This window comes from Streptomyces sp. NPDC041108, assembly GCF_055592645.1.
Genome location: NZ_JBVIYK010000002.1, coordinates 57,672 through 115,342, shown reverse-complemented (window position 1 = coordinate 115,342; position 57,671 = coordinate 57,672). Strand labels below are relative to the sequence as shown.

Annotated in this window: 42 protein-coding genes, 1 tRNA gene and 1 other RNA gene (2 of these 44 cut by a window edge); 10 read left to right on the top strand and 34 right to left on the bottom strand. The window is 71.7% G+C overall.

Annotated elements, in window-relative coordinates; all coding sequences use genetic code 11:
- A protein-coding gene (locus tag ACZ6BB_RS06435; RefSeq protein WP_471614195.1) for an MFS transporter crosses the window boundary here: on the bottom strand, positions 1 to 1,079 show its 5' portion. Its footprint begins 388 nt before the window's first position; 1,079 of the gene's 1,467 nt are visible here — the first part of the coding sequence; its start codon is at positions 1,077 to 1,079; the stop codon falls past the left edge of the window.
- A 211-nt stretch (positions 1,080 to 1,290) separates the two neighbouring features.
- Between ACZ6BB_RS06435 and ACZ6BB_RS06430 the strand changes: the two genes are divergently transcribed.
- Positions 1,291 to 1,365: transfer RNA gene (locus ACZ6BB_RS06430), tRNA-Cys, on the top strand.
- Between the two features lie 58 nt (positions 1,366 to 1,423).
- Here the strand turns inward: ACZ6BB_RS06430 and ACZ6BB_RS06425 are convergent.
- The 10 genes from ACZ6BB_RS06425 to ACZ6BB_RS06380 form a co-directional block, all read right to left on the bottom strand.
- On the bottom strand, positions 1,424 to 2,026 hold the full coding sequence (locus ACZ6BB_RS06425; RefSeq protein WP_471614194.1) for an SUKH-4 family immunity protein: 603 nt from the start codon (positions 2,024 to 2,026) through the stop codon (positions 1,424 to 1,426).
- A gap of 167 nt (positions 2,027 to 2,193) precedes the next feature.
- Entirely contained in the window at positions 2,194 to 4,509 is a 2,316-nt protein-coding gene (locus ACZ6BB_RS06420; RefSeq protein WP_471614193.1) for a xanthine dehydrogenase family protein molybdopterin-binding subunit, read from the bottom strand.
- Positions 4,506 to 6,416 (bottom strand): (2Fe-2S)-binding protein, encoded by a 1,911-nt coding sequence (locus ACZ6BB_RS06415; protein WP_471614192.1) that lies wholly within the window; start codon positions 6,414 to 6,416, stop codon positions 4,506 to 4,508. The genes ACZ6BB_RS06420 and ACZ6BB_RS06415 overlap by 4 nt, the downstream gene beginning before the upstream one ends.
- Positions 6,413 to 7,306: an FAD binding domain-containing protein gene (locus ACZ6BB_RS06410; RefSeq protein ID WP_471614191.1), complete on the bottom strand. Its 894-nt coding sequence runs from the start codon at positions 7,304 to 7,306 to the stop codon at positions 6,413 to 6,415. Before ACZ6BB_RS06410 ends, ACZ6BB_RS06415 begins: the two co-directional genes overlap by 4 nt.
- Before the next feature lie 288 nt (positions 7,307 to 7,594).
- The gene (locus tag ACZ6BB_RS06405; RefSeq protein WP_471614190.1) at positions 7,595 to 9,220 is read right to left on the bottom strand and encodes a beta-N-acetylhexosaminidase; all 1,626 of its coding nucleotides are present in this window, start codon (positions 9,218 to 9,220) and stop codon (positions 7,595 to 7,597) included.
- A 154-nt stretch (positions 9,221 to 9,374) separates the two neighbouring features.
- Complete coding sequence (locus ACZ6BB_RS06400; RefSeq protein ID WP_471614189.1) at positions 9,375 to 10,217, bottom strand: carbohydrate ABC transporter permease; 843 nt, start codon at positions 10,215 to 10,217, stop codon at positions 9,375 to 9,377.
- Complete coding sequence (locus ACZ6BB_RS06395; protein WP_471614188.1) at positions 10,214 to 11,194, bottom strand: carbohydrate ABC transporter permease; 981 nt, start codon at positions 11,192 to 11,194, stop codon at positions 10,214 to 10,216. Before ACZ6BB_RS06395 ends, ACZ6BB_RS06400 begins: the two co-directional genes overlap by 4 nt.
- Entirely contained in the window at positions 11,172 to 12,473 is a 1,302-nt protein-coding gene (locus ACZ6BB_RS06390) for an extracellular solute-binding protein (RefSeq protein ID WP_471614187.1), read from the bottom strand. The genes ACZ6BB_RS06395 and ACZ6BB_RS06390 overlap by 23 nt, the downstream gene beginning before the upstream one ends.
- Positions 12,474 to 12,724: 251 nt before the next feature.
- Entirely contained in the window at positions 12,725 to 13,009 is a 285-nt protein-coding gene (locus tag ACZ6BB_RS06385) for a DUF3039 domain-containing protein (RefSeq protein ID WP_471614186.1), read from the bottom strand.
- 28 nt (positions 13,010 to 13,037) lie between these two features.
- Positions 13,038 to 13,610 (bottom strand): YqgE/AlgH family protein, encoded by a 573-nt coding sequence (locus ACZ6BB_RS06380; RefSeq protein ID WP_471614185.1) that lies wholly within the window; start codon positions 13,608 to 13,610, stop codon positions 13,038 to 13,040.
- Between the two features lie 309 nt (positions 13,611 to 13,919).
- On the opposite strand from ACZ6BB_RS06380, the gene murA reads away from it, so the two are divergent.
- On the top strand, positions 13,920 to 15,266 hold the full coding sequence (gene murA / locus ACZ6BB_RS06375; protein ID WP_059081202.1) for a UDP-N-acetylglucosamine 1-carboxyvinyltransferase: 1,347 nt from the start codon (positions 13,920 to 13,922) through the stop codon (positions 15,264 to 15,266).
- Positions 15,267 to 15,444: 178 nt separating this feature from the next.
- Here murA and ACZ6BB_RS06370 read toward each other — a convergent pair whose 3' ends face one another.
- The 14 genes from ACZ6BB_RS06370 to ACZ6BB_RS06305 all read right to left on the bottom strand — a co-directional run bounded on the left by ACZ6BB_RS06370 (position 15,445) and on the right by ACZ6BB_RS06305 (position 33,560).
- The gene (locus ACZ6BB_RS06370; protein WP_005486790.1) at positions 15,445 to 15,726 is read right to left on the bottom strand and encodes an HU family DNA-binding protein; all 282 of its coding nucleotides are present in this window, start codon (positions 15,724 to 15,726) and stop codon (positions 15,445 to 15,447) included.
- A gap of 270 nt (positions 15,727 to 15,996) precedes the next feature.
- A complete protein-coding gene (locus ACZ6BB_RS06365) occupies positions 15,997 to 17,409 on the bottom strand; it encodes an NAD-dependent malic enzyme (RefSeq protein ID WP_319366709.1) in 1,413 nt (470 codons plus the stop codon).
- Positions 17,410 to 17,800: 391 nt separating this feature from the next.
- Entirely contained in the window at positions 17,801 to 20,098 is a 2,298-nt protein-coding gene (locus ACZ6BB_RS06360; protein ID WP_471614184.1) for a HelD family protein, read from the bottom strand.
- 104 nt (positions 20,099 to 20,202) lie between these two features.
- Entirely contained in the window at positions 20,203 to 20,988 is a 786-nt protein-coding gene (locus tag ACZ6BB_RS06355) for an anti-sigma factor family protein (protein ID WP_471614183.1), read from the bottom strand.
- A 29-nt stretch (positions 20,989 to 21,017) separates the two neighbouring features.
- The gene (locus ACZ6BB_RS06350) at positions 21,018 to 21,593 is read right to left on the bottom strand and encodes a sigma-70 family RNA polymerase sigma factor (protein ID WP_013003188.1); all 576 of its coding nucleotides are present in this window, start codon (positions 21,591 to 21,593) and stop codon (positions 21,018 to 21,020) included.
- Between the two features lie 290 nt (positions 21,594 to 21,883).
- Positions 21,884 to 22,492 (bottom strand): CGNR zinc finger domain-containing protein, encoded by a 609-nt coding sequence (locus tag ACZ6BB_RS06345; RefSeq protein WP_471614182.1) that lies wholly within the window; start codon positions 22,490 to 22,492, stop codon positions 21,884 to 21,886.
- 287 nt (positions 22,493 to 22,779) lie between these two features.
- Positions 22,780 to 24,000, bottom strand: coding sequence for a uroporphyrinogen-III synthase (locus tag ACZ6BB_RS06340; RefSeq protein WP_471614181.1), 1,221 nt, complete (start codon positions 23,998 to 24,000; stop codon positions 22,780 to 22,782).
- A gap of 196 nt (positions 24,001 to 24,196) precedes the next feature.
- Positions 24,197 to 25,579, bottom strand: coding sequence for a nitrate/nitrite transporter (locus tag ACZ6BB_RS06335; protein WP_471614180.1), 1,383 nt, complete (start codon positions 25,577 to 25,579; stop codon positions 24,197 to 24,199).
- Between the two features lie 181 nt (positions 25,580 to 25,760).
- Entirely contained in the window at positions 25,761 to 27,134 is a 1,374-nt protein-coding gene (locus ACZ6BB_RS06330) for a serine hydrolase domain-containing protein (RefSeq protein ID WP_471614179.1), read from the bottom strand.
- Positions 27,135 to 27,351: 217 nt separating this feature from the next.
- Positions 27,352 to 27,822, bottom strand: coding sequence for a helix-turn-helix domain-containing protein (locus tag ACZ6BB_RS06325; RefSeq protein ID WP_471614178.1), 471 nt, complete (start codon positions 27,820 to 27,822; stop codon positions 27,352 to 27,354).
- A 157-nt stretch (positions 27,823 to 27,979) separates the two neighbouring features.
- On the bottom strand, positions 27,980 to 28,777 hold the full coding sequence (locus tag ACZ6BB_RS06320) for a hypothetical protein (protein WP_471614177.1): 798 nt from the start codon (positions 28,775 to 28,777) through the stop codon (positions 27,980 to 27,982).
- 162 nt (positions 28,778 to 28,939) lie between these two features.
- Positions 28,940 to 30,121 carry an acyltransferase family protein gene (locus ACZ6BB_RS06315; RefSeq protein ID WP_471614176.1) on the bottom strand — a complete coding sequence of 394 codons (1,182 nt, stop codon included), beginning with the start codon at positions 30,119 to 30,121 and terminating at the stop codon, positions 28,940 to 28,942.
- Positions 30,118 to 32,478, bottom strand: a complete 2,361-nt coding sequence (locus ACZ6BB_RS06310) for a glycosyltransferase (protein WP_471614175.1) — start codon at positions 32,476 to 32,478, stop codon at positions 30,118 to 30,120. Before ACZ6BB_RS06310 ends, ACZ6BB_RS06315 begins: the two co-directional genes overlap by 4 nt.
- On the bottom strand, positions 32,478 to 33,560 hold the full coding sequence (locus ACZ6BB_RS06305; protein WP_471614174.1) for a hypothetical protein: 1,083 nt from the start codon (positions 33,558 to 33,560) through the stop codon (positions 32,478 to 32,480). The genes ACZ6BB_RS06310 and ACZ6BB_RS06305 overlap by 1 nt, the downstream gene beginning before the upstream one ends.
- A 656-nt stretch (positions 33,561 to 34,216) precedes the next feature.
- Between ACZ6BB_RS06305 and ACZ6BB_RS06300 the strand changes: the two genes are divergently transcribed.
- Genes ACZ6BB_RS06300 through ACZ6BB_RS06280 form a run of 5 tightly spaced genes read left to right on the top strand, consistent with a single transcriptional unit; the run spans position 34,217 to position 40,636 of the window.
- Positions 34,217 to 35,512 carry an ABC transporter substrate-binding protein gene (locus ACZ6BB_RS06300; RefSeq protein WP_471614173.1) on the top strand — a complete coding sequence of 432 codons (1,296 nt, stop codon included), beginning with the start codon at positions 34,217 to 34,219 and terminating at the stop codon, positions 35,510 to 35,512.
- The gene (locus ACZ6BB_RS06295; protein ID WP_471614172.1) at positions 35,509 to 36,480 is read left to right on the top strand and encodes a carbohydrate ABC transporter permease; all 972 of its coding nucleotides are present in this window, start codon (positions 35,509 to 35,511) and stop codon (positions 36,478 to 36,480) included. The genes ACZ6BB_RS06300 and ACZ6BB_RS06295 overlap by 4 nt, the downstream gene beginning before the upstream one ends.
- A 17-nt stretch (positions 36,481 to 36,497) precedes the next feature.
- Positions 36,498 to 37,319 carry a carbohydrate ABC transporter permease gene (locus tag ACZ6BB_RS06290; protein WP_471614704.1) on the top strand — a complete coding sequence of 274 codons (822 nt, stop codon included), beginning with the start codon at positions 36,498 to 36,500 and terminating at the stop codon, positions 37,317 to 37,319.
- A 24-nt stretch (positions 37,320 to 37,343) separates the two neighbouring features.
- Positions 37,344 to 39,626 carry an alpha-xylosidase gene (yicI, locus tag ACZ6BB_RS06285; RefSeq protein WP_471614171.1) on the top strand — a complete coding sequence of 761 codons (2,283 nt, stop codon included), beginning with the start codon at positions 37,344 to 37,346 and terminating at the stop codon, positions 39,624 to 39,626.
- Complete coding sequence (locus tag ACZ6BB_RS06280; RefSeq protein ID WP_471614170.1) at positions 39,623 to 40,636, top strand: LacI family DNA-binding transcriptional regulator; 1,014 nt, start codon at positions 39,623 to 39,625, stop codon at positions 40,634 to 40,636. The genes yicI and ACZ6BB_RS06280 overlap by 4 nt, the downstream gene beginning before the upstream one ends.
- A gap of 62 nt (positions 40,637 to 40,698) precedes the next feature.
- On the opposite strand, the gene ssrA is transcribed toward ACZ6BB_RS06280, so the two are convergent.
- From ssrA to ftsE, 5 genes are all read right to left on the bottom strand, one after another.
- Positions 40,699 to 41,101: a transfer-messenger RNA gene (gene ssrA / locus ACZ6BB_RS06275) on the bottom strand.
- 147 nt (positions 41,102 to 41,248) lie between these two features.
- Entirely contained in the window at positions 41,249 to 41,788 is a 540-nt protein-coding gene (gene smpB / locus ACZ6BB_RS06270; RefSeq protein ID WP_471614703.1) for an SsrA-binding protein SmpB, read from the bottom strand.
- A gap of 72 nt (positions 41,789 to 41,860) precedes the next feature.
- Positions 41,861 to 43,114 (bottom strand): S41 family peptidase, encoded by a 1,254-nt coding sequence (locus ACZ6BB_RS06265; RefSeq protein ID WP_471614169.1) that lies wholly within the window; start codon positions 43,112 to 43,114, stop codon positions 41,861 to 41,863.
- 67 nt (positions 43,115 to 43,181) lie between these two features.
- Complete coding sequence (gene ftsX / locus ACZ6BB_RS06260) at positions 43,182 to 44,099, bottom strand: permease-like cell division protein FtsX (RefSeq protein WP_318811942.1); 918 nt, start codon at positions 44,097 to 44,099, stop codon at positions 43,182 to 43,184.
- A 35-nt stretch (positions 44,100 to 44,134) separates the two neighbouring features.
- Positions 44,135 to 44,824 carry a cell division ATP-binding protein FtsE gene (gene ftsE / locus ACZ6BB_RS06255; protein ID WP_005486827.1) on the bottom strand — a complete coding sequence of 230 codons (690 nt, stop codon included), beginning with the start codon at positions 44,822 to 44,824 and terminating at the stop codon, positions 44,135 to 44,137.
- A 242-nt stretch (positions 44,825 to 45,066) separates the two neighbouring features.
- On the opposite strand from ftsE, the gene ACZ6BB_RS06250 reads away from it, so the two are divergent.
- Positions 45,067 to 45,258 (top strand): hypothetical protein, encoded by a 192-nt coding sequence (locus tag ACZ6BB_RS06250; RefSeq protein WP_005486830.1) that lies wholly within the window; start codon positions 45,067 to 45,069, stop codon positions 45,256 to 45,258.
- An 85-nt stretch (positions 45,259 to 45,343) separates the two neighbouring features.
- On the opposite strand, the gene ACZ6BB_RS06245 is transcribed toward ACZ6BB_RS06250, so the two are convergent.
- The 4 genes from ACZ6BB_RS06245 to ACZ6BB_RS06230 form a co-directional block, all read right to left on the bottom strand.
- Positions 45,344 to 46,267: a hypothetical protein gene (locus ACZ6BB_RS06245; protein ID WP_471614168.1), complete on the bottom strand. Its 924-nt coding sequence runs from the start codon at positions 46,265 to 46,267 to the stop codon at positions 45,344 to 45,346.
- Positions 46,268 to 46,575: 308 nt separating this feature from the next.
- The gene (prfB, locus tag ACZ6BB_RS06240; protein ID WP_471614167.1) at positions 46,576 to 47,682 is read right to left on the bottom strand and encodes a peptide chain release factor 2; all 1,107 of its coding nucleotides are present in this window, start codon (positions 47,680 to 47,682) and stop codon (positions 46,576 to 46,578) included.
- Positions 47,683 to 48,169: 487 nt separating this feature from the next.
- A complete protein-coding gene (locus tag ACZ6BB_RS06235; RefSeq protein ID WP_471614166.1) occupies positions 48,170 to 49,408 on the bottom strand; it encodes a serine/threonine-protein kinase in 1,239 nt (412 codons plus the stop codon).
- Positions 49,409 to 49,779: 371 nt separating this feature from the next.
- On the bottom strand, positions 49,780 to 51,510 hold the full coding sequence (locus tag ACZ6BB_RS06230) for a serine/threonine-protein kinase (protein WP_471614165.1): 1,731 nt from the start codon (positions 51,508 to 51,510) through the stop codon (positions 49,780 to 49,782).
- A 550-nt stretch (positions 51,511 to 52,060) separates the two neighbouring features.
- Here ACZ6BB_RS06230 and ACZ6BB_RS06225 point away from each other — a divergent pair.
- Together ACZ6BB_RS06225 and ACZ6BB_RS06220 are read left to right on the top strand one after the other, a co-directional pair.
- Positions 52,061 to 55,960 (top strand): FHA domain-containing protein, encoded by a 3,900-nt coding sequence (locus tag ACZ6BB_RS06225; RefSeq protein ID WP_471614702.1) that lies wholly within the window; start codon positions 52,061 to 52,063, stop codon positions 55,958 to 55,960.
- A 433-nt stretch (positions 55,961 to 56,393) separates the two neighbouring features.
- A protein-coding gene (locus tag ACZ6BB_RS06220) for an ABC transporter substrate-binding protein (RefSeq protein ID WP_471614164.1) crosses the window boundary here: on the top strand, positions 56,394 to 57,671 show its 5' portion. It continues 183 nt past the right edge of the window; the window shows 1,278 of its 1,461 coding nt (coding positions 1-1,278); the start codon lies at positions 56,394 to 56,396; its stop codon lies off the right edge, out of view.

Genomic DNA, 57,671 nt, shown 5'->3' with positions numbered 1-57,671 from the left:
AGCATCCCCGCCGTCATCAGCCGCTCCCGGTACGGCTCCACCCGCGACCGTGCCTGCACCCAGGACCCCAGCGCCCAGGTCGCCCCGCCCGCCGCGAGCGAGAACCCCGCGAGCGTCGGCGACAGCCCCCGCTGGGTGACCAGCATCAACGGCACGAACGACTCGGCCGCCACGAACGACCCCGCCGCGACCCCGCGCAGCAGCACCACCGACGGCAGCCCCCGCACCGCCCGGTACGTCCCGCGCGGCAGCAGCCCCAGCACCGCGGGCACGAGCAGCCCGGCCCCCGCGGCCGCCGACAGGACCGACCACCACCGCAGGTCCTGGGCCGCGTACTGCAGCAGCCCGGCGCCGAGCGAGATGGCGAGGGCGAGCCGGATGCGGCGGCCGCCGAAGGCGGAGCCGGCGGGCCGCGCCGCTCCCGCCGTGCGCACCGGCCCGGAGGCCCTGCGCCGTATCTGCGGCAGCGCGAGCCCGAGCGGCAGGACGACGAGCACCGGAATACCCAGGAACACCCAGCGCCAGCCCAGCTGTTCGGTCACCGCGCCCGAGGCGAGCGGGCCGACCACGGACGGGACGACCCAGCTCGCCGCGAAGGCCGCCATGATCGACGGCCGCAGCCGCTCCGGGTACGCGCGTCCGACCACCACGTACAGCGCGACGATCACCAGCCCGCCGCCGAGCCCCTGCACGGCCCGCCCGAGGACGAACAGCCACATCACCCCGGCGGTCCCGGACAGCACCAGGCCCGCGGCGAAGGCGCCGATCCCCGCCGTCAGCGCCCCCAACGGCCCCCGGTGGTCCGCCCACTGGCCCGCCAGCACCATCCCGAACAGGCTCGTCGTGAAGTACGCCGAGAACGCGAACCCGTACGCCGGGATCCCATCCAGTTCCCGCGCCGCGACCGGCATGGCCGTACCGACCGCCATGGCCTCGAAGGCGATCAGCAGCACGACCGACACGATCCCGATACTGAGGCCCCGGTAGGAACGGCTCAGCACACTGTCCGCGCCCTCGGGACCGGTGGGCGGGGCGGGGTTCAGCGTGACGCCCGTGTCACGCGCTTCGGAGTCGGCCATGCCCGCCAGCGTAAGGGGCACCACCGACATACGCCCCTGTCCGGAGTCCCCCACCGCCTGGGACCTTGGTCGTACGCCCCCCGTTCATGAACGGCGTGTGGCAGTCCCGTTGCAGCGCCCCCGGTTCCCTTGAGTCCCCGCCCGGGCCCCGCCTACGGTCTACTCATCGAGTTCGGAGCGGCAGCCACCACGACTGTGACGCTCACGACCCGACCGTGTGCCCGAGTGGTTCAGGGACTCGCCTGCAAAGCGAGTTACGTGGGTTCGAATCCCGCCGCGGTCTCCAGCCCGGTGTGACGGCCGACCGCTTCCAGCGGTCGGCCGTCTTCGTGTGGCCGGTGGGCTCAGAGGTCCGCGCAGGCCCTGTTGCGCAGGGTCTCCACCCAGCAGCCCGTGGCCGTTCCCTCGTGCTTCTCGCGGTGGAGGAGCCAGAGGGTGAAGGCCAGGGTGGAGATGTCGGCGTGGAGGGGGCAGAGGGTCGCCTCGGTCTCGCTCCAGTTGAGGATCGCACCGGTGGTGCCGTCGACGACGAGGCTGCTGCCCTCGACGAAGTGGCCCAGGCGGATCAAGTGGGCGGCCCTGTCCGGGAGTCGGCCGGAACCGGCGGGCCGGCCGGCGTCCGCCAGGTACTCGGCGAGCGTCGGCAGCGGGATGTCCGTGTCGAGTTGGAAGAAGCCGTGGTCCTCGGGCAGGCCCATGTCCCGCAGGAAGCGGCGGGTCGGCTCGTGGGTGAGGGTGGCCGGGAAGTCGAAGTCCTCGAAGCGCCACACTCTGCTCTGGCCGAACTCCTCGTCCAGCAGCCGCGCGGGCAGGTCCAGCGCCAGTCCGGAGCGCGTGGCCGGCCGCCCGGTCAGCGCCGCCAGGTCGTGCAGATCGTTCAGGTCGTGCAGATCGTTCAGGTCGTTCAGGTCCGTCAGGCCCATTGTCCCCATCGTCATTGTGCTCATGGCTCCCCCCGGCACATGGTTCGCGGTGTGCGTCCCCCGTGGGGATCACGCGCCGCCGAGCGGTCGTCGTCCCCACTGTCGAGAACCATACGCCGCCCCACCGACAACGCCCGACGTACACGCGAACACGCGTCCCAGGGGCCCTGCCGGGGCTCGCCCGCGCGACCCTAGGTCGCCGTCACCACCGCGGCCTGCGGCCGGATCGGCAGCCGGTTCACGGGACGTCCGGTGGCCGCCCGGACGGCCGCCGCGATGGCCGCCGGAGACGTGACCACCGGCACCGCACTGGCCGCCTTCGCGCCGAAGGGGGCGACGACGTCCCGTTCCTCCACCAGTTTGACGATCTGGATGTCGGGGGCGTCCAGGGCGGTCGGCAGGGCGTAACCGGTGAGGTCGGGGTGGCGGATGAGGCCCCGGGGGGTGCGGAGGTTCTCCGTGAGGGCCACGCCCACCCCCTGGGTGACTCCGGCCTCGATGCGTGCGGCGAGCTGTGCCGGGTGGAGGATCCGGCCGACGTCCTGGGCGACGGCCAGTTCCACGACGCGTACGGAGCCGAGTTCGATGTCGACGTCCACGACCGCGCGGATCGCGCAGAACGCCAGGCCCACGAACGCGTCGCCCTGGCCGGCCTCGTCCAGCGGCTCGGTGGGGTGCGGGCGGCACTGGGCGGTGGCCCACAGCTCCTTGCCGTCCATCGCCTCCGCGACCGTGGTCGACAGGACACCGTCGTACGACGTGATCTTGCCGTCGGTGATCTGCAGCAGTTCCGTGGACATGCCGAACTTGTGGGCCAGGGGCTGCAGCAGCTGGGTGCGGACCATCTTGGCCGCCCGTTCCACCGCGCCGCCCGAGACCCAGGTGTGGCGGCCCCGGCAGCTCGGGCCGGCCGGAGGCTGGTCGGTGTCGACCTGGGCGATGTGGACCTCGTCGATGCCCAGGGTCTCCTGGACGATCTGCCGGGCAAGGGTGGAGAAGCCCTGCCCGGTGTCGACGGCCGCGCACAGCACGGTCGCGATGCCGTCGTGGACCTTCACGGTGGCCGTGGAGACCTCGTCCGCGCCCTCGGCGCCGAGCATGTGGACCATGCCGAGGCCGTAGCCGACGCCCCGCCGGACGGCACCGGGCTCGCCCGCGCCCTCGGGGCCGCCCGGGAGCAGCCACTCGTCCTCGGGGGTGTCCTTGGGCAGCGCCGGGAGCGGGAACTCCTGGACCGCCTGGAGGAGTTCGGCGACCGGGGCCGGGCAGGTCACGGACTGGCCCGTCGGCAGCACGTCGCCCGTGGACATCACGTTGCGCATGCGCAGTTCCGCCGGGTCGATGCCCAGCTTCTTCGCCAGCTTGTCCATCTGCGCCTCGTACGCGGCGCACACCTGCATCGCGCCCTCGCCGCGCACATGGCCCGACGGCGGGTTGTTGGTGCGGACCGCCCAGCCCTCGATGAAGGCGTTGGGGACGACGTACGGGCCGCAGGCGAACGAGACGGCGGCGGCCAGCGCCTCCGAGGAGGTGTCGGCGTACGCGCCCGCGTCCAGCAGGATCTGCGCCTCGACCTTGACGATCCTGCCCTCGGCGTCCGCGTGGTGGCGGTAGCGCAGCAGGGTGGGGTGCCGGTGGGCGTGGCCGAGGAAGGACTCCTCGCGGGTGGCCGTCAGCTTGACCGGGCAGCCCGTCTTCAGGGCCAGCAGGCCGAGCGGGAGCTGGAAGCCCTGGTCCTCGCGGTCGGCGGTGGCGCCGGGGACACCGGTGACGACGATCTTGACGCGGTCGGGGGCCAGGCCGTAGCAGGCGGCGGCCGCGTCGCGGTCGGTGTGCGGGTCGGTGGAGGCCACGTACAGCTCGACGCCGCCGTCGGGGCGGGGCACGGCGAGACCGGCCTCGGCGCCGATGGGGGCGGGGTCCGCGCGGCCGATGCGGTACTGGCCCTCGACGACGACCTCGCCGGCCGCGTTCGGGTCGCCGTGGCGCAGCGGGATGTGTCGGATGAGGTTGCCGTCGGGGTGCAGGGGCTCGGCCTCGAAAGCCTGCTCCGGGTCGATCACCGGGTCGAGCACCTCGTACTCGACGATGACGGCGGCGGCGGCCATCCGCGCGGTGTCCGGGTGGTCGGCGGCGACGGCCGCGATGGGCTCGCCGTGGTGGCGGACGACCTCGGAGGCGAACAGGGGCCGGTCGGCCTTGCCCCGGCCGTGCAGGGCGACGCCCGGCACGTCCTCGTGGGTGACGACGGCCCGCACGCCGGGCATCTCGCGCGCGTGGGACGTGTCGATGGACACGATGCGCGCGTGCGGGTGCGGGGAGCGGAGCACGGCGGCCCACAGCAGGCCCTCGGCCCACAGGTCGGCCGCGTACGGGAAGGTGCCCTCGGACTTGGCGCGGGAGTCGGCGGACGGCAGGGACACGCCCAGGCCGTGCGGCACCGGCTCGGGGGCGGCCGCGGCCTCGCCGGGGCCCGCGGGCGTCGCGATGACGGTTTCGTTGCTCACGCCTGGCCTCCGTCCTGGCCGAACGACCGGCCCTGACCGCCGTACGAGTCGTCCTGACCGCCGTACGAGTCGTCCTGGCCGCCGTACGAGTCGTCCTGGCCGCCGTACGAGTCGTCCTGGCCGCCGAGGGACTGGCCGCCGAAGTTCTGGCCCTGGCCGCCGTAGGTGCCGCTCTGACCGGCGAAGTTCTGGCCCTGCCCGCCGTAGGTGTCGCCCTGGCCGGCGAAGTTCTGCCCCTGGCCGCCGTACGTGTCGCCCTGGCCGGCGAAGGACTGGCCCTGGCCGCCGTACGAGTCGTCCGGGGCGGTGAACGACAACCCCTGGCCGCCGTAGGACCGGTCGGGGTCGTGCGGCGCCGGCGGGGGTGTGTTCCGGGAGTCGAACGCGGCCGTGTTGACGCCGCCGGCGCCGGGGCCCGCCTGGTGCGGGATGCGTGCCTCGTCGGTGTCCGCGGCGGCGGCCTCGTTCGCGGCGGCCGAGTGCGCCTCGCGTTCGGCGACGACGTCACGGACGGCCGCCAGGACGCCCCGGTAGCCGGAGCAGCGGCAGAGGTTGCCGCACAGCGCCTGGCGGGTCTCCAGGTCGGTGGGGGCGGGGTTGCCCTCCAGGAGGTCGTGCACGGTCATCGCCATGCCGGGCACGCAGAACCCGCACTGGACGGCACCGCACCGGGCGAGGGCCCGCTGCACGTCGGAGGGCTGCCCGTCGGCGGCGAGGCCCTCGACGGTACGTACCTCGCTGCCCGCGGCGGTGACGCCGGGGACCAGGCAGGACGCCACGAGCCGGCCGTCGACCTGCACGTTGCAGGCGCCGCACTCACCTTGCGAGCAGCCGTCCTTGGCGCCCGCGAGGCCGAGCCGCTCGCGCAGCACGTAGAGCAGGGACTCGCCGATCCAGGCGTCGCTGACGGGCCGCTCGGTGCCGTTGACGCGCAGGACGTAGGAGGCGAGGGGGTGGTCGTCGTGCGGGGGCGGGGCCGGAGCGGGTTCGTCGGCGGACGGCTCCGCGTCGCCCTCGGTGTCCGCCCCGGGGGCCGTCTCCGGCGCCTCGGGTCGATCGGGTGCGCCCTCGGTCCCGTCGGGGGCCTCGGCGTCGGCGTGCGCCTCGGCCTCGACCGGCTCAGCGGGGTCCTGGGCGGCCTCCGGGGACGGCCCGGCGGTCTCGGAAGCCGTGTCGGCGTACGCCTCCCCAGAGGCCGTCGAGGGCTTCCCGTCGGCTTCCTGGGCGACGCCCGTCGCGCTCTCCCCCGGCGTTCCGTCCTCGGCCGCGCGTTCCTCGGCCGGGTGTTCCTCGGGGCGGGCCGGGGGCGGCGCGGTCCACGCCGTGCCGATCTCCTCGGTGGCCCAGGGCGCGGCGGCGCCGCCGGGCAGCGTGGCGGGCGGAGTGCCGCCCCACTGCTCGACGAGGGCCGAGGTGCTGAACTCCCCGGATTCGTCCGGAAGGTCACCACCCGCGACCGGAATCGACCACTCGCCCGTCACATCGTGACCGGGAGCGGCCCCTTCCTGCGCGGCAGGCTCCTCGAACGTCCACTGCCCGGTCGAGGCGGGGTTGTACGTGAACCCGTCCTGGGCCGGCGGCTGCGGCTGCCCGGCGTTCGGGTCGTGCCACTCGGCACCCCCGGCCGGCATCGCCCACGTACCCGGGACGGACGGGTCGGTCCCGGCGGTGTGCGCCGTGTCGACGGTGTTGACGGGGTTGACGGGGTTTGCCGCTATCTGCGGCGGGACGTAGCCGTGCCCGGGCGCGGCCAGCGGACTGTCGGCGGCGAGCAGCGCGTCGATGCCCCCCTCGGGGAGCTGCACGAACGTCGTGGCGCCGTCGTCGTAGTCACCCTGCGGCAGCCGCTCCCAGCCGCCCTGGCTCCCCTGCTGCGGGGTGCCTTCTCCGTGCTGGTCGTCGGTCACGACAGTGCCCTCCCCAGTGCTCGTCGGGCCAGCGCGGCGACGGTGCGCCGCAGATGCAGTACGGCGGGCGGAAGTGGTGCCACGGTGCCGTCGACCTCGGGGGCCGGGTCGGGGATGCAGGCGGCGGCGACGTACTCGCCGAAGGCATGCAGCGCCTCGGGCACGAGGGTGCGCTCGCCGTCCCAGTCGATCAACTGGCCGACCCAGGTCTCGGCGTCCAGGGGCCGCAGCGGCATCGGCGCTATGGCCCCGACGGCGCACCGCACCCCGCGCCGGGCGGGGTCGAGGACGAGGGCGACGGAGGCGACCGCGCGGCCGGGGCCGGTGCGGCCGGTGGCCTTCAGGAAGACCTGCGGCGCGTGCAGCAGCGGCACGCGCACGAAGCCGATGAGTTCACCGGGCCGCAACATCTCCATGCCGGCCAGCAGGTGCGAGACAGGCATCTCGCGCCGGACCCCGCCCGGGCCCGCGATGATCAGCGTGGCCTCCAGGGCGGCCAGCACGGGCAGCGCGTCCCCGGTAGGGGCGGCCGTCGCGATGTTGCCGCCGAGGGTGCCGGCGTTGCGGATCTGCGGTGGTCCGGCGGCGCGCGCGGCGGCGGCGAGCGCCGGAATGAGCGCCGCGAAGTCCGGGCGCCCCATCCGGGCGTGCGTCAGTCCCGCCCCCAGGAGAGCGTGTCCGTCCTGGTACTGCCAGCCGCGGATCTCGCTGATCCTGCCGAGCCCGACCAGCGCGGCGGGCCTGAGCTGCCCGGAGTTGACCGCGGCCATGAGGTCCGTGCCGCCCGCCACCGGAACCGCCCAGGGCATGGCGGAGAGAGCCGCCACGGCCTCGTCGAGCGAGCCGGGCAGGGTCACGGCCTGCGCCGCCTGCGGTGCGTGCGTGGTCAAACCGGATGCCCCTTCCCGCTGGCCCCACCTGGTCCGCCTGTGTTGCCGTACGGTACGTGCTGACAGGGCGGACGTGGCAACTCTGGCACATTCTCGCGAGGCCCGAACGCGGGGGTCCGCCACGAGGCATTCGCCCACCTCACCCGAGAGATGGTCCGTTTTGGAACGGCATCACCCATAAGTACGCATTGCCACTTACGTTGCCCCTCACTCCCCTTGCGCCTCTTGTTCCCCGGGAGGCCACCGTCGCAGGGCACGCGCTTTCGGTCCCCCGGGTTCGCGGTCGTCTCACACGTTCGGGGGCGTCCCCTCGATCGGACGTCCGAGCACGCCGGGCCGCCGCTGCCACGGACGCGGGCCCGAAGGCGGCCGATAACCGACCCCCAGGGCGTCGAGCCGCCGGTAGTGCGCCGCCATCCGGCGCTCGAAATCGGCGAAGTCGCGCTCGGCGGGGGCGGGGAGCCGGCTCCAGGCCACCTCGGCGAAGGCCGCCAGCCGCGGGAAGGTCTGGTAGTCCACGCGGGCGGTGTCCTCCATCGTCTCGGTCCACACGTTGGCCTGGGTGCCGAGCACGTGCCGGGCCTCGTCGGGCGTCAACTCCGGTGGCACCGGCTCGAACCGGAAGACGTCCTCCAGGGTGCGCACGTAGCCGATGGGCACCGGCTCGTCGGGCCCGCCGTCCTGACGGTGGTCCAGATACACCTGCTGCTCGGGGCACATCACCACGTCGTGGCCGGCGCGGGCCGCCGTGATGCCGCCCGCGTAGCCCCGCCAGGACGACACGGCCGCCCCCGGCGCGAGGCCGCCCTGAAGGATCTCGTCCCATCCGATCAGGCGACGCCCGCGCGCGGTCAGCCAGTTGTCGAAGTGCCGGACGAACCACGACTGCAGGGCGTCCTCGTCCGCGAGCCCCAGTTCCCGGATGCGGGCCTGCGCGGTGGCCGACCCGCGCCACTGGTCCTTGGGGCACTCGTCACCGCCGATGTGCACGAAGGGCGAGGGGAACAGCTCCAGGATCTCCTCGAACACCCCCTCGTAGAAGCGCAGGGTGCTGTCGGTGGGGGCGAGGACGTTCGTGCTGATGCCCCAGGTGTCCCAGACGGTGAGGGCGGCCGTGTCGACGACGTCGGTGTTGCCGAGTTCCGGATACGCGGCGATGGCGGCCTGGCTGTGTCCGGGGACGTCGATCTCGGGGACGACGGTGATGTGCCGCGCGGCCGCGTAGGCGACGATCTCGCGGACGTCGTCCTTCGAGTAGTGACCTCCGTGCGGTTTCTCCTCCCACAGCGGTGACGCGCGGTGGCCGAATCTGGTGCGCGCCCGCCAGGAGCCGACCTCCGTCAGCCTCGGGTACCGCTCGATCTCGATGCGCCAGCCCTGGTCGTCCGTCAGGTGGAGGTGGAGGACGTTGAGTTTGTGCGCGGCCATCAGGTCCACGTAGCGCAGGACCTGGTCCTTGGGGAGGAAGTGACGGGCGACGTCGAGCATGAGGCCGCGCCAGGCGAAGCGGGGAGCGTCCTGCACGGTCTGGTGCGGGATGCCGTAGGTGACCCCGGGGCGCACCGGGGCGCGCCGGAACGCCTCGGGACCCAGGAGCTGGCGCAGGGTCTGGGCGCCCCAGAAGACACCCGCCGGGCCGCCGCCGCGGATCTCGACGCCCCGGCCGGCGACGACCCCGAGCCGGTACGCCTCCGGCTCCAGGCCGTCGTCGAGGCACAGGCGCACGGCGTGGCGGGCGTCCTCGGGGCCGGGCGGCAGCGACAGCCCGAGGGCGGCGCCGACGGTCGAGCGCAGCCAGCGGGCCGTGTCCTCGGTGCCCGGCGCCGCCCACAGGGTGGTGTCCTCGTCGAGCGGTACACCGCAGCGCATGAGGCCCTCGACGGCCAGGGGCGCCGGAATCAGGTCGGTTCTCATCCGGTCGGTTCCTGTCCGGTCGGCTCTTGTCCGGTCGGTTCTCGTCCGGTCGGTTCTCGTCCGGTCGGCTCTTGTCCGGTCGGCTCTTGTCTGGTCGGTTCTCGTCCGGTCGGCTCCTGCCCGGTCGGTAGTCATCGGGTCCGTCCGCGTCACGTCAGTCCTTGACCGCGCCGGCCAGTCCGGAGACCAGCCGTCGCTGTACGAGTACGAAGAAGACCAGCACCGGGACGGTCATCACCGTGGAGCCCGCCATCACGCCGCCCCAGTCCGGTTCCTCGGGTTCGAAGAACACCAGCAGGGCCATCGGCAGCGTCGATCGGGACGTGTCGCTGATGATGAACGACTTGGCGAACAGGAAGTCATTCCAGGCCGAGATGAAGGAGAAGACGCTGGTGGCCACCAGTCCCGGGAGGACGAGCGGGAAGAGGATCTGCCAGACGAACCGGGACCGGCTCGCCCCGTCGAGCTGGGCGGCCTCCTCCAGCGCCTCGGGGACGGCCTTCACGAATCCGCGCAGCATCCAGATCGCGAACGGCAGCGAGAACGCGATGTGGGGCAGGATCAGCGCGCCCAGGGTGTTGAGCTGGCCGAGGTCCCGCATCTGGAAGAAGAGCGGAATGGTGAGCGCCTCGACGGGCACCGTCTGGGCCACCAGGAACATGATCAGCAGGGTGGTCCGGAATCGGAAACGGAAACGGGTGACCGCCGTCGCCGCGAGAAACGCGATCAGCGCGGAGATCACCACCACCGTGCAGGCGACGACAAGGCTGTTGAGGAAGTACCGGCCGAATTCCTGTTGCCCGAAGACACGGCGGAAGGAATCCAGGGTCGGCGCGAGGGTCCAGGGCCGGGGCTCCGCCGACTCGATCTCACCCGCCGGCCTGACCGCGCTCAACACCATCCAGTACAGCGGAAACGCCACCACGGCCGCGATGACCAGCGCCGACACCTCGGCAGCGAGCCGCAGGGGCCGCCGCGGGAATGCCCGTGAATTCACTGCTCCTCCCCCTGCGCGCGCAGCAGTCGCACATAAACCAGGGTGACGGCCAGCAGAATCACCAGCATCACCACTCCGATCGCCGAACCGAGGCCGTACTGGGAGGACGCGAAGGCCTTCTGGTAGGCATACACGTTCAGGACGAGGTTCTGGCCCGCGATACCGCCACCGTTCGTCATCACATAGATCTGGGTGAAGACCTTGAAGTCCCAGATGATCGACTGAATGGTGACGACGACGAGGATCGGCCGCAGCATCGGCGCGAGGACGGACCGCCAGATCCGCCACTGCGAGGCGCCGTCCAGGGCCGCGGCCTCCAGGATCTCGGCGGGTACGGAGCGGATGCCCGCGTAGACGGTCACCATCACGAACGGGAAGGAGCACCACACCACTTCGAGCAGAACGAGGAGGAAGGCGCTGTACCGCCCGTAGGTCCAGGAGTGGTCGCCCAGCCCGAGCACCCGGTTGACCGGGCCGAAGTCCGGGTCGAACAGCAGCAGCCACACCGTGGAGCCGGTGACCGCGGGGGTCGCCCACGCCCCGAGCGCCGCCAGCATCAGCGCGAGCCGCGGCACGGCCCGTACTCGTGTCAGCAGCACGGCGAGCGCACACCCGACGGCGAGCGTGGACACCACGCACGCCGCCGCGAACACGACGGTGGCAAGCAACACCTGCCGGAACTCGGAGTCCCCGAACAGCTCCGCGTAGTTCCCGACCCCTTGGAAGGTGGCCGGTTCTCCTCCACTGACCTGCGCCTGGGTGTACTCGAAGAGCGATATCAGCCCGAGCTGACCGATCGGGTAGAGCAGCAACCCCCCAAGGACGACAAGCGCGGGGGCGAGATAGAGCCAAGGGGTGGCGCCCCCATGGGGGCGCGGGGAACTGCGCGACAAGCCATGACGAACCCGCACTCGCCCACGCACCGCACCCCCCGCTCCCGTAGGCGCCCCCGGCTCAACCGGCGGAGCCGAACGCATCGTTCATCTGCTCCGCCGCGTCCTTCGACGCCTCGGCCACGTCCTTCTTGCCGCTGACGATCTCCTGGAACATCGTCGGCAGCACCAGCGAGGCGTCGATCTGCGCCCAGGCCGGGGAGGCGGGCACGAACTTCGTCCCGGAGGAGAGCGTCTTGACGAAGGGTTCGACGAACGGCTCCCTCTCGGCCGCCGCGGCCCGTACGTCGGTGTACGTCGGCAGGAAGCCCATCGCGTCGAAGAGTTCGCTCTGGGTCTTCTTGGACGCCAGCCGCTTCATCAGGTCGACGGCGAGGGTGCGGTGCGTGGTGCTCTTCAGGACGCCGACGTTGTTGCCGCCCGCGAACGCCGGCGCCACCGAACCGGGCTTCACCCCCGGCAGCGGTACGACGGCGTACTTGCCCTTGACCTTGCCGGCCTCCACCGCCGCGTGGCTGAAGTCACCGCCGATCGCCATGCCCGCCTTGCCGGCCGCGAACGCGGTGACCGTGTCGTTGCCGCCCATGCCCGCGCACTTGGCGGCGGGGCAGTTGTCGTCGCCGAAGAGCGAGGTGTACGCCTCGATGCCCTTGCGGGCGGCCGGGCTGTCGATCGTGGCCGCGTACGAGCCGCCCTTGCCCTCGGCTATCTCGCCACCGCCCGCCCACACGAACGGCATCGCGCCGTAGGTGTAGGCGCCGCCGACGACGATCCCGTACAGGTCCGGCTCGGCGGCGCGGACGCGCTTGGCCGTGGTGGCCAGTTCGGCCAGGGACTTCGGGGCGTCCAGGTTCAGTCGCTCGAAGACGTCGGTGCGGTAGTAGAGCGCGCGGACGCCCACGAAGAAGGGCGCCCCGTAGATCTTCCCCTCGACCGTCACGGAGGTTCTGGCGGTCGGGTCGGAGTCCCTGGCGTCGGACCAGTCGTTGAACTCCCGGCTGACGTCGGCGAGTCCGCCGTCCTTCACATAGCCGGCGGTGTCGGTGTTGCCGTACTCGATGAGGTCGGGGGCGCTCTTGGGGTCGTTGAAGGCGGCCTTGACGCGCTGGGCACGGCTCTCGACGGGGATGTACTCGATCTTCACCTCGGCGCCGTCGTGCGCTTTCTCGAAAGCGGCCACCACCTTGTCGACGACCTGCCGCTTCGGCTCGTTGTTCACCTCCTGGAAGAGCCAGACCCGGAGGGTGCCGGTCTTCTCGTCCTTCCCGGAGGAGGAGTTGTCGGAGGTCTGGGGGACGCAGGCGGTCAGTCCGGCGAGGGCCAGGGCCGCGACGGGCACGACGAGTCGGGTGGCGAGCCTCATGAAGCTGTTCCTCCGGAGGGGGGAGCGGAGTGTTGCATTCTCTGCAACGGGCGTTCTGCTCTACACAACACACCGGAGGCTATGGAGTACATGAACATGACCACAAGAGGTCTCGACCACCTTGTGATCCGAAAGCAGCGCTCCGCGGGGAGGAGCGGAGCCGCGGCACGACAAAGCCCGGAGGCACCCGGACGGCACAGGGCGCGGCCCATGCCGTTCGTACGGGTACCTCCGAGCCGGTCGCGCCCGTGTTACTTCTTGCCGTCGCCGCCCTGGTCGTCGCCGCCCGCACCGAGGGACTCGAAGATCTCCTTGCACATGGGGCACACGGGATACTTCTTCGGGTCACGGCCCGGGACCCACACCTTGCCGCACAACGCCACGACGGGCGTGCCGTCGAGGGCGCTCGCCATGATCTTGTCCTTCTGGACGTAGTGGGCGAAGCGCTCGTGGTCGCCGTCGCCGTGCGACGTCTGCGGCGTCGGCTCGACGAGGGTCCCCGTACCAGTACCGCGCTCGGGCTCAAGAGTGCTCATGACGCAAGGGTACTGAAGCGCACGGGCATCAGTTGAGCGAAGGGTCGTCCGGGTAGGTGGCCACCATCGCGAGTTCGCTGCGCTGGCGGCGCAGGACCTCCCGCCAGAGTCTTTCCGGGCAGGGCGAGGAGACGTCGCCGGGTTCGGACTCGACGACGTACCAGGCGCCCTCCGCCAGCTCGTCCTCCAGCTGGCCGGGCCCCCAGCCGGCGTACCCGGCGAAGATGCGCAGCGAGCCGAGCGCGGAGGCGAGCAGCTCCGGCGGGGCCTCCAGGTCGACGAGGCCGATCGCGCCGTGCACCCGCCGCCAGCCGAGCGGGGTCCGGTCCACGGAACCGCCGCCGGGGATCACCGCGACCCCCAGCGCCGAGTCCAGCTGCACCGGACCGCCCTGGAAGACGACCCCCGGTTCGCCGGCGAGTTCCGCCCAGCCCTCCAGGATGTCGCCGACGCCCACCGGGGTCGGCCGGTTGAGGACCACGCCGAGCGAGCCCTTCTCGTCGTGGTCGAGGAGCAGCACGACAGCGCGGTCGAAGTTCGGGTCCGCCAGGGCGGGAGTGGCCACGAGCAGCCGCCCTGTGAGCGAGGACACCTCGGTCATGCCAGACATGATCCCGCATCCTGCCCCCGCGCGGGGAGCCAATGGCAGCTGCGGAGTGCGCGCAGCTCACGGCGGGGGGAGGCAAGAGGCGCGTACGGCCGGCGTGGTGACCCCGTGTGGCCGGTGATGAACGGTTCGTGTTGTGGCGAATCCATGACGTGGCTGAGAAGTCCCTGGGCTTACGGAAGGGGGGTGGGCGGCGATTACGCTAGCTCTCCGGCCCACGCCGCGCCGGCCCCGCACCACGGGTCCACCGGCCGTCCGTCCACGCCGGAAAGCCTCTGCCCAACTCCACGGAACGCGAGATCCATGACCGTCAACGGCTCTGACGACGTACTGCTTGTACACGGCGGCACCCCGCTCAGTGGCGAGATCCGTGTCCGCGGTGCGAAGAACCTCGTACCCAAGGCCATGGTCGCCGCGCTGCTCGGCAGCGGTCCGAGCCGGCTGCGCAACGTGCCCGACATCCGCGACGTACGGGTCGTGCGCGGGCTGTTGCAGCTGCATGGCGTAACGGTCCGCCCGGGTGACGAGCCGGGCGAGCTGGTGATGGACCCGACGAACGTGGAGAGCGCGAACGTCGCCGACATCGACGCCCACGCGGGCTCGTCGCGTATCCCGATCCTGTTCTGCGGTCCGCTGCTGCACCGGCTCGGCCACGCCTTCATCCCCGGTCTCGGCGGCTGCGACATCGGCGGCCGGCCCATCGACTTCCACTTCGAGGTGCTGCGGCAGTTCGGCGCGAAGATCGAGAAGCGCGAGGACGGACAGTACCTGGAGGCGCCCCGGCGGCTGCGCGGTACGAAGATCCAGCTGCCGTACCCGTCGGTGGGCGCGACCGAGCAGGTGCTGCTCACGGCCGTCCTCGCGGAGGGCGTGACGGAACTCGCGAACGCGGCGATCGAGCCGGAGATCGAGGACCTCATCTGCGTCCTGCAGAAGATGGGCGCCATCATCGCGATGGACACCGACCGCACGATCCGCATCACCGGTGTGGACTCGCTCGGCGGCTACAACCACAAGGCGCTCCCGGACCGCCTGGAGGCCGCCTCCTGGGCGTCCGCCGCGCTGGCGACGGAAGGCGACATCTACGTCCGCGGCGCCCAGCAGCGCTCGATGATGACGTTCCTGAACACCTACCGCAAGGTGGGCGGTGCCTTCGAGATCGACGACGAGGGCATCCGCTTCTGGCACCCGGGCGGCCAGCTGAAGTCGATCGCGCTGGAGACGGACGTCCACCCCGGCTTCCAGACCGACTGGCAGCAGCCCCTGGTGGTGGCGCTGACGCAGGCCACGGGTCTGTCGATCATCCACGAGACGGTCTACGAGTCCCGCCTCGGCTTCACCTCCGCGCTGAACCAGATGGGTGCGCACATCCAGCTCTACCGCGAGTGCCTCGGCGGCTCGAACTGCCGCTTCGGCCAGCGCAACTTCCTGCACTCGGCGGTCGTCTCCGGCCCCACCCGGCTGCAGGGCGCCGACCTGGTCATCCCCGACCTCCGCGGCGGCTTCTCGTACCTCATCGCGGCGCTGGCGGCCCAGGGCACGTCCCGGGTCCACGGCATCGAGCTGATCAACCGCGGTTACGAGAACTTCATGGAGAAGCTCATGGAGCTGGGAGCCAAGGTCGAGCTGCCGGGCAAGGCTCTCGGCTGAGCCGCGCCCCTGAGAAGCAAGGGGCGCAGCCCCTGCTTCTCAGGGGCGCGGGGAACTGCGCGACCAGCCACGACGTACCCGCAGCCGTACGCCCACGCAGATGGGGGCGGCACCTGGAAGACCAGGTGCCGCCCCCATCAGGCGTTCCACACCATCCCTCGTGGGACGGACGGCAAGGTTACTTGCCCTTCGCCGCTTCCTTGAGCTTGCTGCCCGCGGAGACCTTCACGCTGTAGCCGGCCGGGATCTGGATCGGGTCGCCGGTCTGCGGGTTACGAGCGGTACGAGCGGCACGGTGGGTGCGCTCGAAGGTCAGGAAGCCGGGGATGGTGACCTTCTCGTCGCCCTTGGCGACGATGTCGCCGACGACCTCGGCGAACGCGGCCAGCACGGCGTCGGCGTCCTTACGGGTCACCTCGGCGCGGTCGGCCAGGGCGGCCACCAGCTCACTGCGGTTCATGTTGTTACTCCCGTGTTCTTCTTGCCGTTGAGGCGGACCCGGGTCCGTCGTCAGACCCTCGCGCCCAGAAACGCATCCTGCACTCACCTGCGGCGGGAAAGCCAATCCAGCACCCCTGGGAGTCACACGAACACCCCTGGGAGTCACATGGACACCCTTGGGAGTCGCGGCAGGCCTGAGCTTGGCCGCCACACTAAAGGGCGGCACAAGCCCGGCGGCCCCGCGACGCGCCGGACGGCGCGGGGCGTGGCAACCGTCACAGCGACGGGCTCAGGCCGACGCCGCCGCCTTCGCGGCCTCACGGACCGCCCCGGCGACCGCGCCGGCGACCTTGTCGTTGAAGACGCTCGGGATGATGTAGTTCGGGTTCAGCTCGTCCTCGGTGACGACGTTCGCGAGCGCGGTGGCCGCGGCGAGCATCATCTCGGTGTTGACGGTGCGGGACTGGGCGTCGAGGAGACCGCGGAAGACACCCGGGAAGACCAGCACGTTGTTGATCTGGTTGGGGAAGTCCGAGCGGCCGGTGGCCACGACGGCCGCCGTCTGCCGGGCGACGGCGGGGTCGACCTCGGGGTCGGGGTTCGCGAGCGCGAACACGATCGCGTTGTCGGCCATGGCGGCCACGTCGTCGCCGTCGAGGACGTTCGGGGCGGAGACACCGATGAAGACGTCGGCGTCGCGCACGGCCTCCTTGAGCGTGCCCGTGAGGCCCTCGGGGTTGGTGTTGTCCGCGATCCAGCGCAGCGGGGAGTCGGCGGCGGCGTCGACCAGGTCGGTGCGGTCGCAGTGCACGACACCGTGGATGTCGGCCACGACGGCGTTCTTCACACCGGCGGCGATGAGCAGCTTGAGGATGGCCGTGCCGGCCGCGCCGGCGCCGGACATGACGACGCGGATGTCCCCGATCGCCTTGCCCGCGACGCGCAGTGCGTTGGTGAGGGCGGCGAGGACGACGATCGCCGTGCCGTGCTGGTCGTCGTGGAAGACCGGGATGTCGAGGGCCTCGCGCAGCCGGGCCTCGATCTCGAAGCAGCGGGGCGCGGAGATGTCCTCCAGGTTGATGCCGGCGAAGCCGGGGGCGATGGCCTTGACGATCTCGACGATCGCGTCGGTGTCCTGGGTGTCGAGGCACAGCGGCCAGGCGTCGATGCCGGCGAACCGCTTGAAGAGGGCCGCCTTGCCCTCCATGACGGGCAGCGCGGCCTTGGGGCCGATGTTGCCGAGGCCCAGCACGGCGGAGCCGTCCGTCACGACCGCAACGGAGTTGCGCTTGATGGTGAGGCGGCGGGCGTCCTCGGGGTTCTCGGCGATCGCCATGCAGACGCGGGCCACGCCGGGGGTGTAGATCATCGAGAGGTCGTCACGGTTGCGGATGGGGTGCTTCGACGCCATCTCGATCTTGCCGCCGAGGTGCATCAGGAACGTACGGTCGGAGACCTTGCCGAGCGTCACACCCTCGATGTGGCGCAGCTGCTCGACGATCTCGTCGGCGTGCGCGGTGGAGGTCGCGGCGATGGTGACGTCGATGCGGAGCTTCTCGTGGCCGGATGCGGTCACGTCGAGGCCCGTCACCGAGCCTCCGTGGGACTCGACGGCTCCGGTGAGCTGGGAGACCGCGGTTCCGCTCGCGGGCACCTCCAGCCGGACCGTCATCGAGTAGGAGACGCTGGGCGCCGTTGCCATGGCCGACTTCCTCTGCTTTCGCGCGTACTTCTGCTACTGCGTTTGCTGCGTTTTGGTTGTCCGATCGTCGCACCTACCGCCGGGTAGGCGTTAGCCGTCCGGGGTTGAGAACGTTTTGTTCACAACGAGAAGAGGTCCACGTCACATTCGACGTGGACCTCTTCCGGCGTTCAGTGGCACCGACCCGCCATGCTCGCCTCGCGGCAAGTGGTCGCTCTGAGCGACGAAGGTTGGGCCCGGGGGCTTGGATCGAGCCGGTGCCACCCACAAGGCTAACAGGCGCCTCGGAGTTCGGGGAGTTGGTGATGCGCCCACGGGTGCGGGTGGTTCGTGGTTGCTCGCGCAGTTCCCCGCGCCCCTGAAAGGCAACGGGGCTTCGCCCCCCTGCCTTTCAGTCGCGCAAGAGGTCCGGGACTCCCCTCGCGTCCGGGTCGTCCCGCTCCGCCGACACGACCGTCAGCTGCTGCGTCGCCCGCGTCAGGGCCACGTACAGCACCCGCAGCCCCGCCGGGGACTCGTCCGCGATCTCCGCCGGGGAGACGACCACCGTGGCGTCGTACTCCAGCCCCTTCGCCTCCAGGCTGCCGAGGGCGACGACGCGGTCGCCGAGACCGGCCAGCCAGCGGGCGGCCTCGTCACGGCGGTTCATGGCGACGACGACGCCGACCGTGCCGTCGACGAGGTCCAGCAGGCGCGCGGCCTCCGCGCGGACCGTGCGGGCCAGGGTCTCGCGGGCCGCCGTGACGAAGCGCGGCTCGACGCCGGTGGAGCGGACCGCCGAGGGGGACTCGGAGCCCGGCATGGCCAGCGCCAGCACCTTGGCCGCCAGTTCGGCGATCTCGGCCGGGTTGCGGTAGTTGACGGTGAGGGTGAAGCGGCGGCGCGGGCGGCTGCCCAGCGCCTCGTCGCGGGCCTCGGCCGCCTCGTCCGGGTCGGACCAGGAGGACTGGGCGGGGTCCCCGACGACCGTCCAGGTGGCGTGGCGGCCCCGGCGGCCCACCATCCGCCACTGCATCGGGGTGAGGTCCTGGGCCTCGTCGACGATGACGTGCGCGTACTCGGTGCGCTCCTGCGCCAGCCGCTCGGCCCGCTCCCGCTGGGTCTCCTCGCGGACCGGCATCAGCTCCTCCAGCCCCGTGAGCTGGTCCAGGGGGTCGAGATCGCGTTTCCTCCTGGGGCGGGCCGGTACGCCGAGCACGGCCTGGAGTTCGTCCAGCACGGCGACGTCGTGGACCGACAGGCCCTCGCGTTTCAGGGAGCGGGCGACCCGGCGGACCTCACCCGGGTTGAGGATGCGCCGGGCCCAGCGGCCGAGGCGGCGTTCGTCGGACATGGCCGCCAGCACGCCGCGCGGGGTCAGTTCGGGCCACCAGGCGTCGAGGAAGGCGATGAAGTCGTCCTCGCCGGTGATGTCCTCGTCGAAGGAGGAGCGCAGCTCGGCGGCCAGCTCCGGGTCGCTGTGCCGGCCCGCGGCGCCCGACCGGGCCCACAGGGCGTCGAGGAGGAGCTTGCGGGCGCGGGGGCGGAGCAGGTTGACGGGGGCCGTGCCGCCGAGCGCGTTGTGGCGGATGCGGTCCAGTTCGGGGGCCTCCAGCTCGACGCGCCGGCCGAAGGCGACGACCCGGAGGCGGGTGGGCGCGTCGCTCGACTCCAGGGCGCCCCGGGCGGCCTTCCGCAGCACCTTGAGCATCCGGTACGAGCCCTTGGCCCGGGCCACGGCCGGGGAGTCGTACAGCGTGGCCTCCATGCCGTCGACCAGGGAGCCGATCGCCCGGATGGCGACCTGGCCCTCCTCGCCGAGGGACGGCAGCACGCCCTCGGTGTAGGCGACGAGCAGCGGGGTCGGGGAGACGATCAGGATGCCGCCCGCGTACCGGCGCCGGTCCTGGTAGAGGAGGTACGCCGCCCGGTGCAGGGCGACGGCCGTCTTGCCGGTGCCGGGGCCGCCCTCGACGTAGGTCACGGAGGCGGCGGGGGCGCGGATCACCAGGTCCTGTTCGGCCTGGATGGAGGCGACGATGTCGCGCATGGTGTGGCTGCGGGCCTGGCCGAGGGCGGCCATCAGGGCGCCGTCGCCGATGACGGGCAGCTCACCGCCCTCGAGGGATGCCTTCAGCTCGGGGCGCATCAGGTCGTCCTCGACGCCGAGCACCTTGCGGCCCTTGGAGCGGATGACCCGGCGGCGGACGACCCGGCCGGGGTCGACCGGGGTCGAGCGGTAGAAGGGAGCGGCGGCGGGGGCGCGCCAGTCGATGACCAGCGGCGCGTACTCCGAGTCCAGGACGCCGATACGGCCGATGTGGAGGGTCTCGGCGATGTCGGCGGTGTCGTCGGGGCGGACGGCGCCCTCGGCCGGTTCGACGGCGGTGTACGCGCCGTCGGGGCCCTTCTTGCCGTCCTTGCCGAGCAGCAGGTCGATACGGCCGAACAGGAAGTCCTCGAACTCGTTGTTCAGCCGGTTCAGGTGGATGCCGGCGCGGAAGACCTGGGCATCCCGCTCGGCGAGTGCGCCGGGGGTGCCGACCTGGCCGCGCTGGGCCGCGTCGTTCATCAGGAACTCGGCCTCGTGGATCTTCTCCTCGAGGCGCCGGTACACCCGGTCCAGATGTTCCTGTTCGACGCCGATCTCCTTCTCACGCACCGAGTCGTGAGCGGAGTCGAGCGTTTCCTGCTGAACCTGAGCGGCCACCCGGGCCCCCTTCTGACGTGCTGGGCAGCCGTCCACCGTACGCGAAAAGGACCCCGTCAGGCTATGTGCCCGACCGGGGTCCTCTCACCACGTGTTCCGACGTGTCATGCCTTGACCGAGACGAGCTTCTTCCCGCTGAAGGTCAGAACCTCGAAGTGGTCGATCTGGTCCGGCGTGAAGGCGGCGCCGCCGTGGACATAGAGCGGGTTCCTGGCCTGCTCGGTCTGGGCGTTCTTGATGCCGTAGCCCCACTTCGGGACGGACCAGGAGGTGACCGTCTCGCGCTCGCCGTTCTTGCCGACGGCGATGAGCGAGCACTTCTCCGGACCCTTGACGTTCTTCAGCTCCAGGACCGCGTGCGTGCCCCAGGCCTTGGACTCCATGGCGACCGTGGCGCTGACCTGGCTGGCCGCGTCGGTGCCGGAGACCTTGTCCTTGTCGGCCATCTTGACGAAGGCGTCGTGGGCGGGCTGGCTGGCGACCGGCGGCTTGTCCGCCTCGCCGCCGCCCGTCGTCGCGAACACGGCCGTCGGGCCTCCGACGATCAGGGCGACGCCCGCCGCCAGCATGAAGAAGTTGCGCCGGCTCTTCTTCGCGCGGTGCTGGACGACCTCGCCGACCAGGCGGTCCGCGAGTCCGGTGGTCGGTTTCGCGGACAGGGACTCGCCGATCGCGGGTGTCCCCTGAGCGGCGGGCAGGTCCGCGAGCGCGGCCAGCATCGGTTCCATACCGGCCAGCTCGTCGAGCTGCTGGCCGCACCACTCGCACGTGGCGAGGTGGATTTCGAACTGTGTGGCCTCGGCGTCGTCCAGTATCCCGAGGGCGTACGCGCCGACGGTCTCGTGGATGTTGTCGCCGGACCCCTGGGCTCCTTGCACAGATCCGGGCATTCCCGGTCCATACCCCCCGTAGATGTTGCTCATGCCGTCACCCCGCGCTCCTCTAGAGCCAGCTTCATCGACCGCAGGGCGTAGAACACCCGGGAGCGGACGGTGCCACTGGGGATGCCAAGCGTCTCGGCCGCCTCATTGACCGTACGCCCTTTGAAATAGGTCTCGACCAAGACTTCCCTGTGGGCAGGGGTCAGGTCGTCCAGCGCGTCCGACAGTGTCATCAGCCACAACGCCTTGTCGATCTCGTCCTCCGCGGGGATGACCTCCAGCGGCGACGGGTCGACCTCCTGCGGCCGGGCCTGCCGGCTGCGGTGGCCGTCGATGACGATGCGACGTGCGACCGTCACCAGCCAGGGGCGTACCGAACCGGTCGCTCGATTGAGCTGACCGGCGTTCTTCCAGGCCCGGATGAGAGTTTCCTGCACAACGTCCTCGGCACGCTGGCGGTCGCCCGCGACCAGACGCAGCACGTACGCGAGCAAGGGTCCAGCGTGCTCGCGGTACAGCGCGCGCATCAGCTCCTCATCAGGCTCTGAGGGCTGCGATGCGCGATGTCGTGCCCTGTGCGGGCGTTCATCGGCCACAGCGGAATCCTTGCGCACGGCTACCTCCGGTGTCCGGGGGTTCCCCCAGTCGGTCGCTCACATCGGGATACGTAGGTAACCAGTTGTGTGTTCAGAGTTGAGCCACAACTTTCTCGATTAAACGCGGTGCGGGTGGGGCAGCTGGGGGACAAGTGGTCCCATATCCCTGCTTAAACCGGCACGCATGGACGGGAATTGTGAAGACACCCGCGTCGCGATGTGAAAAACAGCACTGCTGCTTCTTTACGGCAACTTGAGGTTTGCCCAACTGCCGGGCCGGGTAACGCGGGTGGGCGTCTCCGCCCCGACTACACGCGGGCCAGGGCCGCTCGGCGGCGGTGCCGGGCCACGCGCTCGCGATTGCCGCAGATCTCGCTGGAGCACCAACGGCGGCGGCGGCCGCGGGAGGTGTCGACGTACACGATGGGGCAGTTGTCGCCCGCGCAGCGGCGCAGGGCGGCGCAGGCCGCCGGGTCGGTGAGCAGCTCCACGGTGTCGCGGGCGATCAGGGCGAGCAGGGACGCGCGGTCGGGGATGCGGTGCAGGGTGCGGATGAGGGTGCCGTCGTCCGTGCGGACGGCCCGGAGGGCCGGAGTGGGCGCGCACGCCAGGTCGTTGACCCTTGCCAGGGAGAGGTCGAAGGGGTGGGGGCCGGGGGCGCGGGGGCTGGAGGCGCGGGAGTTCGGAGCACGGTCCGGGTCGGTGTGGACCAACTGTCCGATGTGTCCGCGTAGTTCCCGGAAGTCGACCAGCCAGTGCGGGGTGATGTGGGCGAGGTGGGTGCCCTCGGGGACCAGGCGGGCGGCGGTGATCCAGGTGCGCAGGGCGTCCGGGGAGTCGAGTTGTTCCTCGGGATGGGTGGTGGCGAGGAAGTCCAGGCAGAGGTGGCCGCAGTCGAAGCGGGGGTCTTGTGCCATGGGCTTGTCACCGCCGTGGGGTTGCCGGCCGGCAGGGGTGCGCTCGGGAGGTACGTACCCCTTACAGTGCCTGGGCGCACGCCGGGCGGGAACCCTCCGGTGTGCGGCCGGTTCCGCTCGCCCCGCCGCCCCTGCCCGTCCCGTTCCAGGGGCTGCGCCCCTTCGACCCCCATCTGCCGCTCCGGTGGGGGCTTGTCGCGCAGTTCCCCGCGCCTCTGAAAGACCAGGGGATGCGCCCGTGGCAGACAGGGGGCCGCGCCCCTGACGGGCCAGGGGCCGTGCCTCCCCTACGCGTCGTACTTCGTGTCCGCCGCGGGGTCCAGGGCCAGGCGGTAGCCGCGTTTGACCACCGTTTGGATGAGTTTTGGGGTGCCCAGGGCTGTGCGGAGGCGGGCCATGGCCGTTTCCACGGCGTGTTCGTCGCGGCCCGCGCCGGGGAGGGCCTTGAGAAGGTCCGAGCGGGGGACGACCCAGCCCGGACGGCGGCAGAGCGCGCGCAGCAGGGACATGCCGGCCGGCGGTACGGGGCGGAGGTCGCCGTCGACGAGGACCGCGTGGCCCCGGATCTCCACCCGGTGGCCGGCGATGGGCAGCGTGCGGGCGCGGCCGGGGAGTTCCTGGCACAGGAGCTGGACGAGGGGGCCGAGACGGAACCGCTCGGGCTGGACCGTGTCCACGCCGTGGGCCTGGAGGGGCAGTGCCGTCACCGGGCCCACGCAGGCGGGGAGGACGTCGTGGTTGAGGGCGTTGAGCAACTCCGGGAGCAGGCCCCGGTCCTCGGCGCGGGAGAGCAGGGACGCGGCCGCCGGGGCGCTGGTGAAGGTGAGGGCGTCGACGCCACGGCCGATCGCCGAGTCGAGGAGACGGTCGACGGGCGTGATGTCCTCGGGGGGCATCCACCGGTAGACGGGGACGCCCACGACCTCCGCTCCGGCGGCTCGCAGGGACTCCACGAAACCGGGGAGGGGTTCGCCGTGGAGCTGGATGGCGAGACGGCGGCCCTCGACGCCGTGTTCCAGCAGCCGGTCGAGCACCTCGGCCATGGATTCGGAGGAGGGGGACCACTCCTCGGTGAGCCCGGCGGCGCGAATGGCACCCTTCACCTTCGGTCCGCGCGCCAGGACCTCGACGCCCCGCAGCCGGTCGAGGAGCGCCTCGCCGAGGCCCCAGCCGTCGGCCGCCTCGATCCAGCCGCGGAAGCCGATGGCGGTCGTCGCCACCACGATGTCGGGCGCCTGGTCGATCAGGTCCTTGGTCGCGGCGAGCAGTTCGCTGTCGTCGGCGAGCGGCACGATGCGCAGGGCGGGGGCGTGGAGCACCGCGGCTCCGCGGCGCTGGAGGAGTGCTCCGAGTTCGTCGGCCCGGCGGGCCGCCGTGACCCCCACGGTGAAGCCCGCGAGCGGCCCGTGTTCCGTCGGCGCTGTTCGATCCATCCGATCCATCAGAACCGTCCTGTCTGGTTGATCGGCTCGATCTGATCGCTCGGGTCGCTGCTGTTCGTCGTACATGGCTCTCGTCCCGCAGTCGAGTCGTTGCAGTCAGTCGTCGCGCTCGGTGAAGCATGAGGTGAAGCGTTTGACGGAGCGTTCGGTGGCACGGATCGGCGCTCCCCCATGCCGAACGAGCCTGTCAACGGCGCGTGACAGGCTCGGTTCGGGTTGATGTCGCTGGTGTTACGTCGCACGTGTCACAGCATGGGCGATGTCACACCTCGGCGTAGCTGAGCTGCGGCTTCGTCTCCGTCGCGGCCGTCGCCGTAGAGGTGTTCGAGGCCGAGCGGCGAAGGTATACGGCCCAGGTCACCGCGAAGCAGAGCCCGTAGAAGGCGAGGAAGGCGACGAAGGCGCCGGTGCCGGAGCCCACGGAGAGGAAGGACTGGCGGAAGGCCAGGTTGATACCGAGGCCACCGAGGGCGCCCACCGCGCCGATGATGCCCATGGAGGCACCGGAGAGACGGCGTCCGTAGGCCGCGGCCTCCTCGCCCTCCAGCCCCTTGGCGAGGGCCTTGGCCTGGAAGATGCCCGGGATCATCTTGAAGGTGGAGCCGTTGCCGAGTCCGGTGAGGACGAAGAGCGCGATGAACGCGGTGGTGAAGAGCGGCAGCGACTTCTGCATGGAGGCGATGACGATGATCCCGGTGGCGGCGGCCATGCCGACGTAGTTCCACAGGGTGATCTTGGCGCCGCCGTACTTGTCGGCGAGCGCGCCGCCGAGGGGCCGGATCAGCGAGCCGAGCAGCGGGCCGATGAAGGTGACGTAGGCGGACTCCAGGGGCGTACGGCCGAACTGGGTCTGCAGGACGAGGCCGAAGGCGAAGCTGTAGCCGATGAAGGAGCCGAAGGTGCCGATGTAGAGGAAGGACATGATCCAGGTGTGGGCCTCCTTCACGGCGTCCTTGGCCGCACCGGTGTCGTTCTTCACGGACGCGATGTTGTCCATGTAGACGGCGGCGAGGACCGCGGCGATGACGATGAAGGGGATGTAGATCCCGAGCAGGACGCGGGGACCGCCGGAGGCGCCGATGACGGCGAGACCGATGAGCTGCACGACCGGGACACCGATGTTGCCGCCGCCCGCGTTGAGACCGAGCGCCCAGCCCTTCTTCCGCAGCGGGAAGAAGGCGTTGATGTTGGTCATGGAGGAGGCGAAGTTGCCGCCGCCGATACCGGCGAGCATCGCGCAGACCAGGAACGTGTTGAACGAGGTCCCCGGCTCCATCACGACGAAGGCCGCGACGGTCGGGATGAGCAGCAGGCTCGCGGAGACGATCGTCCAGTTGCGTCCGCCGAAGATCGCCACCGCGAAGGTGTACGGGATGCGGACGATGGCGCCGACCAGCGTGGCCATCGAGACGAGGAAGAACTTGTCGGCCGGGGTGAGCCCGTACTCGGGGCCCATGAACAGGACCATCACCGACCATACGGTCCAGATGGAGAAGCCGATGTGCTCGGAGAGGACCGAGAAGATGAGGTTGCGACGGGCGACCTTCTCGCCGGTCTCGTTCCAGAAGGCCTCGTTCTCAGGGTCCCAGTGCTGAATCCAGCGGCCTCCCCTGCTCGATGCGGGGGCAGTGCTCGGGGCTGTCATGACGCCTCCACGTTCTCCGGGCTCAGGTGTTGCGATACGGGGATGAGGGGTGATGAGTCCCGAAGGTAGGGAGAGTGCGTTTCCTGTTCTGTGGCACCGGGTGACCGGAAGGGAACTTTGCTCTCACGGATGCGCGGACCCGCCGGTGAGGAATCGGTGAGCGGGGCGTCATACCCGGTGGTCATGCCACCTTCGGTGCGGCCCTCATGCCAATGTAGGCGCACCGGGTGCCGTCGCTCAGCGTGGCGAAGACCACAGGCATCCAGTCCTCCGCGAACGAGGAGCCGCCGCCCGCGCCGGCGAACACCGTGTCCGACAGGGGTACGAGGTCCATCTCCAGGTCCGGCGAGTAGCCCACCATGCCGTCGACGAAGGCGTAGGTGAGATGCGGTGTGCCGTTCCTCTCGGCGATCGTGATGACGACTCCCTCCCTCTTGTACGTACCGGCCCAGGGCGTGATGTCGACGGCGGGCGGCTCGGCGGCGGGGGCGAACGGCGCGGGCATCGTGATCCCGGCCAGCTCCGCCATCAGCTCGCGCAGCAGGTCGGCGTAGAGGAGGCGGGACGAGCCGCCGTTGGTGAGCAGCGCGACGGCGACGCCCTCGCTCGGCACCACCCGGAGGAAGGCGTACTGCCCGGTCGCGGCGCCGTCGTGCCCATAGCCCGGGACGCCGTCCCAGTCGTACAGGGTCCAGCCGAGACCCCAGCCGTCGGCGCTGACCGTCCACTTGTCGGGTACGTCGGTCTCGCGGGCCCGCATGGCCGACACGGTCTCGGGGCGCAGGATCCCGGCGCCGCCGTCGAGGTGGGCCTTGGCGTACCGGACCACGTCACCGGCGGTGGCGAGCACCCGCGCGCCCGGGCCGGCCGCGCGCGGCATCATGTCCCACACGGGGGCCGGGACCTGGGTCCCGCCCTCCCCCGCCATGTGCCCCATGGCCACGCGGAACGGCAGCGCCTCCTCCGGCAGGGTCATGGTGTGCGCCAGTCCGAGCGGCGCGAACACCCGCTCCCTGAGCGCCTGGTCCCAGGTCAGCCCGGTCAGCACCTCGACGATCCGGCCGAGCACGACGTACCCGATCCCGCTGTACGACACCGCCGTACCCGGCGGGCAGTCCATCGCCACGCCCTTCGCGGCCTCGACGTACCGGGCGATCGCGTCGTCGCCGCGCCCCGTGTCGATATGGAAGTCGCAGGTCAGGCCGCTGGTGTGGGAGAGCAGCATGCGGGGGGTGATGACCTCGGTGGCCGCCGGGTCGACGGTCGCGAACTCCGGCAGCACCTTCACCACGGGGACGTCCAGGTCGAGTTCGCCGGACTCCACCAGCTGCATGACGAGGGCGGCCGTGTAGACCTTCGCGATCGAGCCGAGCTGGAAGACGGAGTCGGTCGTCGCCTCGACGCCGGTCGCCGTGCTGAGCACACCGCTCGCCAGCTCGTGGATCTCGCCGTGGGCGAGGAAGGCGAGTGTGGCGCCGGGTACTCCGTGAGCGGCGCGGAGGGTGTCGAGGCGCTGCTGCCAGTGGGCGAGGTCGAGAGCGGTGCGCTGAGTCATGGCGGGTCCTTCGGGTGTCGGAGGCGTGATGCCGGTGGCCGGACGAGAGGGCGAAGCCGCCGCCGTACGCTGTGCGGCGACAAGGAACACTGTACGCACTGCGAACAGTGTTCGCAACGCCGTACGACGTTCCGGATCGTCCGCGAAAAAGGGCCGCACACGACAGAAGCCGTGTACGGCCCTCAAGTGGGGACGCGTGGTTGCCGAGCGTCGCAGGTCAGGGGCCGGTCCGCCCGTCCGCCCCGGCGCCCGTGTCCGGGACGGCGGGGCCGGGGGCCGAGCCGCGTCTGAACTGTTCGGTGACCCGGACGAAGTCCGCCCGCAGGTGCTCAGGGATGCCGAGCGCCGTCGCCGCCTGCTCGGCGGAGAGCGGGTGGGCGCCGGGGGCCGGGGTGGTCCCGGGTGGCACCGGCGGCCGGGGCAGGTCCTGCTCGGTGAGCTTGCCCGATCGGATCAGGAGGTCGCGGACCGGGACGCCGAGTGCTCGGGACAGGCCCCGCATCGTCTCCAGGTCCGGCATGCTCCGGCGCTGCAGCAGCCGGGTGATGGCCGCCCGGTGCACCCCCGCGTCCTCGGCGAGCCTGGTCCTGCCGCCGCCGCGCGGGCTGTCGATGTCGTACCCGTGCGCCCGCATCACGCCTTCGATCCAGGCCGCGAACGCGTGGATGTGTTCGGCATCGCTCTTCATGTGTGGACGCTCCCCGCCTCTCCTTTCCCCTCAGTCGCCGCCGCCCCGGCCCCGGGTTGCCGCCCGTCCGGCACGGCCTCGGGCGTCGCCGCCCGGCGACCTGGGGCGGCGGTGCCCGACGGCGTCCACGTCGCCGGGCACCGCACCCCGCCCGTGGTCAGCCCGACGCCTCACCCACATAGCTGAGCGTGTCCGTGCCCCCGGCCTCCCAGGTGATGACCACGTCGTCGCCGGAGCGGCGGACCGTGGCGAAGGTGACGTCGTCGTCGCTGACGTTCTTCGAGGCCATGGGGGTGAGGGCCATGCGGAAGTTGTTGTCGTCGCGGTACTTGCCGACGCCGGTCATGATGCCCTTGCCGCCGACCATGTCGATGTAGGACAGCGGGTGCTGGCCCTTGGCCTCACCGGCCGTCTGCTCGGCACCGATCGTCAGGGTGCGGGCCTCGTCGTCCTGCCACTGGCCCTCGACGCCCTGGGCCGGCGCGGTGGACGAACCACCGTCGTCCAGGCCGCCGTCGGGCGTGCCGGTGGCCTCCTCCGTGGCCTCGTCGGCGGCCTCCTCCGACTCGGCCGGGCTCTCGGACGGCGTGGCGGACACGCTCCGGCCGGGCCGGGCCGTGTCGGTGTCGTCCCCGTCACCGGCGAGGAGGAAGACGCCGCCGCCGATCACCGCGAGCGCCGCCACGGCGGCCACGATGATCAGCGCGACCTTGCCTCCGCCCCCGGACGGCGGGGGCGGCGGCGGGTACCCCCCGTACTGCGGACCGTACGGGGGCGCCCCCGGCGCCCCGTACGGCGGCTGCCCGCCACCCCCGTACGGCTGCTGAGGAGCCGTCGCGTACGGGTTCGGCGGCTGGCCGGGGACCTGGCCCGGGGGCGTGTACGGCCCGGGGTACGGCTGCTGGGGCGGCTGCGAGCCGTAACCGTCGTACGGCGGGCCGGGAGGCTGAGTCATCGGCGGGTGTCACTCCTTGAGTCGCTTCGGCGAGGCACGAAGTGCGGAACACCTGCCTCCAGCGAGCCCAACATCCACCACCCGCTCAGTCGCACGCAAGTACGTATCCCGGTTGGTTACCGGGTCAATACATGACCGAGCACACGTAACCGGCCGGCCGCGTCAGGACCTGCTCCCGGCCCTCCCCGCATCCCCACTCCGCGGCCACAACCGCGGCCTGCGCCGGGCCGCGAGATCCTCCGCCCAGCCGAACGCGACGACACAGGCGACGACCAGCAGCCAGGTCAGGGCCAGCACGGGCCAGACGCTCTCCAGCAGCCACGGGGTGTGTCGTTCGAGGAACACCACGTCCCACAGCCGGTCCCACTGGGCCGAGGCGATCATGATGCAGGTGGTGTGCCAGAGGTAGATCGTCACCGCGCGGGAGTTGAGGAAGGTGATCACCCCGTCCCAGCGGCGCAGCCGCGGCGGCCACCGCGACCACGACGGGCTCAGGTGCAGCAGCAGCGCCACCGCGGCGACGGACCACAGGGACTGGGCGAACGGCATGTCGTCCAGGTCGTGGCCCTGGCCGTAGTCGCCGCGCAGGGCGAACCAGAGGCCGGCGAGGGCGACCGCCGGGGCCACGGACGGCACGACGTACCTCGGCAGGCGCTTGAGGATGCCCTCCTGGTGGGCCATGCCGAGGAGCCAGCAGGCGCCGAAGGTGGCGAAGTCCGTGAAGCCCGCGGCGAGTCGCTCACCGGGGACGACCAGCCAGCCCAGCTCCAGCAGCGCGGCCAGGGCGAGCGGCGCGAGGACCGTCACCACCGGCATCCTCCGCAGCGCGCGCAGCAGCACTGGGGAGAGGACCACGTACCAGATGTAGGTGCGGACGTACCAGAGAGGTCCGGCCAGTTCCACGGCCCAGTCGGCGCCGATGAAGCCGTGCACCCCGGGCAGGCCGTCGGCGTACGGCGGCTCGCTGACCGGGAGGATCCAGAACGCGAGGTGGAACCACCACCACAGGGGATGCCAGTACGGATCCGGCGCCCAGCCCTGGGCCACCATGCCGGTCACGCCGACGACGCCCAGCAGCCACACCGGTGGCAGCAGCCGGCGGAGCCGGCCCCTGACGACGGCCGGCGCGGGACGCTTCAGCGAGCGCGCCATGAGGTTGCCGGCGAGCGCGAACATCACGCCCATGGAGGGGAAGACGAGCGGCAGCCAGCTCCAGCCGGCCAGGTGGTAGAGCACCACCCGGAAGATGGCGAGGGCCCGCAGCAGGTCGAAGTAGCGGTCCCGGCCGGAGACGGCCGGGGCGGCCGGGGTCTGCGGTGCGGAGTCCTGGGTGAGGGTGCTCATCCGACCGGCCTCCGCTCTCCCGGCTGCTGCTGCGGCACGGCGGCCGCCTGTTCCTGCGGCGCGCCGGGCAGCCCCACGGCCCCCGTCCGCCGCAGCTTCTGCCAGCGCAGCCGGCCGCCGGTCAGGGCCGTGATCCACGACTGCAGCAGGACGACGTACATGAGCTGGCGGTAGAGGATCTGCTGGAGCGGGAGCGAGATCAGATGGGTCATGCGCTCCTTGTCGAGGCGGAACGCCAGCGCGGCGCACACCACCTGGACCGCCAGGACACCCAGCCAGGCGCCGATCGTCTTCTCCGTGGGTCCGAAGACCAGCCCGTAGAGCAGGAAGACGTCGATGAGCGGGGCCAGCAGGGGTGCCACGACCATGAAGAGGGAGACCAACGGCAGGCCCACGCGGCCGAAGCGGCCCGAGGGACCCCGGTCGAAGAGGGAGCCGCGGTGCTTCCAGATCGCCTGCATCGTGCCGTACGACCAGCGGTAGCGCTGCGACCACAACTGCTGGACGGATTCGGGGGCCTCGGTCCAGGCGCGCGCGTTCTCGGCGTACACGACGTGCCAGCCGTCGCGGTGCATGGCCATGGTGATGTCGGTGTCCTCGGCGAGGGTGTCCTCGCTCATGCCGCCGACGCGTTCGAGGGCCGTGCGCCGGAACGCCCCGACCGCGCCGGGGATCGTCGGCATGCAGCGCAGGACGTCGTACATCCGGCGGTCGAGGTTGAAGCCCATCACGTACTCGATGTGCTGCCAGGCGCCGATCATGGTGTCGCGGTTGCCGACCTTGGCGTTGCCCGCCACCGCGCCGACCCGGGGGTCGGCGAACGGCTGGACCAGCTCACGGACGGTGGACGGCTCGAAGACCGTGTCGCCGTCCATCATCACGATGATCTCGTGCCGGGCGTTGGCGATGCCCCGGTTGAGGGCGGCGGGCTTGCCCGCGTTGAGCTGCCGTACGACACGGACGCCCGGCAGGTCCCTGCCCAGTTCCTCGACGATGCCGGCCGTGCCGTCGCTGGAGCCGTCGTCGATGACCAGCACCTCGATGGGGTGGTCGCTCGCCACCAGCGAACGGACCGTCTTCTCGATGCACTTGGCCTCGTTGTACGCCGGGACGAGCACCGACACCGGTTCCGTGACGGGTCCGTCCGCACCCCAGCGGAAGCCGCGGCGCCTGACCTTGCGGGCGTGCGCGATCGACAGGATCAGCATCAGGCCGAAGCGGGCGAGGACGAGGACGCCGACGACCGCGAGGGCGACCACGAGGACGCTCGTCGTCCGCTCCGAGACCTGCACCAGCGTCACCCAGACCTTGCCCTTCACCAGGCCGAGGCCGGTGACCGGGGTGTGCGCGCTGGGGGCGTCCAGGGCGCCGGTGAGGGTGTCGAACGTGTAGCCCTCGGCCTGGAGTCCGCTGATGTAGCGGTCCAGCGCGGCGACGGTCTGCGAGCGGTCGCCGCCGGCGTCGTGCATCAGCACGACGTGCCCGTCACCGCGCTCGGGTGTGGCACGGCGGATGATCTCCTCGACACCGGGCCGGGCCCAGTCCTGGCTGTCGGTGTCGCTGACGACGGTGATGTAGCCCCGGCTGCCGATGTACTGCGTGACCGGCCAGGTCCGGTTGTCCATGCGCGCGGAGAACGAGGAGTACGGCGGCCTGAACAGGGAGGTACGGATACCGGCGGCGCCCGCGAGCGCGAGCTGGTTCTGCGACAGCTCCCAGTCGATGCGGTCCTTGCTCTGGAGCGAGAGGTCGGGGTGGTTGAAGGTGTGCAGACCGATCTCGTGGCCCTCGTCGACCATCCGCCGCACCAGGTCGGGATAGCGCGAGGCCATCGTGCCGGTGATGAAGAAGACGGCCTTGGCCTCGTGCTTCTTCAGCATGTCGAGGACCTTGGGGGTCCACGTGGGGTCGGGTCCGTCGTCGAAGGTCAGGACCAGTTCGTGATCGGGGATGTCGAGGCTGGATCGGCGGCCCGAGCGGGTGTCGATCACGGGCCCGCCCTTGAGTATCTCCTTCGGCACCCGGTCGTTCGCCACCGGCGGCCCGACCCGGTGGTCCGCGAGGATCTCGCTGTGCACGTATCCGCGGAGCATCAGCATGGCCATCAGGGCGACGAGCAGGACACAGGGCAGCAGATAGCGCAGCGGCACGCGGCGTCCGGAACGCTTCCGCACGCGCTTCCTCGGGCTCGTGCCGGGGCTCCTTCCGGAACTCGGGCTGGGGCTCGGACCTTCGGCCGTGTCACCGGCCGGGTCGTCTGCCGTGCCGCCCCCGGGGACCTGGGGTGGACGCGGTGAGCGGGTATGACGTTGGGCGGCGGCACGTGAAGACGTGCCGCCGCGCTCGGGGCGGGTCATTATGCGGGGCTCTCCGGGTTCTGCGGGTCCTGCGGGCTCGCGGGCTCCTGCGGGCTCTGCGAGTCCGCCGGCGTCGACGGGGCGGGCTCGACGGGCGCCGGGGACGCCGGGCCGTCGGCCACGGTGTCGGAGCCCGGACCCGGGTCGGCGGAGCCGGTCTCGGAGGGCGTGGGTGAGGGCGAGGGCGAGGCCGCGGGGCTGGGGTCGACCTTCGGCGGCTCGGGCGCGGAGGCCGACGGCTCGGGGTCCTTCGCACCGCCGCTGGGCTTCGGCTGCGGCTTCGGTGTCGCCTTGGCGCTGGGCCCGGCCGACGGCTCGGCGCCGGCGGAGTTCGCCGGCTGCTTGGCCTTGCCGGACGAACCGGCCGGGGACTTGGCGCCGGGCGAGGACGTCGCTCCCGTACGGCCCCCGCCCGGACCGGCGTCCGGTACGAAGCCCTCGGCCTCGTCGGACCGGTCGTCCGACTCGGCCGGCAGCGGGGGTGTGTCCACCTTTCCGGCCGGCTTGTCGTCCTTCTGCATCGGCACCGGCAGCCAGGGCGCGTCCGAGTTGCCCGACACCAGGGTGCCGACGATGACCACGGCGTACGCCGCGCAGGCGGTGCCGACGGCGATACCCAGCCGCCGGTAGAGGTTCCTGCGCCGGCCCGACTCGTCCACGAAGACGGGCCCGTCGGAGTCCTGGCCGGCGCCCGCCGCGTCCCCGGCCCTGCCGGCGTGCCTGCCCTGGCCCTCGTCCACTTCGCGCCCCACGCCGTCGAGTTGCACGGTCACCTCGTGCGGATCGTGATTGCGGCCCGGCCGGCCGGGCTGCTCCCAGGGCGCCGGGTCGACACCCGGCACGGCCCCGGGGGCGGTCGGCTGCCGGGGCACTCCGAGACCGGAGGACCCGGAGATCTCCGCCCGTCCGGAGACTTCGCCTGCGTGGTCCCGCTCCGTCCGGGACACGGCTGCCGTTCTGCCGGCGGCCTCGGGCCAGACCACCTCGCCGGAGCCACTACCACCACGGCCGGGACCGGGGCCTTCACCTTCGCCCTCGGTCCGCTTCGGCTGAATGCCGTTGGGCCAGTTGTCGACGTGCACGCACTTCCCCCCACGGGATCGTTCCGAGCGCGTGTTCGATGCCGGGCTGTCGCACTTCCTGTACCGGACCGGGCCCCCACCCGCTCCGGGGCGCCCCACCCATCACACGCACCCTGGCCAACGAATGTATGGGTGGGAAAGATGTGCATGTGTGCGCTGTCAGGCGAAGGTCATCATGATGAGTGCATCTGTGGGCGGAATCCACCCGTCCTCCGGATTCGACGGCCATAATTCCGCCGCCCCGCCCACGGCCCGCACGAGCCCCTTCCGCCCCACCGGCGAGCGCTGAAACGTCCGGCCGACGGAGCGAGCCCGGCGCTCCGGCCCCCACCCCTCCGCCCGCCCGGCCGTGCCCCGTCCGTCCACTCCGGCGCACGAGGACCCGGCGCCCGCCCCCGCCCCGGCGTCCGGCCGCTGTCACGGACAGGCCCACCACCACGGCCCTGCACCGCACCACCCCGCCGCCGCCGAACCACACCCCCCGCGAGCCCCCGCGCGAGCCGGGCGCGCAGCACCGGCCCGCCGCGGATTCCCGTTCGCCCCATTGACGCATCACCGCCCCGCCCCTACCTTCCGTCGAAGCGCTTCGACATCATTCATCGAAGCGATTCGACTGCACCTTTCGACGATCCATCCGACTCCCCCGGAGGCACAGGATGTTGACGGCACGAAGGCGTACGGCGGCGGCCGCGGCGGCTCTCGGCGGAGTTCTGCTCCTGGCCTCCTGCGGCGGTCCGGACAGCGGCGGCGGTGGTGACGGGCGGACGCTCCGCCTCTGGCACTACGAGGGCCCGGACAGCGCGATGGGCGTGGCCTGGAACGCGGCGATCGAGGAGTTCGAGAAGACCCACCCGGGCGTCGAGGTCGAGTTCGAGGAGAAGGGCTTCGAACAGATCCGCAAGACCGCCCCCATGGTCCTCAACTCCTCCGACGCGCCCGACCTCATGGAGTACAACAAGGGCAACGCGACCGCCGGGCTCCTCTCCCGCCAGGGCCTCCTCACCGACCTCACCCCGCAGGTACGGAAGCACGGCTGGGACAAGAAGCTCAGCGCGGGCGTCCGCACCACCAGCCGGTACGACGCCGACGGCGTCATGGGCTCCGGCGCCTGGTACGGCGTACCGAACTACGCCGAGTACACGATGGTCTACTACAACAAGGACCTCTTCGCCGAGCACGGCATCGAGGAGCCCACCACGCTCACCGAACTCACCGCCGCCATGGACGAGTTCGTCGACGCGGGCATCACCCCGCTCGCCAACGCCGGCGCCGAGTACATGGCGCAGCAGTACCTCTACCAGCTGGCGCTGAGCCGGGCGGACCGCGCCTGGGTGGACGCCTACGAGCTGTACGAGGGCGAGGCCGACTTCCACGACACCGCGTGGACGTACGGGGCGCAGACCTTCGCCGACTGGGTGGAGAAGGGGTACATCGACGAGAAGTCGACCGGGGCGAAGTCGGAGGACGCGGGCGTCTCCTTCATCCGGGGCAAGGCGCCGATCCTGTTCTCGGGAAGCTGGTGGTACGGCCGGTTCCAGGCCGAGAACACCTTCGACTGGGGCACCTTCCTGTGGCCCGACACGAACCTCACGCTCGGCTCCGGCGGCAACCTCTGGGTCGTCCCCGAGGGCGCGAAGAACAAGGAACTCGCCTACGACTTCATCGACATCACCCTGTCGAAGAAGATCCAGAACCTGCTCGGCGACAAGGGCGGTGTCCCGGTGGCCGCCGACCCCGCCGCCGTCACCGACCCCCGGGCCAAGAAGCTGATCGCCGACTTCAACACCCTCTCCGAGAAGGACGGTCTGGCCTTCTACCCGGACTGGCCGGTGCCCGGCTTCTACGACGTCCTCGTCTCCGAGACCCAGAAGCTGATCACCGGCGACAGCGACCCGGACGCCTACCTGGACGCGGTCGGGAAGGCGTACGAGAAGGACGTACCCAAGCGATGACGGCGACCGTGGAGCGCCGGGCGGCGGGCGGAGCGGCGCGGCGCACCGGCCGCCCGCGCCGGTCCGGCGGCGACCGTGGCTCCTACGCGCTGTTCCTCCTGCCCGGCGCCCTCGCCTTCCTCGCGGTCGTCGTCGTCCCGTTCCTGATGAACACGGGAGCGAGCTTCACCGACTGGCAGGGGGTCGGCAGCCCTCGATGGTCGGGGCTCGCCAACTACCGTGAGCTGCTGGACGACTCCGCCTTCTGGGCGTCGTTCCGGCACAGTCTGTTCATGGTGGTGGCGATGGCCGCCGTACCGACCGCGCTCGGACTGGTCCTGGCCGCCGCCCTGTTCGACTTCGTCGGCAAACACTTCGGCAGCCGGGTCACCGCCGTGCTGCGGGCCTGCTTCTACCTGCCCCAGGTGCTGCCGATCGCCGTGGCGGGCATCGTCTGGAGCTGGATCCTCGCCCCCGAGGGCGGCTCCCTGAACGAGCTGCTGAAGGCGGTCGGGCTCGGCGGATGGCAGCAGGACTGGCTGGGCGACCCCGGCCTCGCCCTCTACACGGTCATGGCCGTGATGGTGTGGGTGCAGCTCGGCTTCCCGCTGGTCGTCTTCATGGCCGGGCTGCAGCGCGTCGACCCGGCCCTGTACGAGGCCGCCGAGCTGGACGGCGCCGGCTGGTGGCGCCGCTTCCGGCACATCACGCTGCCGCAGATCCGGCCCGAGATCCATGTGGTCCTGCTGTGGTGCACGATCGCCGCGCTGAAGGTGTTCGGCGCGGTGTACGTCCTGACGAAGGGCGGCCCCGGCGGCGCCACCGACGTGCCGTCGTACTTCTCCTTCACCACGTTCTTCGAGAAGACCCAGGTCGGCTACGGCGCCGCGGTCTCCACCGTCCTGACCGTGATCGTCCTCGCCCTGGCCCTGGCCGGCCTGAGGCTCCAGACCCGCGCCGAGGACGCCGACGAGGGGGCGCCCGCATGACCGGACGGAACCCGCGCATGGCCGCCGCCCGCCGCTACCCGGTCCTCGTGGCCCTCTGCGTCGCCGCCCTCTTCATGGTCGTCCCGTTCCTGATCGTGGCCCTGAACGCGGTGAAGTCCCCGGCCGAGTACTCGCGGAGCGGTCCGCTCAGCCTCCCGGACGGCCTCTACCTCGACGGGCTGAAGGACTTCTGGCAGCGGGTCGACTACGGCCGGAAGCTGTTCAACTCGGTGCTGATCAGCGGTTCGGTGGCGGTCCTGGCCGTCGTCCTGTCCGTGCTCAACGCGTACGCGATCGGCATCGGCCGGCTCCGGGGCCGTACCTGGATCCTCGCCTTCTTCGTGCTGGCGAACGTGCTGCCGCAGGAGGCGCTGGTCTACCCGGTGTACTTCCTCTCCAAGGAGGCCGGCCTCTACGACACCCGGCTGAGCGTGGTCATCGTCTTCACGGTGATCCAGGCGGCCTTCGGCACCTATCTCCTCTCCTCGGTCCTCGGGCGCTTCCCCCGCGAGATCGTCGAGGCGGCCCGGATGGACGGCGCGACCAAGTGGCAGGTGCTGTGGCGGATCGTCGTCCCCGTGAGCCGGCCCACCCTCGGCGTGCTCCTGGTGTTCTTCTTCGTCTGGACCTGGAACGAGTTCCTGCTCCCGCTCGTGATGCTGATCTCCAACGACAACCAGACCGTCTCGGTGGCCCTCGGCGTCCTCCAGGGCCAGCGCCTGATGGACGCCACGATGACCAACGCGGCGGCCCTGCTCGGTCTGCTGCCCGCGCTCGTGTTCTTCCTCCTCTTCCAGCGCACGCTCACCCGCGGCATCGCGGTGGGAGCCGTGAAGTAGGCCCCGGAAAGGAACCCCCCACCCATGAAGTTCACCGACGGCTACTGGCTGCTCCGCGAGGGCGTCACCGCGGCCCATCCGGTCGAGGTCCTCGACGTCACCGTCACGGACGGCACCCTGCGGGTGCACGCCCCCACCCAGCCCGTCCGCCACCGCGGCGACCTGTTGAAGGGACCGGTCGTGACGATCGACGCCCACTCCCCGATGCCCGACGTCATCGGCGTCACCTTCACCCACTTCGAGGGCGAACGGCCCCGCGGGCCTCGGTTCGAACTGAGCACCGAGGAGTTCACCCCGCACACCTCCTACGACGACGAGCACGCCACCCTCACCGCCGGAGAGCTGTCGGTCCGGGTGGCCCGCACCGGCCCCTGGCACGTCGACTTCCTCGCCCACGGCCGCACCCTCACCACCAGCGGCCCCAAGTCGATGGGCATCATGCGCGAGGCGTCCGGTGCCCACCACCTGCGCGAACAGCTCAACCTGGGCGTCGGCACCTCGGTGTACGGCCTCGGTGAACGCTTCGGCCCGCTCGTCAAGAACGGGCAGGTCGTGGACGTCTGGAACGCCGACGGCGGCACGGCCACCGAACAGGCCTACAAGAACGTGCCGTTCTATCTGACCGACGCGGGCTACGGCGTCTTCGTCGACCATCCCGGCAAGGTCTCCTTCGAGGTCGCCTCGGAGGTCGTGTCGAGGGTGCAGTTCAGCGCGGAGACCCAGCGGTTGACGTACTACGTCATCTACGGCCCGACCCCGAAGGAGATCCTCCGCAAGTACACGGCCCTCACCGGCCGCCCCGCCCTGCCGCCCGCCTGGTCGTTCGGCCTGTGGCTGTCGACCTCCTTCACCACCTCCTACGACGAGGAGACGGTGACCTCCTTCATCGAGGGCATGCGGGAGCGCCGGCTCCCGCTGTCCGTCTTCCACTTCGACTGTTTCTGGATGCGCGAGTTCCAGTGGTGCGACTTCACGTGGGACCCCCGGGTCTTCCCCGATCCGGAGGGCATGCTGGCCCGCCTCAAGCGCCGGGGTCTCAGGATCAGCGTCTGGATCAACCCCTACATCGCCCAGCGCTCCCCGCTGTTCGCGGAGGGCAGGGACCTCGGCCATCTCCTGCGCCGCCCGGACGGCGACGTCTGGCAGTGGGACCTCTGGCAGCCCGGGATGGCGCTGGTCGACTTCACCAGCCCGGCGGCCCGCGCGTGGTACGCGTCGAAGCTGGAGGCGCTGCTCGCCCAGGGCGTCGACTGCTTCAAGACGGACTTCGGCGAGCGGGTGCCCCTGGACGTGACCTGGTCCGACGGCACGGATCCGGAGCGGATGCACAACTACTACACCTACCTCTACAACCGCACGGTCTTCGACGTCCTGCGCAAACACCGGGGCGAGGGCGAGGCGGTGCTCTTCGCCCGGTCGGCGACCGTCGGCAGCCAGAGCTTCCCCGTCCACTGGGGCGGCGACTGCGAGTCGACGTACGAGGCGATGGCCGAGTCGCTGCGCGGAGGGCTGTCGCTGGGGCTGTCGGGCTTCGGGTACTGGAGCCATGACATCGGCGGCTTCGAGGGCACCCCGACCCCCGCGCTGTTCAAGCGGTGGATCGCCTTCGGTCTGCTGTCCTCCCACAGCCGTCTGCACGGCTCGTCGTCGTACCGGGTGCCCTGGCTCTTCGACGACGAGTCGGTGGACGTCCTGCGCGAGTTCACCCGTCTGAAGCTCGGCCTGATGCCCTATCTCCACCAGGCCGCGCGCACCGCCCACACCGAGGGCGTCCCCATGATGCGCGCGATGGTGCTGGAGTTCCCGGACGACCCGGGCTGCGCGCATCTGGAACGCCAGTACATGCTCGGCCCCGACCTGCTCGTGGCCCCCGTCTTCAGCGACGAGGGCGACGTCACGTACTACGTCCCCGAGGGCACCTGGACCCGCTTCCCGGCCGGCGGGACGGTCACCGGCCCCCGCTGGGTCCGCGAACGGCACGACTTCACCAGCGTGCCGCTCCTGGTCCGGCCGGGCGCGGTCGTCCCGGTCGGCGCGGTGACCGACCGCCCGGACTACGACTACGCCGACGGGGTCACGCTGCGTGCGTACGGCCTGGCGCACGGGGCCCAGGTCACCGTGCCGGTGGGCGACGTGACCTTCACCGTCGTACGGGAGGGCCGGGTGCTGCGGGCGTCGTGCGGTGACCCGAGGGCGCCGTGGGGGCTCGCGGCCGGGGGGCGGGAGGTCCGGGCGGAGGCGGGCACGGGCTTTCTGACGATGGACCTGGACGAGGAGGCGGACCCCGCGGGAACGAGGAAGGCGTGACGGTGAAGATCACGGACGTGGCCCGGCACGCGGGCGTCTCCCCCAGCACCGTCTCGTACGCGCTGAGCGGCAAGCGGCCGATCTCGGCGGAGACGCGGGCCCGGGTCGAGGCGTCCATCCGCGAGCTGGGCTACCGTCCGCACGCGGGCGCCCGCGCCCTGGCCAGCAGCAAGTCGAACGTGCTGGCGATGGTGATGCCGTTACGGGCCGGGATCCATGTGCCCGTGGTCATGCGGTTCGCGGTCGCGGCGGTCACCACGGCACGCGCGCACGACCACGACGTCCTGCTGCTGACGCAGGAGGAGGGCGAGGAGGGGCTGCGACGGGTCGCGGACTCGGCCCTGGTGGACGCGCTGATCGTGATGGACGTCCAACTCCACGATCCCCGGCTTCCGTTGCTGCGCTCCCTGGACCGGCCGTCGGTACTGATCGGGCTCCCCGCCGACGGTTCCGGGCTGACCTGCATCGACCTGGACTTCAGGACGGCGGGCGAGCTGTGCGTGGAGCACCTGGCCGGGCTGGGGCACCGCGTGGTGGCCCTGATCGGCTCCCCGCCCGAGGTCTACGTCCGCCGGACCTCCTTCGCCCAGCGGGTCGTCCAGGGCTTCACCTCCGCCGCGACCCGCAACGGCGTGTCCTCCACGGTCCACCCCTGCGAGCCCACCCCCGCGGCCGCCCGGGCGGTGGCGGAGCGCCTGCTGCGGGAACATCCGGCCCTGACGGGCGTGGTCGTCCACAACGAGGCGGTGCTGGACCCCCTCGTCGACGCCTTCGAGCATCTGGGTCTTCGCGTCCCGGCCGATCTCTCGGTCACCGCCCTGTGCCCGGACGACCTCGCCGCGAACCTCCGGGTCCCGCTCACCTCCGTCGCCATCCCGGCGGCTGAGGTGGGCGAGCAGGCGGTCGCCCTCCTGATGCGCAAACTGGCCGGCACCCACGTGCCCGAGGCCACCCTGCTCCGGCCCCGCCTGACCGTCCGGGCGAGCACGGCCCCCCGCGTGCCCGGGTGACGGGGATACGACATGACGAAGCCCCGCTGCCGAAGAGCAGCGGGGCTTCGCCCACATGGGAATTGTGGAGATGGCGGGAATCGAACCCGCGTCCAACGGTGTGGAACCAGGGCTTCTCCGTGTGCAGTTCGCTGTGATTTTCTCGGCCCCGGCGATCACGCGAACAAGTCGCCGACGGGCCCAGTCACTGTTAGATTTCCCTCTTCACCCCGTGACCGGGATCAAGGTTTAGTCCCCTAGCTGATGCCAGGATCCGGGTCGGGAACAGCCCCGGGCTGACACTCCTTTTAACCAGGAGCAGTCTCGTCGCTACCTGAGATCAGGCGGCGAGGGAGAACTGCTGCTGAGGAGAATCGCTCTTGGAATTGGCGATTATTTTTTTCGGCCTGTGGTTAACGAGATCGTGGCCGCTTCCTCGACACGCTTCCCCTGCCTCGACATCCGCTGTCGAAACCGATCATCCCCATGTTGTTTTTTCAAGCCCCTCCGAGGAGGGTGTGCACCCGCTGTGAGGTGCGGATGCCATCGTACGTGACCAACACGAGCGCGTGCCACCGTATTCCCGTGGCACCACCCCCCGTGGCACCGCCGCCCGTGGCGCCGGGGCCGCGGCTACGCGCGCTGCTTCCGCTTGGCCGCCGCGATCGCCCGGTCGGACTCCCGCCGGTCCTGCTGCTCACGCAGCGTCTGCCGCTTGTCGTACTCCTTCTTGCCCCGTGCGAGAGCGATCTCGGCCTTCGCCCGGCCGTCCTTGAAGTACAGCGCGAGGGGCACGATCGTGTGACCCGTCTCCTGCGCCTTGGACTCCAGCTTGTCGATCTCCTCGCGGTGCAGCAGCAGCTTCCGCTTGCGGCGCGCGGAGTGGTTGGTCCAGCTGCCCTGGTGGTACTCGGGGATGTGGGCGTTGTGCAGCCATGCCTCCCCCCGGTCGATCTGGACGAAGCCGTCGGCCAGCGAGGTCCGGCCCTCGCGCAGCGACTTGACCTCCGTGCCGGTGAGCACGAGCCCGGCCTCGTAGGTGTCGATGATCGCGTAGTCGTGCCGGGCCTTCTTGTTCTGGGCGACGATCTTCTTCTTGCCGCCCTTCTCGCCGTCCCGGCCCTTGGCGGCCGCCCCGCCCTGCTTGGGCTGGGACTCCTTCGGTACGTACATTCCCTTGCTCATAGTGCCGCCCATTTTCGCACTACGAAGGGGGTCCGCGGGAAGCCGATTAACGAGGGCGGCTCACCGCCCGAGGCCGCTCAGCACCGTTTCGGCCCGCTGGAGGGCGTCCTCGTCCGCTTCGAGGTCGGGGGTGATGCCGCGGCCGTCGACTCCCCGGCCGGAAGGGGTGCGGTAGTGGCCGACGGTCAGTTCGGCGACGGATCCGTCGGGCAGGCGGCTCGGCATCTGCACCGAGCCCTTGCCGAAGGTGCGGGAGCCGACGACCACCGCGCGGCCCCGGTCCTGCAGCGCCCCGGTGAGCAGCTCGGCCGCGCTCATCGTGCCGCCGTCGACCAGCACGACCAGCGCTCGGGCGGTGTCGCCGCCGGGTTCGGCGTGCAGGGCCCGCTGCTCACCGTTGACGTCGTACGTGGCGACGAGGCCGCCGTCGAGGAAGGCGGAGGCGGCGGTGACCGCCTCGGAGACCAGACCGCCGGAGTTGCCACGGAGGTCGAGGACGAAGCCCGCCGTGTCGGCGGACCGCTCGACGGCCTTGCGTACGACGTCCCCGGAGCCCTTGGTGAACGCGTCGACCGTGATGACACCGACCCCGCCGGCGGTGCGGCTCACGGTCACGTCCTCGGTGGAGAGGCGGGCCCTGCGCAGGGTCTCGTGGAGGGTCCGGGCGCCGCGCCGCAGCTCCAGCGACACCTCCGTACCGGCGGCCGCGCTCTCGGAGGTGCCGGTGTTCCCGGTCTCCCCGTCGATCGCGTCGCCGCGCAGTAAGGAGACGACCTCGGTGACCGGACGTCCGTCGACCTTCTCCCCGTCGACGCCGACGAGCCGGTCGCCCGCGCGGATCCCGGCGTCGGCGGCGGGGGAGCCGTCCTGCACCCGGGCCACCTCGACATGACCGTCGCGCCGCAGCCGGGCCCAGAGGCCGACACCGGTGTACTCGCCGTCGAGGGCCTCCTCGAACTGCTCGTACTCGCCCTCGGAGTAGACCGCGCCCCACCGGTCGCCGCTGCGGCTGACGGCCCGCTCGGCGGCCTCCACCGGGGACTCGCCCTCGGCCATGGCCGCCGCGGCGGCGTCGGCGACGTCCTGCTCCCGGTCGGCCTGGGCGGTGCGGGAGGGCTTCACGACGGCGGCCGTCCCACCGGACGAGTCGTCGAAGAGACCGGTCGCGGCGCCCGTGGCGAGCACACTCGCGAACACCAGGCTCAGGGCGGCCCCGCGGCCGATGCGGCGGGTCGAGTGCCGAGGGGCCGCGCGCAGCGCACCGAACAGGGTGGTGGCGGGTGACGGGCGGGAGAACACGTCGCGGCCTGGCATGTCGGCGAGTCTAGGACAACGCGAAGGGCCGTACCGGTCCTTGCCGGTACGGCCCCAGGGGCATGCGTCACACCTTCAGGTACTTGCGCAACGCGAAGAAGGCGGCCAACGCGGGCATCAGGAAGCTCGCCGCGAGGATGAGCGGCAGCTTGGTCAGAACGGCGTCCCAGCCGACGAAATTGATCAACGGCAGGTTCTGGGACAGTGACACCCCGTTGTCGATCACGAAGTACTGCCCGAGGATCAGGAAGGCACAGGCGATCGTGCCGCCGATGATCCCCGCGACGGCGGCCTCCATGATGAACGGCGCCTGGATGTAGAAGCCGGAGGCGCCGACCAGCCGCATGATCCCCGTCTCACGCCGGCGGCTGAAGGCCGAGACACGCACCGTGTTGACGATCAGCAGCAGTGCCACGATCAGCATGACCGCCATGACACCGCGCGCCGCCCAGTTCAGGTAGCCGAGCAGCCGGAAGAGGTTGTCGAGGATGCCCTTCTGGTCCTGCACCGACTGCACACCGTCACGGCCGTTGAAGGCGCTCGCGATGACCTGGTACTTCTCCGGGTCCTTCAGCTTGATCCGGTACGACTCCTGCATCTGGTCCGGCGTGAGGCTGCTGGCCAGCGGGGAGTCGCCGAACTGCTCCTTGTAGTGCTTGTACGCCTCGTCCTGCGACTCGTGCTCGACGTTCTCGACGACCCCCATCTTGTCGAGATCGGACTTGATCTGCTTCTTCTGCTCGGTCGTGACGGCGCCCTTGGCGCAGTTGGGGTCGGACTCCGCGTCGCTCTTGTTGCAGAGGAAGACCGAGACGTTGACCTTGTCGTACCAGTAGCCCTTCATCTGGCCGACCTGGTCGCTCATCAACAGCGATCCGCCGAACAGGGCGAGGGACAGGGCGACGGAGACGATGACCGCGAAGGTCATCGTGAGGTTGCGGCGGAGACCGACACCGATCTCCGACAGGACGAACTGGGCGCGCATGGCGTTCCGCTAAGCCTTTCCGTGGACGGGGGCGGTCAGTGCTGGTAGCCGTAGACGCCGCGTGCCTGGTCGCGGACGAGGCGGCCCTTCTCCAGTTCGATGACGCGCTTGCGCATCTGGTCCACGATGTTCTGGTCGTGGGTCGCCATCACCACGGTGGTGCCCGTCCGGTTGATCCGGTCGAGCAGCTTCATGATGCCGACGGAGGTCTGCGGGTCGAGGTTGCCGGTGGGCTCGTCCGCGATGAGGAGCTTGGGCCGGTTCACGAAGGCCCGCGCGATGGCCACGCGCTGCTGCTCACCACCGGACAGCTCGCCGGGCCTGCGCTCCTCCTTGCCGCCGAGGCCGACCAGTTCCAGCACCTGCGGCACGGACTTGCGGATCTCGCCGCGCGACTTGCCGATGACCTCCTGCGCGAAGGCGACGTTCTCACCGACGGTCTTGTTCGGCAGCAGCCGGAAGTCCTGGAACACCGTCCCGAGCTGGCGGCGCATCTGCGGCACCTTCCAGTTGGACAGGCGCGCGAGATCCTTGCCCAGGACGTGCACCTGCCCCTGGCTGCACCGCTCCTCCCGGAGGATCAGCCGCAGGAAGGTGGACTTGCCGGAGCCGGACGACCCCACGAGGAACACGAACTCGCCCTTCTCGACCTCCAGGGACACATCCCTGAGTGCGGGGCGGGTCTGCTTGGGGTAGACCTTGGACACGTTGTCGAATCGGATCACGGATGCACCACAAGCCGTCGGGAATGGATGGACGAGACTGTACCGCCCCCGGCCCGGTGTGAGGTGCGGGGAAGAGCGCGAGGAGCCCTCAGCGGCTCCCGGCCGCGTGACGGGGGGCACCCTCCCCTTTCCCGGGCCCCCGCGCAACCTCCCGGGGAACCTGGCACAGTGGTGGGGAGGAACGGTCCGCTTCCGCGAAGCGTTGAGGTATGTGTGAGGCCATTGCAAGGAGGGCGAGGCGCATGACGTACGACCGGTTGGTGTGCGCGAACTGCGCGTCTCCCGTCGCCGAGGGCCGCTGCCATGTGTGCCGGGCCAGCCGTGAGCGGCTCCAGCAGGAGAACCCCTTCGCGAGTCTGAGCCCCATGACCCTGATCGCCCTCCTGGCGATCCTGATAGCGGCGGTGGCGCTGCTGGCGCACCAGACGGCATAGAGCGGCACAGAGGTACGACGAAGGCCCGGGGCTGGCTGCCCCGGGCCTTGCGTCTGTGTACGGCTGTGCGCGCGATCGCGGACGATCAGGCGGCGGCGCCGCGGCCGACCATCAGGCGCGGCAGCAGACGGAAGCCGATACCGCCGGCGATCATCGTGGCGGCGCCGATCACCAGGAACGCGGTCTCGGTGGCACCGGTCTCGGCCAGCTCGCCGCTGCCGGCGCCCTGTGCCTGGGTCTCCGAGCCCGTGTCCGTGAGAGCCGAGGAGCCCTCCTGCTGGACGGCCTCGTCGTTGCCACCGTCGGGGTCGGTGCCACCGGAGGTGGAGCCGCCGTCGGTGGAGCCGCCCGAGGTCGAGCCGCCGTCCGTGGAGCCGCCGGAGTTCGAGCCGCCGTCCGTGGAGCCGCCGGAGTTCGAACCGCCGTTGGAGGAGCCGTTGGACGTCGAGCCACCGGAGTTCGAACCGCCGGAGTTCGAACCGCCGTTGGAAGAGCCGTTGGACGTCGAGCCACCGGAGTTCGAACCGCCGGAGTTCGAACCGCCGTTGGAGGAGCCGTTGGACGTCGAACCGTTGGAGGTCGAACCGCCGTCGGTCGTGGTGCCGCCGTCGGTCGTGGTGCCACCGTCGGTGGTCGTACCGCCGTCGGTCGTGGTCCCGCCGTCCGTGGTGGTGCCACCGTCGGTCGTGGTGCCACCGTCGGTCGTGGTCCCGCCGTCCGTGGTGGTCCCGCCGTCGGTCGTGGTCCCGCCGTCGGTGGTCGTGCCACCGTCGGTCGTGGTGCCCTCGGATGTGGTGCCCTCGGACGCACCGATGCTGGTGCCCTCGGTGTCGTTGCCGGTCTGGACAGAGACACCGACCTCGGCGGAGCCGCCGTCGTCGGTGCTGACGCCGACACCGACACCGAGGTCCAGCGCGGAAGCGGCACCCGCGGCGGTCAGTGACGCGCCGGCGGCGATCACGGCACCGGCGGCTATTCGCGCCACGCGGATCCGCGTCTTCTTCGTCATATGGCTGCTACCCCCAGTAGCTATCAGTAGATGGAGCAGCGCCCGGGGCCGCGATCAACGGGAGCAGTCGGTTGGGTCGAAGTCCCCCGGTTCACATGCACCCCAGTAATGCGCATGCCATACGCCAGACTTCCCAGTTTTCGCAGCAACGTCAAGGTCGTTGCGCGCGCGATGTCCCGTTCACCGCATTTGACCATGACAACGACATGTGAGTGTGACGTAATACCCAGACATCTCCACACACACATGGCAACTGCCTTCCAATGGAAGGCAGTTGCCATGTCGACAAAGCGTTGTTTCGGGGCGCTCTACTTGTCCTGCTGCTTGCGCCAGCGAATTCCGGCCTCCAGGAAGCCCTCGATCTCGCCGTTGAACACGGCCTCGGGGTTGCCGACCTCGTACTCGGTGCGGAGGTCCTTGACCATCTGGTACGGGTGCAGGACGTACGAACGCATCTGGTTGCCCCAGGAGTTGCCGCCGTCTCCCTTGAGCGCGTCCATCCTGGCCTGCTCCTCCTGCCGGCGCCGGTCGAGGAGCTTGGCCTGGAGGACGTTCATCGCGGACGCCTTGTTCTGGATCTGCGAACGCTCGTTCTGGCAGGAGACCACGATGCCGGTGGGGATGTGGGTCAGCCGCACCGCGGAGTCGGTGGTGTTGACGCCCTGGCCGCCGGGCCCGGACGAGCGGTAGACGTCCACGCGCAGCTCGGACTCGTCGATCTCGATGTGGTCCGTCTGCTCGACCACGGGCAGCACCTCGACACCGGCGAAGGAGGTCTGGCGCCGCCCCTGGTTGTCGAACGGCGAGATGCGCACGAGCCGGTGCGTGCCCTGCTCCACGGAGAGCGTGCCGTAGGCGTACGGCACCTGCACGGCGAAGGTGGTCGACTTGATGCCGGCCTCCTCCGCGTACGAGGTCTCGTAGATCTCGGTCTTGTAGCCCTTCTGCTCCGCCCAGCGCAGGTACATCCGCTGCAGCTTCTCGGCGAAGTCGGCGGCGTCCACACCACCGGCCTCGGCGCGGATGTTGACCAGGGCCTCGCGGGAGTCGTACTCGCCGGACAGGAGGGTACGGACCTCCATCTCGTCCAGCGCCTTCCTGACGGAGGTCAGCTCCGACTCGGCCTCGGCACGGGTGTCCGGGTCGTCCTCCTCCTCGGCCATCTCGAAGAGGACGCCGAGGTCGTCGATCCGACCGCGCAGTGCCTCCGCCTTCCTGACCTCGGCCTGGAGGTGGGAGAGCTTGCTGGTGATCTTCTGCGCCTCGTCCGGGTTGTCCCACAGGGACGGCGCGGCCGCCTGCTCCTCGAGCACGGCGATGTCTGCCCTCAGTTTGTCGAGGTCCAAAACGGCCTCGATCGACTCCATGGTCGAGGAGAGGGACTTCAGCTCTTCGGATACATCGACGACTGCCACGGCTCCAGCGTAACGGCTCCGCCGGGTGACCATGCGTGGTGTGCTGCCCCGCCGGGTGCTCGGCCCTGGCTGCCGCCCGGCTCGTTCTTCGGCTGCGGGTGTGCGGGGGCTGGTCGCGCGGTTCTCCGCGCCCCTGGAAGATCAGCCCTCACGGGCCTGAAAGACGCCGGCCCCACGGTCCCGGAAGGCGACGGTCCGGTGGGCCCGGAAGGCGACGGTCCGCCGGTCCGGAGGACGACGACTCGGCAGGCCCGGAAGATGACGGCTCGGAGGCTGGGTGGGTTGAGAAGCTCGGGGCCTGCCCCGGCTTTTCAGGGGCGCGGGTCTTCAGGGCGGCTTTTCAGGGGCGCGGGTCTCAGGGCGCGGCTTTTCAGGGGCGCGGGTCTTCAGGAGCGCGGATTTTCAGGGGCGCGGGGAACCGCGCGAGAAACCTCACCGGTCCGCACGCGCCATTTCACGAGTACCCCCGAGTTACTGGCCGACCCGGTCAGGGGTTGCCCGGCGCCGAGTTCTTCGTGTCGGACGGCGCCCCGCCGCCCTCGTCGCCCGAGGTGGCCGCCCACGCTCCCACCCCGACCGCCGCGATCAGCGCCACCGCCGCCGCGCCCAGCGTGATCCGCCGGCGCCGCACCGCACTGCCCCGGTTGCGTGCCGACCCGGGCCGGGGTGCCCCGGCCGCCCGGGGCACCCGCGCGGTCCCCCGCGCACCCCCGGCCAGCTCGTCCGGCCCCGGCACCCGCATCGACGTATGGGTGTCGCGGTTGGAGTCCGGCTTGGCCCCCGGCACCAGCGGCACCGCCCCCCGCCGCACCCGCTCCCGCGGCGCCTCCGCCTCGGTGGGCGCCTCCTCGTACCCGTCCCCGGACTCCGTCCCGGGCTCGTCGACGTCCAGCGGGGGCATCCCGGCCAGCAGGGGCAGCTGCTCCCGCAGGCGCGTGGCCAGCTCGGACGCCCGCAGCCGCGAGGCCGGCGCCTTGGCCAGGCACTGCACGAGCAGCTGCCACAGCTCCTCGGGGATGCCGGGCAGCGGGACGACGGTCTCGGTGACGTGGCGGCGCAGCACCGCGCCGGGGTGGCCGCCGCCGAACGGGGTGAAGCCGGCCAGCAGCTCGTACAGCACGGTCGCGAGGGCGTAGATGTCCACGGCCGCGCGGGGCGGCAGGCCCTCGACGATCTCGGGGGCGAGATAGTCCGGCGTACCGATGATCTTGGTGGCGCGGGTGCGGCGCGGGGAGTCGATGAGCTTGGCGACGCCGAAGTCGGTCAGGAGGGCCGGGTGCGCGCCTCCCGGGCCGAGCGGGCCCTGCATGTCCAGCAGCACGTTCTCCGGCTTGACGTCCCGGTGGACGACTCCGGCGGCGTGCGCGGCCGCCAGGCCGTCCGCGATGTCGGCCACTATGGCGACCGCCGCCTCGGGGGCCATGCGCCGCTCCCGGTCGAGGCGGGTGCGCAGGTCCGTGCCCCGGACGAGGTCCATGACGAGGGCCAGGTCGTTGCCGTCGACGACGAGGTCGCGCACGGAGACCACGTTCGGGTGGTCGAGGCCCAGCAGCGCGGTGCGCTCCTGGACGAAGCGGCCGACGAGTTCCTGGTCGGACGAGAGGTCCTCGCGCAGCAGCTTGATGGCGACGGGGCCCTCCGGGCCCTCACCGAGCCACACCGTGCCGGCGCTGCCCCGCCCCAGAATCTGGTTCGCGGTGTACCGGCTTCCGATCTTCCGTCCCAAGACTGCTCCTACAGGCCGCGTGTTGGCGACAAAGCTACGCGCCCCGGACCCCAACCTTCACCGCCGAGGCGGAAATCACCCCTCAGATATCGACAAATCCCCAACCCTGGCGACGAGACACCCTCCATCGCGCCACGCGGGCATGCCAAGGCCGTGGGTGACTGCGCCCCTTCGGGAGCATGGGGAAGAGCGCGACCAACCCCCCTCGGCCCGCAGCCGCTCACCACCGCGGCCGAAGCCGAGGTCCAGGCAGGGTCGGGCAGGGTCGGGCCGGGCCGGGTCGGGCCGGGTCGGGTCGGGCCGGGTCGGGGTCGAAGCCGGGGTCGGATCAGGCCCGATTCACTGCCCGGGACTCGCCCCCCGGGCCCGTCTCACTGACCCGTGCCGTTGTCCAGCTCGCGAACCCACTTGGCCGCGTCGCCGACCCAGTCGGTGAGCTGGCCCCACCAGCTCTGGCCGGTGCCGATCCACCCCTGGAGGGGCGTGAACTCCCAGATCAGCCAGCCTCCGACCAGGAAGAGGACGATCATGAAGAGGCAGCCCTTGAGGCAGCCGAGCCCCGGGATCCGCATCGGATTGGCGCTGCGCCGACGCGGCTCACGCGGCGGCCGAGGCTCACGCTGGGGCCGGGGCGCCGGCTGCTGGGGCTGCGGCGTGGGAGCGGGCGCGTACCGCTGCGGCTGCGGGCGCTGCGGCTGGGGCGCGGGCGCGTACGGCTGTTGTTGCTGCGGGTGCCCGTATCCGCCGCCGGGCCCGCCCTGGGCCCCGCGCTGCTGCCGGCGCGGCGGCTGCTGCGGAGGACGCTGCGGCTCCTGCTGGGGCTGCCGGCGGTTGGCCTGCCGCTGGGGGCGGCGGCGCAGCGGGTCCTCACCGGGGTCGAGGTACTGCTGGATCTGGGTCTGCTCGTTGCGGTCGCGGGCCGCGCGCAGCTGGTTCTGCCAGGGGTGCGGCTCCTCCGGCGGTCGTCCGCCGGGGTCGTGCGACGGCACCGGCGGCATGACGGACGTCGGGTCGGAGCCGCCGGTGTGCGGGAGCACGGTGGTGGGGTCCCCCGAGCCCGCCGGGCCCGAGGTGTGCGGGAGCACGCTGGTGGCGGCGTTCGGGTCGTACGCGCCGGCGCCGTGCGGCAGCACCTGCGTCGGGTCGGCCGAGCCGAACGGGTCCGGGACGGCGCCCGGCACCTGAGCCGGGGCCGGGTCGGGGGCGAGGATGTGGCCCACACCGTCGGCGGCGGCGATCTGCATGGAGTTCGCGTGCACGCCGACGCCTTCGGCGACGATGCGCAGCGCGCGGGCGAGGTTGACGGCGCTGGGCCGCTCGCGCGGGTTCTTGCGCAGGCAGCGCTCGATGACCGTCCACAGCGGGTCCGGAACGGTGGAGGGGCGGCGCGGCTCGGCGCTGAGGTGCTGGTGCAGCACTTCGAGCGCGGACTGGCCGTTGAACGGCGGGCGCCCGGTGACCAGTTCGTACATCAGGATGCCGGCGCCGTAGATGTCGACGGCGGAGGTCTGCGGCTGGCCCTCGGCGGACTCGGGGGCCACGTACGCGGGCGTGCCGACGAACTCGCTGGTCCGGGTCAGGCCCGGGGAGTCGGCGAGGCGGGCGATGCCGAAGTCGGTCAGCATCGGGTGCATCTCGCCGCCGTCCTGCTTGAGCAGCACGTTGGCGGGCTTCAGATCGCGGTGGACGACACCGTCGGCGTGGCTGGCGGCGAGCGCGTCGGCGATCTGGGCGGTGAGCAGGGCCGCGCCGACGGGTGAGAACGGGCCGTTCTCCCGGAGATACCGGTGCAGGTCGGGGCCCTCGATCAGGTCCATGACGAGCGCCAGCAGATCGCCCTCGACGACGAGGTCCCGTACCCGTACGACGTTCGGGTGGGTCAGCCGGAGCAGCACGGAGCGCTCCCGCAGGAACCTCATCACGATGTCCGCGTCGCTCGCGAGCTCCTCCTTGAGGACCTTGATCGCCACGGTCTCGCCGGGGTGTCCGGGCACGGCCGCCTCGGCCCCCGCGGTCTCCCGCTGGCGGGCGCGCCAGACAGTGCCTGTGGCGCCGCGTCCAATCGGCTCCTCAAGGAGGTACTTGCTCCCTACCGGCCGCACGTCATGCGCTCCCTGTTGCTTGCTTGCCTGGTCACACCCTGGAGTCCCGCGGGCGTTCCGACCCACTGTAGTGCGGCCGTCCGCGGTACCGGACTGTCGTCTTCCTGACTTTTCCCGTCCGTTTTGCTGTGACTTGGTCCGACCTGCTGTGAGCCGCCTGCCGGTGTCCGTGTCCGCGAGTACGTACGGGTACCCGTGTGCGTTCGATGGAAAGACGCTCACGCCTGGTCGGTTGGTTGCCGCGGACGGACGAGGGTCGTTCCGGATACGGACGGACGCGGTGGTCGATACGGACGTACGCCGTTCCCGAAAGGGACGTGACCGATCTCAAGTGATCAACTAGCGGGCACTGGTCAGGCACTTTTGGGGGCAGAGCCGACCAATCAAGATCACTTGATGCTGGGCGGCGGGCGCGTTGTCGGTGGCAGGTGCGAGGATGCCTCCAGTACTGGCCGACGTGCCCGTGAGCGGTGGGGGAAGTCTGCGGTGGGGACCGCGCAGTCTCGTCTCGTCGTCGCGGGTGCCCGCGCGGAAGGGACCGCTGACGGCGATGCAGATCCGGCTGACCGTCGTAGACCCGCTGGGACCGACCTCCGAGCCGCGAGGACGTGCCACGGCCTGCGACGTGCTGGTCACGGCGCCCGCCGGGACGGCGCTGGCCGCCGTGACCGCGGGCCTCGCGTCCGCCGTCGGCGAGGGCGGCGCGGAGCGGCTGGAGCGCAGCCGGGAGGCCGGGGGCGGGCAGGTCGTGCTCTACGCCGGTGCCGAGCGCCTCGACGCCCAGCGCTGCACCCTCGGCGAGCCGCCCCTCATCGACGGCGCCGTGCTCTCCCTGGGCACCCCCGCCGAAGCGGGCCCCGAGGTCGACGAGGCCGCCGCGCAGCTCCATGTCGTGGCCGGCCCCGACGCGGGCGGCGTCCATCTGCTGCACGGCGGAAAGATCCACATCGGCCGTTCCGCCGACGCCGACGTCCCGCTCGACGACCCGGACGTCTCCCGCCTGCACTGCGCGGTCACCCTCGCCTCCGACGGCCGCGTCTCCGTCGTCGACCTCGGCTCCACCAACGGCACCACCCTCGACGGCGCCCGCGTGGGCGACCGCCCGGTGCGCCTCGTCCCGGGCGCGCTGCTGCGCATCGGCGAGTCCGCGCTCCGTCTGGCCTCCTCGTCGGGGGCACGGGGGATCTCGACGGCACCGGACGGGGAAGGGCACGTCCGGGTGCGCGTCGGGGGCCCGGAAGCGGGTTCCCCCGCGGGAGCGGGGGCGCCGCACGGCGCCGGACAGGGCCGTGCCGAGCGGCGGACGGTGCCGGGGCAGGGCGGAATGCCCGGGATCGAACGGACGGCGGAGGGCGCGGAGGCCGTCGGCGCGGGCCGGAGGGCCGCGTCCGGTACGGGCCAGGACCACGCGCACGAGGACGGCGGCGCGACCGGCGGCGGCGCGACGGACACCCCTGGCCGCGTCGGCGACACCCGCGGTGATCACCCCCGTGATGCCGAGGACCACCGCGGTGCCGGGGACGCCCATGGGCCCGGTGCCTCACGCGGGCCCGGTGGCACGTACCGGCCCGGAGACGTGCACGGGCCCGGAGACACGCGCGCGGCGGGTGTCGCGGACGGTTCGGCCGCCTTCCACGCCGGTGGATCCCCCGGGCCGGGCGGCCCCGGCGACTCCGGCGAACCGACTGATCCCGGGGACGTCGACGGGCCCGCCGGTTCCGGCACGCGCAAGGGCACTCCCCTCCGGGGCACGGACGTGCCGCGCGGGGTGCGGAGACGGGGCGGTTTCGGAGCCTGGGCCCGGCGCCTGGCCGGCGGGCGGACCCAGGCGGAGGCCGAGTACGACCCCTACGAGTACGACACGGAGGACGACGAGGACGAGCGCGGGGCGATGGCCTCGCTGCTCTCTTCCGGTGGGGAGCGGCTGCCGGAGACCTGGCCGGATCCCGCCGCGCTGCTGCTCACCGCCCTCGGGCCGGGTGCCCGGCTGTGGGAGCGGGGGCCGGGACACCCGGAGGCACTGACGGTGCGGCTGGGGACGGCGGACCGGGCGGCGCCGGACGGATCGGGACTGCTGCCGGCGGTGCCGGTGACCACCGGGCTGCGTGAGGTCGGGGCGCTGGGGCTGGCCGGGCCGCGCCCCCGGCTGATGGGGCTGACCCGCGCGGTCGTGGCCCAGCTCGCCGCGCTGCACTCCCCCGACGCCCTGGAACTGGTCCTGATCAGCGCGGACCGCTCCCGCTCCGCCGGGGAACGGGCCGCCGACTGGTCCTGGCTCGGCTGGCTCCCCCATCTCCGCCCCGCCCACGGCCAGGACTGCCGCCTCCTCCTCGCCTACGACCGCGAGCAGACGACGGCCCGGCTGGACGAGCTGCTGCGCCGGGTGGAGGACCACGCGGCGGACGCGGCGGGACACGCGCCCGGGAGCACGCCGGGCGCCGACGGCAGACGTGCGACGGCGACCGGGACACCCGGCCCGGCCGATCGCGGGACCGGCGGGAACGAGGGCGGGGCCGGTCGGCGGACCGTGCGGCGGCCCTCGTGGGCCCGGGAGGACGGACCGGCGGGCGGTGGCTTCACGGGGCCGTACACGGTGGTGATCGTGGACGGGGACCCCGGAGGCGCCGATGTGCGGGAGGCCGTGGTGCGGCTGGCGCAGGAAGGGCCCCTGGCCGGGATCCATGTCGTGTGCCTCGCCGAGACGGAGTCCGCGTCACCCGCCTCGCCGGTGACGGAGACCTACACGGCGGCCTGCGAGAGCTCGCCCGCGTTCCGCGCGTGCGGGGCCGTCGCCCTGCTCAGCGGTGACGTGGCCACGGCGCTGCGCCTGCTGCGGGTCGCCTCCGCCGGATCCGGCGCGGGGGGCGGCTCCGGGGCACCGGGTGCGGCCGGCTCCGGTCGTCCGGCGGACGGCGCCGCGCCGGGCCGTTCCCGGGAGGACCGTTCGGGCCGGGTCGCCCCCGCCCACGGCTCCGCCTCGGCGGACCCCACCACGGGGGGCCGTACGCACACCCACATCGACCTCGCGGGGAGCGTGCGCTCCGGAGCCGAGGAGCGGACGCATCCGGGCACCCAGGATCTCGCCTCCCTGGACCCGGGCGGGGCGCCGGGGCTGCTGAACCACGGCACGGTGGCCACGCTCGACGCGGTGTCCCCGGCGTGGGCGGAGCGGTTCGCGCGGGCGCTGGCGCCGCTGCGGACGGACGGGTCGGACGGGGCGGCCGGGGACCGGCAGACGCGCGTCTCGGCGCCGCTGCCGCAGTCGGCGCGGCTGCTGGACGAGTTGGGGCTGGCGCGGGCCACACCGGCGTCGCTGATGACCCGGTGGGCGGACGCCGCCGACGACACGACGGCGCTCGGCGGCCGGGCCTGGGCCGTGCTCGGCGCGGGGCCGCGCGGTCCGGTCTCCGTGGACCTGGTGGCCGAGGGCCCGCATCTGCTGATCGAGGGGCCTGCCGGGAGCGGCCGTACGGAGCTGCTGCGGTCGGTCGCCGCGTCGCTCGCCGCCGCCGAACGGCCCGACCGGCTGGGCATCGCCCTCGTCGACGGACGGGACGGCGGTGGCGGAGGCGGGCGGGCCGGGGAGGGGTTGGGGGTCTGTACCGACCTGCCCCATGTGGGGACGCATCTCACGGCCAACGACCCCGTCCGGATGCGGGAGTTCGCGCAGTCCCTGATCACGGAGCTGAAGCGGCGGTACGAACTGCTCGGCGGGCTGGGGTTCGTGGAGTGGCACACGCGGCGTGAGGTCTCGGGGCGTATCGTCCCGCAGCGCTCGGCGCCGTCGCGGCCCGGGGCGTCGGGGGCCGGGGCGTCGGGGGCCGGGGCCGCCGACCTCGACTCGTCCTCCAGCTCCACCCTGCGGCTGCGGCCGGCGGCGAGCCGCAGGAACACCGACCCGGACGGCAGAGGCGGGGCCGCCAGGAGTCCGGCCTCGGAGCTGCCCCGGCTCGTCGTCGTCGTCGACGACCTGGACGCCCTGCTCTCCCCCGCCCTGGGGTCCACGGGGCGGCCGGCGGCGGGTTCCGTCGTACGGGCCCTGGAGGCGGTGGCCCGGGAGGGCGAGCGTCTCGGGGTGCATCTCGTCGCCACGACCGGTGTCGGCGGGCGCGCGGGCGAGAGTGAGCTGGGCCGGGCGGCGGGCGGACGCGTGGTCCTGAGCGCGCCGATGCCGGGTCCGGACGAACCCGCGCCCGGCCGGGGGGAGTTGCTGGGCGAGGGAGGCCGGACGACCGCGTTCCAGGCGGGCCGCGTCACGGGCCGCATCCCCCGCACCGCGACCCTCCGCCCGACCGTGGTGCCGCTCGACTGGTCACGCATGGGCGACCCCCCGGCCCGCCGTCCCGTCCGCGAACTGGGCAACGGCCCCACCGACCTGGCCCTCCTGGCCAGCGCCCTGGACCGCGCGGCCCGAGAGGTCTCGGCAACGGACGTACCGTCCCTGCTCTGAACACCCCCGACACCCCTGGAGGGCCGCAGGCGCCCTCCAGGGGCGCGGGGACCGACGCGGGCGATCACGACGCGCAGACCGCCACTCACCCGCACGGCGCAACGCCCCCCGACGGGCCGCGGGCCCTCCCAGGGGCGCGAGCAACCATGACTCGGACGGGGTGCCGCCCTCCCCGCGCAGCATCCCCGGGAGGGGGTCGCAGGGCCTCTCGGGGCGCGGGGAACGGCGCCCGCGCCCTCCGCGCACAGGCGCCCGCCCGCGACGGCGCACCCCCGCGGCGAAGGGGCCCCGACACCACCTCCATGGTCACGACGCGGTCACGATCAAGACGCTGACGCGGCAGGCGCTCTTGCCGCCCCCGACCACGCGGCGTAGACCAGAGCGGACGGGACAGCGCTCTACGTTCGACGACGCACGGAGAACGGGGTCAGAGATGCGCAACACGCACGGCACGCACCGCACACACCGCTTGAACGGGATTCGCCTCTCAGGTCATACGGTTCGCACCCGCAAGCCCACATCCCCTGGCAGGTCCACCCGTCCTCCCACGGCCAGAGCCCTCGCGGCCCTCGCCGCAGGTGTCCTCGCCCTCTCCCTCACCGCGTGCGGAGGTGACGACGACGGCGGCGACAAGGGGGACAACGGCAGCGAGGGCGGCAACGAGGCCACCGTGCGCCTGCCCAAGCTGGACGGCCAGAAGCTGGAGGTCGCGGCGGTCTTCACGGGCCCGGAGCTGGACAACTTCCAGAAGGTGCTGGACGAGTTCGAGAAACGCACCGGCGCCTCGGTGACGTTCGTACCGACCGGCAACAACACCTCCACGTTCCTCGGTACGAAGATCGAGGGCGGCAAGCCGCCGGACGTGGCGTTCCTGCCCCAGGTCGGTGTGCTGCACCAGTTCGCCGAGAAGGGCTGGGTGAAGCCGCTCGGCAGCGAGGCCCAGGCACAGCTGGACAAGAACTTCTCGGACGGCTGGAAGGACCTCGGCGCGTACGAGGGCAAGCAGTACGGCGTCTACGCGAAGGCCGCCAACAAGTCCCTCGTCTGGTACAACACCGCGGCCTTCGAGGCGGCGGGCATCACCGAGGAACCCAAGACGTGGGAGGAGTTCCTGCAGACCGCGCAGACCCTCTCGGACGCCGGCTCCCCCGCCGTGTCCATCGGCGGCGCCGACGGCTGGACGCTCACCGACTGGTTCGAGAACGTCTACCTCTCGCAGGCGGGCCCGGAGAAGTACGACCAGCTCGCCAAGCACGAGATCAAGTGGACCGACCCCTCGGTCAAGGAGGCCCTCACCACGCTCGCCCAGCTGTGGGGCAAGGACGACCTGATCGCGGGCGGGGCGTCCGGCGCGCTGCAGACGGAGTACCCGAAGTCGATCACGCAGACCTTCGGCGGGGACACCCCGGCGGGCATGGTGTTCGAGGGCGACTTCGTGGCCGTCACCATCAACGGCGACACGGACGCGAAGATCGGCACGGACGCGAAGGTCTTCCCCTTCCCGGCGGTCGGCGACGACTCCCCCGTGGTCACCGGCGGCGACGCGGCCGTGGCCCTGAAGGACGGCAAGGGCGCGCAGGCGCTGCTCACCTTCCTCGCCTCGACCGACGCGGCCGAGATCTGGGCGGCACAGGGCGGCTTCCTCTCCCCCAACAAGGAGATGGACGAGGGCAGTTACAAGGACGACGTCACCCGGGAGATCGCCAAGGCG

Coding starts and splice junctions, on each gene's coding strand:
- ACZ6BB_RS06425 (WP_471614194.1), bottom strand. CDS start 2,026: ATGAGCACAATGACGATGGGGACAATGGGCCTGACGGACCTGAACGAC.
- ACZ6BB_RS06405 (WP_471614190.1), bottom strand. CDS start 9,220: ATGAGAACCGACCTGATTCCGGCGCCCCTGGCCGTCGAGGGCCTCATG.
- ACZ6BB_RS06395 (WP_471614188.1), bottom strand. CDS start 11,194: ATGCGTTCGGCTCCGCCGGTTGAGCCGGGGGCGCCTACGGGAGCGGGG.
- ACZ6BB_RS06390 (WP_471614187.1), bottom strand. CDS start 12,473: ATGAGGCTCGCCACCCGACTCGTCGTGCCCGTCGCGGCCCTGGCCCTC.
- ACZ6BB_RS06385 (WP_471614186.1), bottom strand. CDS start 13,009: ATGAGCACTCTTGAGCCCGAGCGCGGTACTGGTACGGGGACCCTCGTC.
- ACZ6BB_RS06380 (WP_471614185.1), bottom strand. CDS start 13,610: ATGACCGAGGTGTCCTCGCTCACAGGGCGGCTGCTCGTGGCCACTCCC.
- murA (WP_059081202.1), top strand. CDS start 13,920: ATGACCGTCAACGGCTCTGACGACGTACTGCTTGTACACGGCGGCACC.
- ACZ6BB_RS06370 (WP_005486790.1), bottom strand. CDS start 15,726: ATGAACCGCAGTGAGCTGGTGGCCGCCCTGGCCGACCGCGCCGAGGTG.
- ACZ6BB_RS06365 (WP_319366709.1), bottom strand. CDS start 17,409: ATGGCAACGGCGCCCAGCGTCTCCTACTCGATGACGGTCCGGCTGGAG.
- ACZ6BB_RS06355 (WP_471614183.1), bottom strand. CDS start 20,988: ATGCCCGGATCTGTGCAAGGAGCCCAGGGGTCCGGCGACAACATCCAC.
- ACZ6BB_RS06345 (WP_471614182.1), bottom strand. CDS start 22,492: ATGGCACAAGACCCCCGCTTCGACTGCGGCCACCTCTGCCTGGACTTC.
- ACZ6BB_RS06340 (WP_471614181.1), bottom strand. CDS start 24,000: ATGTACGACGAACAGCAGCGACCCGAGCGATCAGATCGAGCCGATCAA.
- ACZ6BB_RS06335 (WP_471614180.1), bottom strand. CDS start 25,579: ATGACAGCCCCGAGCACTGCCCCCGCATCGAGCAGGGGAGGCCGCTGG.
- ACZ6BB_RS06330 (WP_471614179.1), bottom strand. CDS start 27,134: ATGACTCAGCGCACCGCTCTCGACCTCGCCCACTGGCAGCAGCGCCTC.
- ACZ6BB_RS06325 (WP_471614178.1), bottom strand. CDS start 27,822: ATGAAGAGCGATGCCGAACACATCCACGCGTTCGCGGCCTGGATCGAA.
- ACZ6BB_RS06320 (WP_471614177.1), bottom strand. CDS start 28,777: ATGACTCAGCCTCCCGGCCCGCCGTACGACGGTTACGGCTCGCAGCCG.
- ACZ6BB_RS06315 (WP_471614176.1), bottom strand. CDS start 30,121: ATGAGCACCCTCACCCAGGACTCCGCACCGCAGACCCCGGCCGCCCCG.
- ACZ6BB_RS06310 (WP_471614175.1), bottom strand. CDS start 32,478: ATGACCCGCCCCGAGCGCGGCGGCACGTCTTCACGTGCCGCCGCCCAA.
- ACZ6BB_RS06300 (WP_471614173.1), top strand. CDS start 34,217: ATGTTGACGGCACGAAGGCGTACGGCGGCGGCCGCGGCGGCTCTCGGC.
- ACZ6BB_RS06295 (WP_471614172.1), top strand. CDS start 35,509: ATGACGGCGACCGTGGAGCGCCGGGCGGCGGGCGGAGCGGCGCGGCGC.
- ACZ6BB_RS06290 (WP_471614704.1), top strand. CDS start 36,498: ATGGCCGCCGCCCGCCGCTACCCGGTCCTCGTGGCCCTCTGCGTCGCC.
- yicI (WP_471614171.1), top strand. CDS start 37,344: ATGAAGTTCACCGACGGCTACTGGCTGCTCCGCGAGGGCGTCACCGCG.
- smpB (WP_471614703.1), bottom strand. CDS start 41,788: ATGTACGTACCGAAGGAGTCCCAGCCCAAGCAGGGCGGGGCGGCCGCC.
- ACZ6BB_RS06265 (WP_471614169.1), bottom strand. CDS start 43,114: ATGCCAGGCCGCGACGTGTTCTCCCGCCCGTCACCCGCCACCACCCTG.
- ftsX (WP_318811942.1), bottom strand. CDS start 44,099: ATGCGCGCCCAGTTCGTCCTGTCGGAGATCGGTGTCGGTCTCCGCCGC.
- ACZ6BB_RS06250 (WP_005486830.1), top strand. CDS start 45,067: ATGACGTACGACCGGTTGGTGTGCGCGAACTGCGCGTCTCCCGTCGCC.
- ACZ6BB_RS06245 (WP_471614168.1), bottom strand. CDS start 46,267: ATGACGAAGAAGACGCGGATCCGCGTGGCGCGAATAGCCGCCGGTGCC.
- ACZ6BB_RS06225 (WP_471614702.1), top strand. CDS start 52,061: ATGCAGATCCGGCTGACCGTCGTAGACCCGCTGGGACCGACCTCCGAG.